Origin of the sequence: Adhaeribacter swui (assembly GCF_014217805.1) — a bacterium.
Classification (GTDB): Bacteria; Bacteroidota; Bacteroidia; order Cytophagales; family Hymenobacteraceae; genus Adhaeribacter; species Adhaeribacter swui.
The window spans coordinates 5,651,798-5,709,468 of the sequence record NZ_CP055156.1 but is presented as its reverse complement, the minus strand read 5'-3'; the positions used below and the strand labels follow the sequence as shown (position 1 = coordinate 5,709,468).

The 57,671-nt window shown below is 44.2% G+C and carries 50 protein-coding genes and 1 tRNA gene (1 of these 51 cut by a window edge); 23 read left to right on the top strand and 28 right to left on the bottom strand.

Annotated elements, in window-relative coordinates; genetic code table 11:
- Together hemE and HUW51_RS23550 are read right to left on the bottom strand one after the other, a co-directional pair.
- Positions 1–110, bottom strand: partial view of a uroporphyrinogen decarboxylase gene (hemE, locus tag HUW51_RS23555; RefSeq protein WP_185272029.1) — the 5' portion only. 946 nt of this gene lie to the left of the window's left edge; the window shows 110 of its 1,056 coding nt (coding positions 1–110); its start codon is at positions 108–110; the stop codon falls past the left edge of the window.
- Between the two features lie 244 nt (positions 111–354).
- Positions 355–972 (bottom strand): MarC family protein, encoded by a 618-nt coding sequence (locus HUW51_RS23550; RefSeq protein WP_185272028.1) that lies wholly within the window; start codon positions 970–972, stop codon positions 355–357.
- A gap of 351 nt (positions 973–1,323) precedes the next feature.
- Here HUW51_RS23550 and HUW51_RS23545 point away from each other — a divergent pair, with 351 nt between their 5' ends.
- The 3 genes from HUW51_RS23545 to HUW51_RS23535 all read left to right on the top strand — a co-directional run bounded on the left by HUW51_RS23545 (position 1,324) and on the right by HUW51_RS23535 (position 3,799).
- A complete protein-coding gene (locus HUW51_RS23545; RefSeq protein ID WP_185272027.1) occupies positions 1,324–2,454 on the top strand; it encodes a 5-(carboxyamino)imidazole ribonucleotide synthase in 1,131 nt (376 codons plus the stop codon).
- The gene (gene purE / locus HUW51_RS23540; RefSeq protein WP_185272026.1) at positions 2,451–2,984 is read left to right on the top strand and encodes a 5-(carboxyamino)imidazole ribonucleotide mutase; all 534 of its coding nucleotides are present in this window, start codon (positions 2,451–2,453) and stop codon (positions 2,982–2,984) included. The genes HUW51_RS23545 and purE overlap by 4 nt, the downstream gene beginning before the upstream one ends.
- 80 nt (positions 2,985–3,064) lie before the next feature.
- Positions 3,065–3,799 carry a hypothetical protein gene (locus HUW51_RS23535; protein ID WP_185272025.1) on the top strand — a complete coding sequence of 245 codons (735 nt, stop codon included), beginning with the start codon at positions 3,065–3,067 and terminating at the stop codon, positions 3,797–3,799.
- A 38-nt stretch (positions 3,800–3,837) separates the two neighbouring features.
- Here the strand turns inward: HUW51_RS23535 and HUW51_RS23530 are convergent, their stop codons facing one another.
- The 4 genes from HUW51_RS23530 to HUW51_RS23515 form a co-directional block, all read right to left on the bottom strand.
- Entirely contained in the window at positions 3,838–4,731 is an 894-nt protein-coding gene (locus HUW51_RS23530; protein WP_228466875.1) for a helix-turn-helix domain-containing protein, read from the bottom strand.
- A 68-nt stretch (positions 4,732–4,799) separates the two neighbouring features.
- Entirely contained in the window at positions 4,800–5,189 is a 390-nt protein-coding gene (locus HUW51_RS23525) for a DUF983 domain-containing protein (protein WP_228466873.1), read from the bottom strand.
- 238 nt (positions 5,190–5,427) lie between these two features.
- On the bottom strand, positions 5,428–6,504 hold the full coding sequence (locus tag HUW51_RS23520) for an NADH:flavin oxidoreductase/NADH oxidase (protein ID WP_185272024.1): 1,077 nt from the start codon (positions 6,502–6,504) through the stop codon (positions 5,428–5,430).
- Positions 6,505–6,689: 185 nt separating this feature from the next.
- The gene (locus HUW51_RS23515) at positions 6,690–7,439 is read right to left on the bottom strand and encodes a GAF domain-containing protein (protein WP_228466871.1); all 750 of its coding nucleotides are present in this window, start codon (positions 7,437–7,439) and stop codon (positions 6,690–6,692) included.
- A 600-nt stretch (positions 7,440–8,039) separates the two neighbouring features.
- Between HUW51_RS23515 and HUW51_RS23510 the strand changes: the two genes are divergently transcribed.
- From HUW51_RS23510 to HUW51_RS23500, 3 genes are all read left to right on the top strand, one after another.
- Positions 8,040–10,481 carry an outer membrane beta-barrel protein gene (locus HUW51_RS23510; protein WP_185272023.1) on the top strand — a complete coding sequence of 814 codons (2,442 nt, stop codon included), beginning with the start codon at positions 8,040–8,042 and terminating at the stop codon, positions 10,479–10,481.
- Between the two features lie 328 nt (positions 10,482–10,809).
- Positions 10,810–12,144 carry a peptidoglycan DD-metalloendopeptidase family protein gene (locus tag HUW51_RS23505; RefSeq protein WP_185272022.1) on the top strand — a complete coding sequence of 445 codons (1,335 nt, stop codon included), beginning with the start codon at positions 10,810–10,812 and terminating at the stop codon, positions 12,142–12,144.
- A gap of 113 nt (positions 12,145–12,257) precedes the next feature.
- Positions 12,258–12,443: a hypothetical protein gene (locus tag HUW51_RS23500; protein WP_185272021.1), complete on the top strand. Its 186-nt coding sequence runs from the start codon at positions 12,258–12,260 to the stop codon at positions 12,441–12,443.
- Positions 12,444–12,558: 115 nt separating this feature from the next.
- Here HUW51_RS23500 and HUW51_RS23495 read toward each other — a convergent pair whose 3' ends face one another.
- Entirely contained in the window at positions 12,559–13,665 is a 1,107-nt protein-coding gene (locus HUW51_RS23495; RefSeq protein WP_185272020.1) for an SGNH/GDSL hydrolase family protein, read from the bottom strand.
- A 291-nt stretch (positions 13,666–13,956) separates the two neighbouring features.
- On the opposite strand from HUW51_RS23495, the gene HUW51_RS23490 reads away from it, so the two are divergent.
- The 7 genes from HUW51_RS23490 (at position 13,957) to HUW51_RS23460 (ending at position 24,165) form a co-directional block, all read left to right on the top strand.
- On the top strand, positions 13,957–14,973 hold the full coding sequence (locus tag HUW51_RS23490) for an ABC transporter ATP-binding protein (protein ID WP_185272019.1): 1,017 nt from the start codon (positions 13,957–13,959) through the stop codon (positions 14,971–14,973).
- Positions 14,974–15,245: 272 nt separating this feature from the next.
- Positions 15,246–16,634, top strand: coding sequence for a Gfo/Idh/MocA family oxidoreductase (locus tag HUW51_RS23485; protein ID WP_185272018.1), 1,389 nt, complete (start codon positions 15,246–15,248; stop codon positions 16,632–16,634).
- A gap of 232 nt (positions 16,635–16,866) precedes the next feature.
- Complete coding sequence (locus HUW51_RS23480; RefSeq protein WP_394353944.1) at positions 16,867–19,434, top strand: DUF7133 domain-containing protein; 2,568 nt, start codon at positions 16,867–16,869, stop codon at positions 19,432–19,434.
- 192 nt (positions 19,435–19,626) lie between these two features.
- Entirely contained in the window at positions 19,627–20,685 is a 1,059-nt protein-coding gene (locus HUW51_RS23475; protein WP_185272017.1) for a sugar phosphate isomerase/epimerase family protein, read from the top strand.
- Positions 20,686–20,772: 87 nt separating this feature from the next.
- Positions 20,773–21,558, top strand: coding sequence for an SDR family NAD(P)-dependent oxidoreductase (locus HUW51_RS23470; protein WP_185272016.1), 786 nt, complete (start codon positions 20,773–20,775; stop codon positions 21,556–21,558).
- A 79-nt stretch (positions 21,559–21,637) separates the two neighbouring features.
- Positions 21,638–22,972 carry an MFS transporter gene (locus HUW51_RS23465; RefSeq protein ID WP_185272015.1) on the top strand — a complete coding sequence of 445 codons (1,335 nt, stop codon included), beginning with the start codon at positions 21,638–21,640 and terminating at the stop codon, positions 22,970–22,972.
- A gap of 581 nt (positions 22,973–23,553) precedes the next feature.
- Complete coding sequence (locus tag HUW51_RS23460) at positions 23,554–24,165, top strand: PAS domain S-box protein (protein ID WP_185272014.1); 612 nt, start codon at positions 23,554–23,556, stop codon at positions 24,163–24,165.
- A gap of 203 nt (positions 24,166–24,368) precedes the next feature.
- Here HUW51_RS23460 and HUW51_RS23455 read toward each other — a convergent pair whose 3' ends face one another.
- The 11 genes from HUW51_RS23455 to HUW51_RS23405 form a co-directional block, all read right to left on the bottom strand.
- Positions 24,369–25,139 carry an SDR family NAD(P)-dependent oxidoreductase gene (locus HUW51_RS23455; protein ID WP_185272013.1) on the bottom strand — a complete coding sequence of 257 codons (771 nt, stop codon included), beginning with the start codon at positions 25,137–25,139 and terminating at the stop codon, positions 24,369–24,371.
- 290 nt (positions 25,140–25,429) lie between these two features.
- Positions 25,430–25,870, bottom strand: a complete 441-nt coding sequence (locus tag HUW51_RS23450; protein ID WP_185272012.1) for a VOC family protein — start codon at positions 25,868–25,870, stop codon at positions 25,430–25,432.
- A 148-nt stretch (positions 25,871–26,018) separates the two neighbouring features.
- The gene (locus tag HUW51_RS23445) at positions 26,019–26,453 is read right to left on the bottom strand and encodes a DoxX family protein (protein WP_185272011.1); all 435 of its coding nucleotides are present in this window, start codon (positions 26,451–26,453) and stop codon (positions 26,019–26,021) included.
- A 154-nt stretch (positions 26,454–26,607) separates the two neighbouring features.
- A complete protein-coding gene (locus HUW51_RS23440) occupies positions 26,608–27,234 on the bottom strand; it encodes a TlpA family protein disulfide reductase (protein ID WP_185272010.1) in 627 nt (208 codons plus the stop codon).
- Between the two features lie 107 nt (positions 27,235–27,341).
- Entirely contained in the window at positions 27,342–27,755 is a 414-nt protein-coding gene (locus tag HUW51_RS23435; RefSeq protein WP_185272009.1) for a DUF6691 family protein, read from the bottom strand.
- 3 nt (positions 27,756–27,758) lie between these two features.
- Positions 27,759–28,316 (bottom strand): YeeE/YedE family protein, encoded by a 558-nt coding sequence (locus HUW51_RS23430; protein WP_185272008.1) that lies wholly within the window; start codon positions 28,314–28,316, stop codon positions 27,759–27,761.
- Between the two features lie 90 nt (positions 28,317–28,406).
- Positions 28,407–29,750 carry an MBL fold metallo-hydrolase gene (locus HUW51_RS23425; RefSeq protein WP_185272007.1) on the bottom strand — a complete coding sequence of 448 codons (1,344 nt, stop codon included), beginning with the start codon at positions 29,748–29,750 and terminating at the stop codon, positions 28,407–28,409.
- Between the two features lie 118 nt (positions 29,751–29,868).
- Positions 29,869–30,669: a sulfite exporter TauE/SafE family protein gene (locus HUW51_RS23420; RefSeq protein WP_185272006.1), complete on the bottom strand. Its 801-nt coding sequence runs from the start codon at positions 30,667–30,669 to the stop codon at positions 29,869–29,871.
- Positions 30,670–30,722: 53 nt separating this feature from the next.
- The gene (locus HUW51_RS23415; RefSeq protein ID WP_185272005.1) at positions 30,723–31,370 is read right to left on the bottom strand and encodes a Crp/Fnr family transcriptional regulator; all 648 of its coding nucleotides are present in this window, start codon (positions 31,368–31,370) and stop codon (positions 30,723–30,725) included.
- 382 nt (positions 31,371–31,752) lie between these two features.
- Positions 31,753–31,824 (bottom strand) — tRNA-Glu (locus tag HUW51_RS23410).
- 137 nt (positions 31,825–31,961) lie between these two features.
- The gene (locus tag HUW51_RS23405; protein WP_185272004.1) at positions 31,962–33,599 is read right to left on the bottom strand and encodes an amidase; all 1,638 of its coding nucleotides are present in this window, start codon (positions 33,597–33,599) and stop codon (positions 31,962–31,964) included.
- 262 nt (positions 33,600–33,861) lie between these two features.
- Here HUW51_RS23405 and HUW51_RS23400 point away from each other — a divergent pair, with 262 nt between their 5' ends.
- Positions 33,862–35,778: a RecQ family ATP-dependent DNA helicase gene (locus tag HUW51_RS23400; protein WP_185272003.1), complete on the top strand. Its 1,917-nt coding sequence runs from the start codon at positions 33,862–33,864 to the stop codon at positions 35,776–35,778.
- Between the two features lie 292 nt (positions 35,779–36,070).
- Positions 36,071–36,961 carry a hypothetical protein gene (locus tag HUW51_RS23395; RefSeq protein WP_185272002.1) on the top strand — a complete coding sequence of 297 codons (891 nt, stop codon included), beginning with the start codon at positions 36,071–36,073 and terminating at the stop codon, positions 36,959–36,961.
- Positions 36,962–37,106: 145 nt separating this feature from the next.
- Here the strand turns inward: HUW51_RS23395 and pncA are convergent, their stop codons facing one another.
- The 4 genes from pncA to HUW51_RS23375 form a co-directional block, all read right to left on the bottom strand.
- Positions 37,107–37,715: a bifunctional nicotinamidase/pyrazinamidase gene (gene pncA / locus HUW51_RS23390; protein WP_185272001.1), complete on the bottom strand. Its 609-nt coding sequence runs from the start codon at positions 37,713–37,715 to the stop codon at positions 37,107–37,109.
- A 167-nt stretch (positions 37,716–37,882) separates the two neighbouring features.
- On the bottom strand, positions 37,883–39,154 hold the full coding sequence (fahA, locus tag HUW51_RS23385) for a fumarylacetoacetase (RefSeq protein ID WP_185272000.1): 1,272 nt from the start codon (positions 39,152–39,154) through the stop codon (positions 37,883–37,885).
- A gap of 352 nt (positions 39,155–39,506) precedes the next feature.
- Positions 39,507–39,776 (bottom strand): NifU family protein, encoded by a 270-nt coding sequence (locus HUW51_RS23380; RefSeq protein WP_185271999.1) that lies wholly within the window; start codon positions 39,774–39,776, stop codon positions 39,507–39,509.
- 3 nt (positions 39,777–39,779) lie between these two features.
- A complete protein-coding gene (locus HUW51_RS23375) occupies positions 39,780–40,883 on the bottom strand; it encodes an Mrp/NBP35 family ATP-binding protein (RefSeq protein ID WP_185271998.1) in 1,104 nt (367 codons plus the stop codon).
- 508 nt (positions 40,884–41,391) lie between these two features.
- Between HUW51_RS23375 and HUW51_RS23370 the strand changes: the two genes are divergently transcribed.
- The 3 genes from HUW51_RS23370 to HUW51_RS23360 all read left to right on the top strand — a co-directional run bounded on the left by HUW51_RS23370 (position 41,392) and on the right by HUW51_RS23360 (position 44,231).
- Positions 41,392–42,264 carry a LytR/AlgR family response regulator transcription factor gene (locus tag HUW51_RS23370; RefSeq protein WP_185271997.1) on the top strand — a complete coding sequence of 291 codons (873 nt, stop codon included), beginning with the start codon at positions 41,392–41,394 and terminating at the stop codon, positions 42,262–42,264.
- A 110-nt stretch (positions 42,265–42,374) separates the two neighbouring features.
- Positions 42,375–42,974 carry a hypothetical protein gene (locus HUW51_RS23365; protein WP_185271996.1) on the top strand — a complete coding sequence of 200 codons (600 nt, stop codon included), beginning with the start codon at positions 42,375–42,377 and terminating at the stop codon, positions 42,972–42,974.
- Positions 42,975–43,055: 81 nt separating this feature from the next.
- A complete protein-coding gene (locus tag HUW51_RS23360; RefSeq protein WP_185271995.1) occupies positions 43,056–44,231 on the top strand; it encodes a serine hydrolase domain-containing protein in 1,176 nt (391 codons plus the stop codon).
- Positions 44,232–44,353: 122 nt separating this feature from the next.
- Here HUW51_RS23360 and HUW51_RS23355 read toward each other — a convergent pair whose 3' ends face one another.
- Positions 44,354–47,539 carry an InlB B-repeat-containing protein gene (locus tag HUW51_RS23355; RefSeq protein WP_185271994.1) on the bottom strand — a complete coding sequence of 1,062 codons (3,186 nt, stop codon included), beginning with the start codon at positions 47,537–47,539 and terminating at the stop codon, positions 44,354–44,356.
- A 38-nt stretch (positions 47,540–47,577) separates the two neighbouring features.
- On the opposite strand from HUW51_RS23355, the gene HUW51_RS23350 reads away from it, so the two are divergent.
- From HUW51_RS23350 to HUW51_RS23330, 5 genes are all read left to right on the top strand, one after another.
- A complete protein-coding gene (locus tag HUW51_RS23350; RefSeq protein ID WP_185271993.1) occupies positions 47,578–47,736 on the top strand; it encodes a hypothetical protein in 159 nt (52 codons plus the stop codon).
- 384 nt (positions 47,737–48,120) lie between these two features.
- On the top strand, positions 48,121–50,070 hold the full coding sequence (dnaG, locus tag HUW51_RS23345) for a DNA primase (RefSeq protein WP_185271992.1): 1,950 nt from the start codon (positions 48,121–48,123) through the stop codon (positions 50,068–50,070).
- Positions 50,071–50,156: 86 nt separating this feature from the next.
- Positions 50,157–51,356, top strand: coding sequence for a glycosyltransferase family 4 protein (locus tag HUW51_RS23340; protein WP_185271991.1), 1,200 nt, complete (start codon positions 50,157–50,159; stop codon positions 51,354–51,356).
- 195 nt (positions 51,357–51,551) lie between these two features.
- Positions 51,552–52,742 carry a glycosyltransferase gene (locus tag HUW51_RS23335; protein WP_185271990.1) on the top strand — a complete coding sequence of 397 codons (1,191 nt, stop codon included), beginning with the start codon at positions 51,552–51,554 and terminating at the stop codon, positions 52,740–52,742.
- Positions 52,743–52,796: 54 nt separating this feature from the next.
- Positions 52,797–53,999, top strand: coding sequence for a bifunctional 3,4-dihydroxy-2-butanone-4-phosphate synthase/GTP cyclohydrolase II (locus HUW51_RS23330; protein ID WP_185271989.1), 1,203 nt, complete (start codon positions 52,797–52,799; stop codon positions 53,997–53,999).
- Positions 54,000–54,110: 111 nt separating this feature from the next.
- On the opposite strand, the gene HUW51_RS23325 is transcribed toward HUW51_RS23330, so the two are convergent.
- The 5 genes from HUW51_RS23325 to HUW51_RS23305 all read right to left on the bottom strand — a co-directional run bounded on the left by HUW51_RS23325 (position 54,111) and on the right by HUW51_RS23305 (position 57,613).
- A complete protein-coding gene (locus tag HUW51_RS23325) occupies positions 54,111–54,866 on the bottom strand; it encodes an alpha/beta fold hydrolase (RefSeq protein WP_228466869.1) in 756 nt (251 codons plus the stop codon).
- A gap of 144 nt (positions 54,867–55,010) precedes the next feature.
- On the bottom strand, positions 55,011–55,622 hold the full coding sequence (locus tag HUW51_RS23320; RefSeq protein WP_185271987.1) for an FMN-binding negative transcriptional regulator: 612 nt from the start codon (positions 55,620–55,622) through the stop codon (positions 55,011–55,013).
- Between the two features lie 169 nt (positions 55,623–55,791).
- On the bottom strand, positions 55,792–56,628 hold the full coding sequence (locus HUW51_RS23315) for a sialate O-acetylesterase (protein ID WP_185271986.1): 837 nt from the start codon (positions 56,626–56,628) through the stop codon (positions 55,792–55,794).
- Between the two features lie 149 nt (positions 56,629–56,777).
- A complete protein-coding gene (locus tag HUW51_RS23310; RefSeq protein WP_185271985.1) occupies positions 56,778–56,996 on the bottom strand; it encodes a DUF4287 domain-containing protein in 219 nt (72 codons plus the stop codon).
- A gap of 227 nt (positions 56,997–57,223) precedes the next feature.
- Positions 57,224–57,613, bottom strand: coding sequence for a nuclear transport factor 2 family protein (locus HUW51_RS23305; RefSeq protein WP_185271984.1), 390 nt, complete (start codon positions 57,611–57,613; stop codon positions 57,224–57,226).
- Between the last annotated feature and the right edge of the window lie 58 nt (positions 57,614–57,671).

The window sequence follows — 57,671 nt, the reverse complement described above, 5'->3', positions numbered from 1 at the left end:
GCGCGGTATTCCGGTAAAATACGTCCAGCCTGCCGCATTAACCAAACGGGGGTGCGTTCGGTAGGTTCGCCCAGAGCGGCGCGTAAAATTAAATCATTCTTTAACTCCATGCGGCAAAGGTAATAGAATTAGTTCAGAGTCCATAGTCGATAAACCCTAGTTCATAGTTCATTGTATATGGTTTGTACTTTATGGATTCAGGTGTTACAGGTAAATAATTTATAGGTAAATCTAAAGAGGCTTAGAGTTAAGAACTAGCACGGAGTTAGCGCTGCTGGAAAATGAATAATTTTAAAAAAATAAGTTATTAACTTTTAAACCGTACATCTTTTAATATAATCCATCGACCATCAACTATTTAAACAAAGCAATTAAAGCGGAGGTAATAAAGTTTACACCCAGGGAGAGCACAATAAAACCCATGATTTTAGATAAAGCCTCCAGGCCGGCTTTACCCATAATTTGAATAAGCCGGGGCGAAAAAATTAAAATGTAATAGGTAGGTATGGCCAGCAACATAATGGCCAGAATAATCAAGCCCATATCGGCGTAGGATAAAGATTGGGTAAATAAACCAATACTTACCGCAATGGCGCCGGGCCCCGAAAGCATCGGCATAGCCAGCGGCGTAAAAGAAATATCCGGTTTAGCAATACTTTCTTCCACCGATTCTTTAGAAACTTTTCGGCCAGGATCTGATTTGGGGGTAATTAAATCGGCCCCGGCTTTTAAAATCATAATGCCGCCGGCAATGCGCAAATCGTGAATACGTAAACCGAAAAAATTTAAAATATACTGACCGGCCAGGAAAAAGACCGTTAAAATACCAATCATGTAAAAGCAAGCTTTTAAGGCTTGCTGACGCCGGCGTTCGGGAGTATCGTCCTGGGTAAGGGTTAAAAATACTGGCATGGCCCCGAATGGATTAACCACCGAAAACAGAGCCGAAAAAGTAGCCAGTAAAATTTCCATAGTTCGCCGCTTGATTAAAATTTAAAAAATTTGAGCAAAGGTAATCATTGTATGTACATGCCACATACGGTGGTTTTATTATGGTGTTTTTTATTCTGGGGTAAAGGTTTAACTTAAAAGGTGGAATAAAGAAAATTTAAAAAATTACTTTCTGTTAGCTAACATTTATTTACTATACGCCAGATTGGATTAGTAATAATATAGTCTGGCTTGTTCCGACCGCATTAGCCCAAAGTCTAAAATCTAATATCCAATATCCAATATCTAACATCTAAATGTAACGGGTGGTTACTGGAGCAAATAAATAAATTGCTTACTTTTGACCTTTATCTGGTAAATTAAAAATAAAACATGCAAGGAGAAATTAGACTCGGTATTTTGGGCGGCGGCCAATTAGGTCGTATGCTGCTGCAGGCCGGGATTGATTTAAATTTATATACTTTAATTCTGGACCCGGACGCCGAAGCCCCCTGTAAATCGTTGTGCGACGAATTTTTTGTGGGCAGCTTCGCCGATTACGATACCGTTTACAACTTCGGTAAAAAGTGCGACGTGGTAACCATTGAAATTGAACACGTAAACACCGATGCCTTATTAAAGTTAAAACAAGAAGGAGTAAAGGTATTTCCAGAGCCGGAAGTCATTAAAATCATTCAGGATAAAGGCTTGCAAAAAGAGTTTTACTGCCACAATGGTATTCCTACCGCCGACTTCCGTTTACTGCAAAATAAAGCTGAATTAATTGAAAATGCGGATTTTTTACCGGCATTTCAAAAATTACGCACTTTGGGCTACGATGGCCGCGGCGTAACCCGGTTAACCAGTTCAGCCGATTTCGAGAAAAGTTTTGAAGCGCCCACGGTGTTAGAAAAACTAGTAGATTACGAAAAAGAGCTGTCGGTTATTGTGGCGCGTAATCCCAATGGGGAGGTAAGTTGCTTTCCGGCGGTAGAATTGGTTTTTCATCCGGTTCATAATCTGGTAGATTACCTGTTTTCGCCGGCGGCCATATCGCCGGAAGTGGAACAAAAAGCCCAGAAAGTAGCCAAGCGCGTAATACAAGCCTTAAACATGGTAGGTTTGCTAGCCGTAGAAATGTTCTTGACTAAAGACGGGGAAATTTTAGTAAACGAGGTAGCGCCGCGGCCGCACAATAGTGGGCATCATACGTATAAAGCCAATCTTACCTCGCAGTTTGAACAGCATTTGCGAGCTATTTTAAATTTGCCTCTGGGTAATACCCAAAGCCATAGTGCGGCTGTTATGTTAAATTTACTCGGGGAACCCGGTTACTCCGGATTAGCGCAGTACGAAGGTTTGCAAGAAGCATTAGCCTTACCGGGAGTAAGCATTCATTTATACGGCAAAAAAATTACGCGGCCTGCTCGCAAAATGGGTCACGTTACCATTACGGCCAACACGGTAGCAGAGGCTACGCAAAAAGCAAATCAGGTTAAAGAAGTAATTAAAGTAAAAGCATGACCGAAACACCCACCAACAGCCAATCTACTCCTTTGGTTGGAATTATTATGGGCAGCCAATCCGATTTAAAAGTTATGGAACCGGCGGCCGAAATGCTAGAAACCATGAATATTCCGTTTGAGTTAACCATTGTGTCAGCGCACCGCACGCCCCACCGCATGGTAGAATACGCCGAAAATGCGCGCAAGCGCGGCTTGCGCGTGATTATTGCTGGTGCCGGCGGAGCAGCTCATTTGCCCGGTATGGTAGCTGCCCTCACCACTTTACCCGTAATCGGGGTACCAGTTCGGTCGAGTAATTCTATTGATGGTTGGGATTCTATCCTGTCTATCCTGCAAATGCCGGGTGGCATACCCGTTGCTACGGTGGCTCTAAACGGAGCCCAAAATGCCGGTTTACTGGCGGCGCAAATTCTTGGTACATTTAACGCGGCCATCGCCGACCGCCTGGATAAATACCGGAATTCGTTACGCGAAAAAGTAATGCGGTCCGTGGACGAACTTCGCCGCGGCGATCGCGACGATGATTAATTGCTTTGATCTGGATAAATCCAACAGGATTTTGATTTTTTCGGCTATAATGAGCTTCAGGATGACTTAATAGCCTAACGATGCGCCGGCAAATACCGGCGCATTTTTTTAATTTTTTAAAAATTTGCCATTATCAAACTGTTTTCATGGTATATAGCGCCGAAATTCGCTGGTTTTTTAACAATTTAACCGAAGTAAATGCCCTGGAAAAATGGTTTAATTCCCGAAACTTGTTTTTTGCGGGTAACTGGGACCGGGCGGATATTTACTTGTGGCAACCGGGTTTAGAAAAGCTCGGCATAAAAATTAGGGAGGGAAAAGTAGAGGTAAAAGTTTTGCTGGCCGATAAGGGCGAGTGGCCTTTGGCAGCAGAGAATTCCGGGTTGGCCAATGACTGGGTAAAGTATAGTTTTGGATTGCAGGAATCAGATGAAGAAAATAAAAAGCTGTTGCAGCAGTTCAGTTCGGCAACTTTAAAAACGGAAAACGACTTATGGGTGCGGGTAGATAAAGAACGGCTCCTGCAAAAATACGCTATCAACTTAGCCGAAAAACATATACAGCCCATTGCTCCCGATGCTTGGCCCGAGGAAGGATGCGGCGTGGAACTGACGAAAGTTAAAATTAACGAGCAAACCTATTATACCTTTGGCCTGGAAGCTTTTAGTAAATCGCACCAGGAATCCGGGAATTTGCGTTTTGTATTAAATATGCTGCTCCCCGAAATACCAGGTCAAAATTTAAAAGCCCAACAATCGTATTCCTACCCCAGTTTTTTAAATAAATTGTATACCGATAAAGGTAGGTCAGACTAAGTTCTCCTGAACCTGCGTAAAAACTAAATTTAACAGCGTTAAGCATTTAACCGGAACTGCTCCGGGGTTTGGCCGGTGTGTTTTTTAAAAAATCGGCCAAAATACGAATTATCAAAATACCCCAATTCGGCGGCAATCTGAGTAATGGTTAAATTGGAATGCGTTAACAACCGCTGGGCTTCTAACAATACCCGTTCCTGAATTAAGGCGGAGGTAGTTTTATTAAAAGTGTTTTTACAGGCTTCGTTTAATTGTTTTTCGGTGAGGTTTAAATTTTCGGCGTAAAAGCTAACGGGTTGGTGCTTTTTAAAGTTTTGTTCGATTAAAATTTCGAGTTGCTCCCACAGCGAATTACTCACTGGTAAGTTTGTATATTGTACTTTATAAATCCGGCTTAGCTTCACCAGTAATATCATCAGGTATTCTCTAATAACCTCGGGCCATTGCCATTCTTTGTGGGTAAGCTCTTGTTTTAGTTGGGTAACAATGTCCATTAAAGGCGTAAGTTGCTCTAGTGGAATTTGTAAAACGGGCTTTTGAAACAAACCATGGAAAAAAGGAAAAAGTCTGGGATTTTGCAGATGCTGTTGGGTCCGGTAAAAATCGAGGCTGAAAAATAAAATATGGCCACGCGTATCGTCGGACAGTTGCCAGGCGTGTACCTGGCCGGGGCTAAGAAAAAAAGCCATTTGGGGAGCTACCGGGTACGTTACAAAATCGATGGTGTGCGTACCCGTGCCTTGTGTGATTAATAATATAATAAAAAAATCGTGCTTGTGCGGTTTCTGAATAAAGGTGTGCTCCCGCAAATGGTTTTCAAAAGTATTTAAATAAAAATCTGAGTTTTTAGTTGTAACTAACTGGTCAAAATCCTGAATCTGGTAAACGGGCAGCAATTTCTCCGGCATACGAGCTTGTTTATTCAAACTCAAATATACCACTATTCGTTATCCTATACCCTGAAAATCAACTTATCCGGTTAATTTACCTGGATTTAATTTTAACCAATAACTTTGTTTGAACCCGCATACCGTACAAATATATTAATCCAGAGTACCCGCGATAACCGGAAAGTTATGGGCAATAAACCCACTACAATAACCAGAATACTCACTAATACCATAGTAGTAGTTACCTCTTTCACTAAAAAACTTAAGCCCAGAATTACCGCCAGGAAAATAGCCGTGCTAATGGCGTAACTCACGAACATAGCGCCGTAGTAATAGCCTGGCTCCGGTTCAAAATCTTGGCCGCAGCAAGCGCAATTTTTATGCATATCGGCAAAACGCCGGCTGTACAAAGTTCCTTTCGGAAACATTTTTCCTTCCCGGCACCGGGGGCATTTCACGGTAATTATACTGTTTAACCAGGAATATTTATAGCTGTTCATAATTGTTAACTTTGAGTTTAATGGTGCCACAAAGTTACACTACCTAAACAGCCAAAGGTGGGACAAAAACTACCTTCTGTGGTACATTTTTACCGATAAATAAATCCGCTTTATACAAAAAAAGTACCCGAAAGTTGCGGCAGTAGGCCCCTCACTTTTCAGGTACTTCTGTCATTTTATTTTTAAATAATGCTCCGGGAGAAGATAATTTTAAAAATAGTTGATTCGATAGTTTGGCTTACCGGGGTTTTGCCCGTTCGTATTGTACCGGCCAGGTAATAGGTTGGCGCAGTTCCGAGGCGGCGGTTAAGCCAAAATATGGATCGCGCAAAAATTCCCGGGCAATAAATACCATATCGGCTTGTTCAGTCCGAATAATATGGTCAGCTTGTAGAGGAGAAGAAATTAAACCTACGGCGCCGGTTAAAATACCAGCCTGGTTCCGGATGGCTTGGGCAAAAGGGGTTTGGTAACCTGGTCCCGGTTTAATTTGCTGCACCGGCACGTTCCCGCCCGAAGAACAATCAATCAAATCAACGCCCAAAGTTTTTAGCTGCCGGGCAAGTTCAACGGAGTCTTCCAGGCGCCAGGAGTTTTCGTCGGGTACCCAGTCGGTGGCTGATAAACGCACAAACAAGGGTAAATCGGTGGGCCACACTTCCTGCACGGCCTGCACTACTTCCCGCACAATACGGGTGCGGTTTTCAAAAGAACCGCCATAGTCGTCGGTGCGGGTATTGGTAAGCGGCGAAACAAACTCGTGCAGTAAATAACCGTGCGCCCCATGAATTTCAATTACTTTAAACCCGGCTTTTAAGGCCCGGGCTGCCGCCGATTTAAAATCCAGAACTACTTGTTTTATTTGCTCAGTGGTTAATTCCTGCGGTGCCGGCGTGTCGGGATTAAGGGCTATAGCGCTCGGCGCCATTACGTTATCCCAGCCACCTTCGTTGGTCGAAAGGTGCTGGTTACCCGTCCACGGCGAACTTTTGCTGGCCTTACGACCCGCGTGGGCTAATTGCACGCCCGCTAACGAACCTTGCTGGTGAATAAATGCGGTAATTCGCTGCAAAAAAGTAATGTGCTCGTCTTGCCACAAACCCAGATCGTGCGGCGTAATGCGGCCCTCCGGGTTTACGGCCGTAGCTTCGGCAATTACTAAGGCAGCTCCCCCAACGGCCCGACTGCCTAAATGTACCAGGTGCCAATCGTTGGCAAAACCATCCGTGGCCGAATACTGGCACATCGGCGACACCACAATCCGGTTTTTAAAAGTAAGGGATTTTATAGTAAGCGGATTAAATAAATGATTCATGCTAAAAAGCTTTAAAAGAACTACGAAAGCTTTTAGCTGAAATTTAACAGAAAGGTTGTTCTTTTTTTTTATTTTGTTCTTTGGGATAAGTAAATTCCTGTAAACCAACTTTGCTGGGTAGCAATTTCTGAAATTTTTAATTTTTAAATTTTTAGAATTATTATGGTAATTGGGTAGCAGGATACTTAAGCATCTTGGTTAATGGTGGCGTGAATATTTTTTAAATGCGCGAGGTTCTCTTGCAAAAATTGGAGGCTTTTATTCTCAAAACAATGCTGGTCCTGGGCATTCTGCGAAAGATGTTGTTCCGCGTGCTCTAACTTAGTAATGGCTTCGGGTAATTGCGAATTCACGAATAACATTAATTCGTCTAGCTTTTGATTTGCCGCGTGTAGCTGTTGTTTTTCCTGTTCCAGTTCTTTCTTTTTCTTTCGAAGTTCAAAATGAGCCACTACTTGTTCCGATAAGGTAGCCAAGGCTAACTTCTGCGCTTCCGAGAGTTCGCGTGGCTCCGTATCAATCACGCATAAAGTTCCAAGGCGATGTCCTTCCGAGTTAACTAAAGGAGCGCCAGCGTAAAAGCGGATATTTGGATTACCAGTAACTAAAGGATTACTATAAAACCGAATATCTTCTAAAGCATCTGGAATTTCTAAAACATCATCGCTTTCAATGGCAAACTGGCAAAAAGAGTGGGAGCGGGGAGTTTCTGAAATAGGGAGCCCCACTTTGGCTTTAAACCACTGCCGGTTATGCGTAATTAAGCTAATCAAAGAAATGGGGGTACCGCAGATGTAGGAAGCTAAAGCAACTAAATTATTATACTGTTCCTCATCTTCAGTATCCAGAACTTGGTATTCGTCGAGGGCCTGCAATCTTTTGGTTTCGGGATCAATGGTAGACGAAGCACCCATATTGGGGTAAAAAGTACTCATAACAACAACCTTTCGGGTAAATAGAACAATTTAAAGAATAAAAAAAGATAAGTAATTTATAAATAATGCTTTAAATATCAAAATGAACGTGGCAAAAGTAAGCATTTATGAATAAAAGACTGCTGCGGCAAATACTTAAATTAGAATTTTAACTTTAAATTTAAATAATAAATCATAAAAGCTATTCAAAATCCCACATACCAAATTCTTTAAATATTAAATCAAATGATTACTGATGCACCTTTGTAAAGATGCATTCTCCATATAAAATCCTGCTTCCTTCTATTTTATCTTTCTTTTCTTCATAACTAAAATATCTCTGTTTTTAGGTATTTCTCCTCACCAGAATGGCTGCTGTTTCAAGGTCTATATAAATATTTTCAAAAAATTTTATGCTAAAAATGGCTTAAATCAAGCTTTTAGCCTCTTTTTGTAAGTATATAGAACTATTTTTTGCTTGGTACCTTGCTTTGCATAGTACCTTAGATTATATTTGTCTCATTCTTCTACCTGAGGCCGCAAAATCAATTTAAGAGCTTCAGAAAATTTAAGTGATAAACTCTATAATACTGGAATTGCAAAGCTTTACATCTTAAAACCATGAAAAATGTATTTAAACTTTTACTCCTGACCTATATCATCATCATAGTAGGTCAACCGCCGGTAGTGGCGCAAACCGCTGCGGAGATAACCGGAATCTTAAAAGATGAAAAAGGCAGTGCCATTGGTTTTGCCAACGTAGCGGTATTGTCGGCTACTACCAGCGCCATTGTTACCGGCACTGTTTCAGAAGAAAATGGAAGTTTTAAAATTAAGTTATCGGCGGCCGGTAACTACCGTTTGCGGGTAAGCGCTGTGGGCTACACAAGCTTAGAAACGCCAGTTTTTGAATCTAATCCCGGGAAAAATTTGGGGGTTCTAACTTTAAAAGAAGACACCAAGCTGTTAAAAGAAGTAAATGTGCAGGCTTTGCGCCCCAACATTGTAAACCACCCCGATAAAATGGTAGTGAGCGTAGAAGGAACAGCGCTTTCTTCGGGTAATACCGCTTACGAAGTACTGCTCAAATCGCCGGGTGTGTTCGTAGACCAGGACGGCAACATTCAGCTAAACGGTAAATCGGGGGTACGTATCATGATCGATGGTAAATTAACCTACTTATCGGGCAAGGAACTACAAACCATGTTGCAAGGTATGGCTGCCGAAAATTTAAAAGATCTGGAATTAATCACCAACCCCTCTTCAAAGTACGATGCCGAGGGTACGGCCGGAATCATTAACATAAATTTAAAAAAGAATATCATGCGGGGGATGAACGGCAGTTTATACGCCGGCTACCAGTACAACAACTGGCATGCGTATTCTACCGGAGGCAATGTAAACGTTAAAAAGGGCAAATGGAATTCGTTTGTGAATGCCGACGTAGCACGCCGCATATTTATCCGGGATGCCAACCTTTACCGCGAGTTTAATACGCCCGAAAGCAGCACTAAATTTACGCAGTCAGCCAAAGAAAAAGCAATCCGGGTAGCACCCTCAGTGCGGTTAGGTACGGACTACGATTTAAATAAAAACCACAGTGTGGGGGTAATGGCCAACGTGGTGTATCAGGATATGAACAGTAACTTTAATTCCGATTTAGTAGAAAATCATCCCAATCCGGCTAATAATAAATTAGTACGTAACCGGAACTTAATCGATGGTACTTTTGCTAACGCCACCCTGAATGCGCACTATTTAGGTAAGTTGGATACCCTGGGCACCACCTTAGCCGCCGACCTAGATTACGTGCGGTTATACGACCGTGATAAAGCCACTTACGGTAACATCTTTACTTATTTATCCGGAGCCCGGCCCGATAGCCTCGTGGATTTAGCCAGCAATAACCCCAGCACTTTTAGTATTTATTCGGCCAAAGTAGATTATACCAAACCCTTTACAAAAAATACCAAGTTAGAAGCCGGAGCTAAAGCCAGTTACGTTCAATCGGATAATGAATTGCAGTTTTTTAGATTAGCCGATGAGCAACGGTATTTAGACGAAAAACGCAGCAACCATTTTTTGTACCGCGAAAACATTTACGCCGCTTACGCAAACTTTAGCACCAACTTGGGTGAAAAATGGAAAGTACAAGGCGGTTTACGCGCCGAGAAAACCGTGGCCGAAGGCAAATCTATTACCAAAGATTCCGTGAATACCCGTAATTACCTTAACTTGTTTCCGAGTTTGTTTGTGATGCAGCAGGTAAATAAGAACTACAAAGTTACTTATAATTACAGCCGCCGCATTAACCGCCCGTACTACGGCAATTTAAATCCTTTTATCTTCTACATCGATCCGTATACCTCGGCGCAGGGTAACCCGTATTTACGTCCGCAGTACACGCATTCGTTTCAGGTAACGCAATCCGTGAAAGATACTTATATTTTAACCATAGGTTATTCTACCACCCGCGACGTAATGGCCGAAGTACCGGTGCAAAACAACCAAACCAACACCCTGGTGTTTCAGCAGCGTAACGGCGATTCGTTTAAAGATGTAAACGCCGCCTTAGTAGCGCCCATAAAAATTACCCCGAAATGGGACATGAACAATAACTTTACCGTGGGTTACCAAAGCTACCAAATTGCCATTCCGGAACAAAACCAAACCATTCAGAACAAACAGCTATTTACCTACGCCCGTTCTTCTAACAACATTCTGTTACCGCAGAATATCCGGTTAGAAGTAAACTTGGATTACCAAGGGCCACGAGTATATGCCGCGTATAAGATTAAACAAAACTGGGCTATGGATGCCGGTTTAAAACGGTCGTTCCTGAACAAGCAATTGGAAGTTTCGGCTAACGTTACCGATATTTTCCGGACGCGCCGCTTTGCCGGTACGGCTAACGTAAACAACAACGTAAACCAGATAAACCAGTATTTTGCCCAGCAAAGCGTGCGTTTAAACCTGCGGTATAACTTTAACAAAGGCGAAAAATTTGAAGCCAAAAAACGCAATACCAACCTGGAAGAATTAAACCGGGCCGACGGCAATTAAAATTAATTTTAAAATTAAAGGCCATTTTCTTAACTAGAAATGGCCTTTTTTTATGCTAGGTTTATAGTGAATGAATGGTTGCTGGTATTTCCTAAGGACTGTACTCTTAATGATTAGCTTTCCTCATTCCATCTAATTATAAAGGTTTTCCCGGAAATTTATTATTTAATTAAAATTTTACAATTTAGCTGTATGGGCCTCATTAGATTTACACCCGCGTTATATTGCGCAATTATTCTGTTTTATTGTATAAAATTTGATTTTTATTTCTAAAACTTAGAGCCTAGTTTTGCAGCTTGTTTAAAAATTAAACCCCGGTACCTAGCCTATGCTTCAGCAAAAAAAAGGTTTAGTTCTAATTCTTGCTTTATCTTTATTAATTTTCTTTTCGGCTGCGCAATCTTTGCAATTCAACGTCAGCCGGTTTTTGCCCCTCGATTCCCAGCCGCCCGAGGTAATTACTCCACCTGATCCCGTTAAAAATTTAAAAAAACTAGCCCCTACATTGTATGGCATTGCCACCGATTCGTTGGAGGTAGTAAATGGCGTAGTAGAAAGAGGCGAGAGCATTTCGGACATTCTGGATGCCTATAATATTTCTGCCACTACAGTTCATAATCTGGCCCAAAAAGCTAAGTCGGTTTTTAACGTCAAGCGCATTCAATCGCAACGAAATTACGTGTTGCTGCACGCCCGCGACTCGGCCCAAACGGCCCAGTATTTTATTTATGAACCCAACGGCTCGGAGTACATCATTTACGATTTACGTGATACCTTGGCCGTTACTCGCCACCAACGCGACATTCAGGTCATAGAGCGGGAGCTTTCCGGCGAAATTAAAGGTTCTTTGTACGAATCAATTTTAGCCGCGGGTGGTTCGGCGCAATTGGTAAACAAACTAGCCGATATCTATGCCTGGCGTTTAAATTTAAACCACTTACAACCCGGCGATCAGTTTAAATTAATTTTTGAAGAAAAACAGATTGATGGCAATACTTATGACTATGGTGATCTAAAAGCTGCTTTTTTTGAACATAATGGCCAACCGCTTTACGCCATAGGTTTTGATCAAGGCAAAGGCCTTACTTATTACGATCAGGACGGAAAGAGTTTTAAAAAAGCTTTCTTAAAAGAACCCCTGGAGTATACCCGCATTAGCTCGCGCTATAACCTAAAACGGTTTCACCCGGTACAACGCCGGTTTAAAGCCCACCTGGGAACCGACTTTGCCGCTCCCCGGGGTACTCCCATCCGGAGCGTAGGCGAAGGTGTTATAGTGGAGGCGGCTTATAACCGGGGCAATGGGTACTTTGTTAAAATCCAACATAATAAAACTTTTACCACGCAGTACCTGCACTTATCGCGTTTTGCCAAAGGTATCCGACGCGGCAGATCGGTAATGCAAGGGCAAACCATTGGGTACGTCGGCAGCACTGGTCTTTCTACGGGGCCGCACCTGTGTTACCGTTTATGGAAAGATGGCCGCCAGGTAGATGCCCTGCGGGTTAAATTGCCGCTGGCCGAACCCATTAACCGCAAAAACAAAGATTCTTTTATGGCCATGAAGGATGAAATTGTGAAAAGAATGGAGGCCTTGCAGCCTAACAATAAAAACGCTGATTTACTGGCTGCCGATAAACCAGCCGAAGAAAAGAATGGATAAAGTTATTGCTGAAAAATTTAAAAATTTAAAATTTACGCATTACAAATTCTTGAAGCTACCCGGAAATTAAATTTAGCCGGAGCGGGTTATAAGGTAGATTAACCTTTAAATGAATGAATTTAAGCAAGGAAGAATTAGAACATTCTTTTCAGGAAACGATAGATTTGGTGTTGGTGCACATGGCCGAACACCCCGAGGTAGCTCCCGAAAAATTTTATAGCATGGCCTGTATGCTGGAAAACTTAGGTTTTTTTAGCCCCATTCTGTACGAAGCTATTCAGACTTCCCCGAAAGAATAAATTAACTACTACCTCAAAAGAAAACCCCGGAGTTTAACTTCGGGGTTTTCTTTTGAGGTATGAGTCGAACTACGAAAAGCGAATAATGAACAACTCTCCGCTTCTGCTGATTTGGTTATTGCAGCAATTTGTTAAAAAATGGTTCTAATTCCTGCGCCAGCATAGCATGATCTTCTACGTTGGGGTGCCCGGCGCAACCGCGGGCCTGCATCGGCTGGAAGAAGAATAGTTCCACAGGTTTAGCGGTCGGGTTTAAAGCATCTATTTGGGTTTTTACGCTGGTTAAGCAGTTTTGCAAGAGCGTGCGGTTAGCCCCGTTAATCATGGGGCTGCTTAATAAGGCAATCTGTGAGCCGGGGTATTTGCTTTTTACCACTTGCACAAATTGCACGTAGGTGTTCACAAAATTGGCACTATCAAAAGGTAACCTTGCTTTTTTGCCATCGCCTTTGCTGAAATCGTTGGTGCCCAGGGCAATACTTACTACTTTGGGCGAGTACGTTTTAAAATTCCAAAGCTGCGAACTGTTCGCCTGAAAATCAGTTTTCTCGTAAACCTGCGGCATGGTGGGGCCGTCGCTGTTCCAGTTGCGGTACACGCCAATACCGCTCACGCTGCTTAAAACAAAATTTACGTTCAAGGCCCGGGCTACCCGCGGGCCGTAAGCTTGATAGGCATTGTGTTGGTCGTGGTACGCGCCCGTGCCGCAGGGCACCTCCGACGGGTCAGCGGCGGCCCCACAGGTAATGCTGTTGCCAATAAATTCAATAATCGGAGCTGTCGGCCGGGCAAGCGGCTTTAAGTTGGTACCGTTAATGGACCGGATTACGATTGGGCCCGTGTGCGCTTCGGTAGCTTTATATATCCAAAGGGTGTGTTTTCCTGGACCCGGCGAGCTGATAATTAGCGGTTCTTTGGCGTTGCCCTTTACTTTAATTCTTTTCTGATAAACGCCGTCCAGTTCGTATTGTAAGTAATCGTGGCCTTCGGCGTTAGGGATAGAAGCAAAAATGGCGCAACCCGGACCTTCAAAACTAAATCCAAAATGCGCCGCCGAACTAATTAACTCCAGGTGCTGGGATGGGTTGATTAAATACCGCCCAAAAGGTTTTAAGTCCGTGGCCAGTAAAGAATTAGAAGTTTCGCTCTTAACCTTAGGCGAAGCACAACTGGCGCATAAAAATAGAAATAAAACGGCTAGCCGGAAGTATTTTAAAAGCATACAATTTTGGGGTTATTTTTATTTGCAAGTTGAGCAGCAATCCGGATTTATACCAGCCTTACCCCAGGAAAATATTGCGGAGAATGCATTCTCCTTTTGGGCTAAATTTAAAACACAAATTAAAGCTTTTCTTGTAAGGAGTTACTCAGGCAATAACTTCTACCCAAAACAATGGTTTCTTAATTTTTTAGCATAAAATACGGCGGTATAGCTTCTAATCTAAAAAGCAGGGTTTACTTTCGGGGCAGATTAACCGCTTTTTTAAAAATTTAAAAATTTAAAAATTTACGTATGCCGGAAAAAGCAAGTGCTGTTTCTTCTGAATTCTTACAAGTATCCCGTATAAGTTTGCTGGAGACGGGGCATCAGGTGCTGCAGGATATTAGTTTTACCCAGGCCGAGTTTAGTAAGCTAGCCATTGCGGGCGAAACCGGTTCGGGCAAAAGTACTTTGCTGCAAACTATTGCGGGTTTGGTGCAGCCCAGTTCCGGTGAGGTGCGGTTTGCGCAAAAAAGAGTGAAAGGCCCGCAGGAACATTTAATTCCGGGTCATCCGGGCATTGCGTATTTATCGCAGCAATTTGAGTTGCCTCAGTTTTTGCGGGTAGAGCAGATTTTGCAATACGCCAATAAGTTAGAACCCAAAATAGTCGAAAAGCTGTACGAGGTATGTCGTATTTCGCATTTACTTTCCCGGCGCACCGATCATTTGTCGGGTGGGGAACGGCAGCGCATTGCCCTGGCGCGATTGGTGCTTTCGTCGCCCCGTTTGTTATTGCTCGACGAGCCGTTCTCGAACCTGGATGTAATGCATAAAAATATTTTAAAAAAAGTAATTGCCGATATTACCGAATTACTAAAAATCTCCTGCATTTTAATCTCCCACGACCCTCTGGATACGCTACCCTGGGCCGACGAAATTATGATTATGCAAGCCGGTAAGCTTATCCAGCAAGGTACTCCCGCGCAAATTTACCAGCAACCCGTAAACGCTTACGCCGCCGGTCTTTTCGGCAAATACAACTTAATACCTGCCGCCAAAGCCCAAGTTTTTGCCGAAACCCTGGGGCTTCAATCGCGGTCGCGCAAAAAGCTCTTGCTCCGGCCGGAAGAATTTAAAATTAGTTCTGATCTGAAAGGCGTAGGAGTTGCCGCAGAAGTAAAGAAAGTAGCTTACTATGGTTCGTACTACGAGCTGGAAGTAACGGCCTTGAAAACCGATCTGACGATAAAAGCCGAGTCCGCAGATTTTAATGTCGGCGACTCTATCCAAATTACCCTCGCACCCGAAGCTGGCTGGTACATTTAAGGGCAGTTCAGTACCTGGGGTTGTGGCTTATTTTTAAAAATTTGTCTATGGCGCCAACTGTTAAAATGAGCAATTAGTTATGGGTGAACGATTAAGCAAGATAATCTTTTCGTAAGCGCATAAACTTTCCATTTCTGTTTGTTCCATAAAGATTATTTGTATATTGCTGATTGGAAGGATGGAAATTTTTTTAAAATAGGTTTCTTGCCTGTGCTTTACTTCCTGGCTTTATTACCCCGTAGGATCAACTAACCTTAAATATATTTATTTACATGAGTGATTTTACTTTAAATCGGCGTCGTTTTTTGAAGGGAGCTTCGGCGTCGCTTGCTCTCACGGCTTTGGGAGCGCAGGGTATGAGTTTTGCCGCTGCCCCCAAAAAACCTTTACGGGTAGCTTTAATAGGCACGGGTTGGTACGGTAAAAGCGATCTGCTGCGCCTGATTCAGGTAGAGCCGGTTAATGTAGTAGCGCTATGTGACGTTGATAAAAACATGCTGGAAGCCGCCGCCCAACTGGTAAGCCAACGCCAGCAATCCAAAAAGAAACCCAAGCTCTACGGCGACTATAAAAAAATGCTGGCCGAGAACAAGCTGGATATTGTGGTAATTGGCACCCCCGATCACTGGCACGCCTTGCAAACCATTGATGCTATTAAAGCCGGCGCCCACGTGTACGTGCAAAAACCCATTAGCGTGGATGTAATGGAAGGCGAAGCCATGGTGGCTGCCGCCCGCAAGTACAACAAAGTAGTGCAGGTAGGAACCCAGCGCAAAAGCACGCCCCATTTAATTGATGCCAAAACCAATATTGTAGATGCCGGCTTACTCGGTAAAATATCGCACGTAGAAATGTGCTGTTATTTCCATATGCGCAACAACGGCAACCCGCCGGAGCAACCCGTACCCGCTTTCCTGGATTATGATATGTGGACCGGTCCGGCTCCTTTACGGCCTTACGATGGTTTGCCGCACGTGCGCTGGTGGCGTACTTTTATGGAATACGGCAACGGCATTGTGGGCGATATGTGCGTGCACATGCTCGATACTGCCCGCTGGATGCTAAAATTAGGCTGGCCCAAAAAGGTAACTTCTACCGGCGGCATTTACGTGCAAAAAGAAGGTAAATCCAATATCAGCGATACTCAAACCGCCTTGTTTGAGTTTGATGACCTGAACTGCGTATGGCAGCACCGCTCTTGGGGTGGACCGGCCAATCCGGAGTATCCGTGGTCGTTAACCATTTACGGCGATAAAGGTACCTTGTTTGCCTCTACCATGCAGTACGATTTTGTGCCCGTCGGGGAAAATGCCGATAGTAAAAAAATCCACAAAGACGTGGTGTACGAAAAAGAAAAGTACCCCGAAGATTTAACCGAACCCACCGAACCCAAAATAGAATTAAACGCGGCGCCGGCTACCCGCCTGCACATGCGCAACTTCCTGGAAGCTATCGAAAAAAACAGCCGCCCCGTAGCTGACATCGAAGAAGGTCATATTTCCACGGCTAGTTGTATTCTGGCCAATATCTCCATGAAAATAGGTCGACCGGTAGTGTACGACCCGAAAAAGCGGGAGATAGTAGGAGATGCCGAGGCCACTGCTTTGCTCAAACGTGATTACCGGGCACCTTACGTGCACCCGGATCCGGTGCGGGTTTAACTAGCTTTATACCCAAAAGTTTAAAAAATCCTAAAACCAGCCGGTTTGCTCTGCTATGTATGCCGGCTGGTTTCCCGGATTTAATTTCTAGCTGCATTTAAGGTTTTGCTTTTCGCGTCATCTTAGCTTTAAAATAAAACCTAATTCCGGTTATCCGGCTATTCTTTTTGCTTTCGCCTTTTTGCCATTTATCAATATTGGTTACTAGTTCAGTTAAGCCGGACGAGGTGTTATGTGGAAGCTTTTTTTTAAAATTTTTTTATTTCAGGCCGGCCTGATGGGGCTGATAGGCTGCGCCAATCCGGGCGTGAAGAACAAACCGGACGAAGGCCCTTCGCCGCCATTGACGCCCGCGGAAGAACTTCGTACGTTTCAACTGGAACCCGGTTTAAAAATTCAACTGGTTGCTTCGGAACCGATGGTACAGGACCCGGTGGTGATTACTTTTGACCCGGATGGCCGCCTCTGGACAGTAGAAATGCGCGGTTTTATGCCCACCATCGACGGGGCCGGCGAACAGGAGCCGATTGGCCGGATATCGGTACTGGAAGATACCAACCTAGACGGTATAATGGACAAAAGCACCATTTACCTAGATAGTTTAGTCATGCCCCGGGCTTTGGCCCTGGTGCCCGGCGGCGCTTTAATTGCCGAGAACGGCGCTTTGTGGCTGACCCAGGATCAAAACCAGGACTTAAAAGCCGACTCCAAAACCTTACTCGATTCGGTTTACGCGGGCAGTCCTTTGCCCGAACATTCCGGCAATGGCTTGTGGCGCGACCCGGATAACTGGTACTACAATGCTAAATCTAGGTTCCGGTACCGCTTGCTGAATGGTAAATGGGAACGCGACAGCACCGAGTTTCGGGGGCAATGGGGCATCAGCCACGACGATAAAGGCCGCTTGTATTACAACTATAACTGGTCACAGTTACATGCCGATTTAGTGCCGCCCAACTATCTAAACCGTAACAAAAATCACAAACCCACCACCGGCATTGATCATGGCCTTACCGTAGACCGGCGCATTTACCCCATCCGGCCTAACCCGGCCGTAAACCGGGGCTACATTCCCGGTACTTTAGACAAAGAAGGAAAATTGTTAGAATTTACGGCGGCCTGTTCGCCGCTGGTTTACCGGGGCAATGCATTACCGCCTGAGTTTTACAGCAACGTGTTCGTGTGTGAACCTTCGGGTAATTTAATCAAGCGCAACGTGGTGGAGGAGAATGGCTTGCTGCTAACCGCCAACGACCCGCACCCGGGCAAAGAATTTTTAGCATCCACGGACGAACGCTTCCGGCCGGTGTACCTGGCTAATAGCCCCGATGGCGCTTTGTACGTAGCCGATATGTACCGCGGTTTGGTGCAGCACGGCGCTTACATAACACCTTATTTGCGGGAACAAACCTTAATGCGGAAACTCGTGCAGCCCGTGCACCGGGGGCGCATCTGGCGCATCGTGCCGGAAAACTGGAAGCCAGGCAAACTCCCGAAACTAGCCAATCAATCTGCCGCCGAGTTAATTCCTTATTTATCGCACGGCAATGGCTGGTACCGCGATGTAGCCCACCGCTTACTCGTAGAGCGCAACGATCTAAGTGTTGTTCCGGCACTAGAAAACTTAGCAACTAACGGAACAAATCCGCAGGGCCGCTTTCACGCTCTCTGGACTTTAGAAGGATTAAAAATGGGCAAGCCCGAGGTGTTGCTTCCTTTAGTTTCTGATCAAAACCCGTTGGTAAGCACGACAGCAGTCCGGTTACTTGAACCACTGGCCAAAGCTGATATAAACGTACAGGCGCAATTCGAACAGAAATTGCTGCAGGTAATAACAGAGGCTCCCCCGGAACAGGTCTTGCAGATAGCGCTATCGGCTCCGGCTTTAAAACCAGAAGTAGCGCATTCTTTATTAACTACCATCAGCCACAAGTACGCCGAATCTGCTTTAATGCGCGATGCGGTGCTGAGTAGTTTGAGTAACCAGGAATTTGATTTTTTAAAAAATCTGTGGCAAGCGCCCAATTGGCAAACCGCCAGCCCTGCCAAAGAAATATTTTTAGAAATGCTGGCTACCGCTATCATCCGCAAACGTGAGCTAGCCGAATTAACCAGTTTGGTGGCTTTACTGGATAAACAAGACCAAGCGTTTAGCTGGCGGCATAAAGCCGTCATCACCGGTTTATCCATGGGGGGCGGCAAGGCTATTGTAGCGCCTATTAAACTTACCATCGCACCCGCTATTCTGCAAAAAGCGCAAGGTAAAATAGAGCCGTCCCGCTTAGATGCTTTCTCGGCATTGTTCCAGTGGCCGGGCCACAGTGCCGCGGCCAATATCAATACTGCGATTAAAAAGAACGTCCTGAACGAAGAGCAACAGCAATTATTTGCCCTGGGGCGGCAACATTACTTAACCACCTGCGCCGGCTGCCACGGCACCGATGGCGCCGGCATGAATCGTTTTGCCCCACCGCTGGCGGGCTCCGATTGGGTTTTGGGCGATGAGAAACGCTTGGCCTTAATTGTATTGCACGGTATGGAAGGACCAGTAGAAGTAGCCGGAAAAGTGTACGACAAACCCGAAATTTTACCCGTAATGCCGGCGCATTCTACCATGGACGATGCCGCCATTACTACTATTTTAACTTACATCCGCAATGAGTGGGGCAACAATGCCGGACCTATTGGTAAACGTACCGTTAGCTCCACGCGCTTAACCTCACAGGGCCGCGTGGTACCCTGGAAAGCCGAAGAATTAAAAAAATACGTGTTGGAAACTAAAGCGCCGGAAGCGAAATAAGGAATTTTAAATAGTGTCTTTTTAGAATTAAAAAAGCAGCAAGTTTTGCTCTTTGATATAAGTAATTTAATAAAAATACCCTGTTATTCAGTAGATAATTATTTTGTTTCGTAGCCCAATGGGCTCTTCCTGAATGGCGGTAATTTTTTATTACTGCTTTTACAAAAGTCTTTTATTAAATAAAAAATTATAATGGACAGACGAGATTTTTTACAGAAAGCTACAGTGGGCGCGTTGGCTCTTTCTTTTCCCGGAAACTTTCCCGCTTTCGCAAAAGAAGTGCCTATGGGAATTGTGGTGCATTCGTACGGCCTTCGCTGGAACTCCAAGGTAGCAAGCAATAAATATCCGGGGTTTGTTAATGCGGTAGATTTACTGGAGCACTGTCACCAGATAGGGGCGGGGGGCATGCAAGTGGTGGTAAAAGACTGGTCTGCGGATTTAACGAAGAAAGTGCGCGACCGGCGGGAAAAATTAGGCCTGTACGTAGAAGGATCCATTGGCGTACCGAATAAACCCGAAGAGGTGACCCGGTTTGAGCAGGAAGTAAAAAGCGCCAAAGAAGCGGGCATGCAGGTGTTACGTACCGTTTGTTCCAGTGGCCGGCGCTACGAAGCCTACCATTCGGCTCAGGAATTTAAGGATTTGCAAAGCAAAGCTTTGGCTTCTTTAAAATTAGCCGAGCCGGTGCTGCGCAAGCATAAAATGAAACTGGCCGTGGAAAATCACAAGGACTGGCGTGCTCCGGAGTTGGTAGCCCTTCTGAAACAAATAAACAGCGAATGGATTGGCGTAACTTTAGATTTTGGCAACAGCATTGCCTTGCTCGAAGAACCCATGGAAGTTATTCAAACCTTGGTGCCTTATGTGTTTACCACGCACGTAAAAGACATGGGCCTGGATGAATATGCCGATGGGTTTTTATTGTCGGAAGTGCCGCTGGGTAAAGGTATTCTGGATTTGCCCAAGATGTTTGCCTTGTGCCGCCAACACAATCCGCAGGTAACCTTTAACCTCGAAATGATTACCCGCGATCCCTTGGAAATTCCTTGTTTAAAAGATGATTACTGGGCTACTTTCCAGGGCGTACCCGCTACGGATTTGGCCCGTACCCTGCGCCTGGTGCGCCAGCACAAGTATGAGGCCGGTTTACCCAGAGTATCGCAGCTAAATCCGGAAGCCAGGTTAGCTGCGGAAGAAAACAACATTTTGGCTTGCCTGAGCTACAGCAAGAACACGCTAAAATCCTGAGGTTAATTACATCTGTTACCAATCAAATTTTTAAATTTTTTCATTTTTCAAAAAGTAAACACAGAAACACCAGTACTTTTCAACAGCATGAATAAAGAATTACTTCCGGGTATTAAACAATTTGATTTAAGTGGTAAAGTAGCCATTGTTACGGGCGGCTCTAAAGGATTAGGTTTAGCCATGGCCGCCGGTTTAGCCTCGGCCGGAGCCAATATTATGTTGGTAAACCGCAATGCCGACGAAGGAGCACAGGCGGCCCGGGAGTTAAATCAGGAATTTGGAGTGCAAGCCGTTTCGTTTAGCGCCGATATTACCGACCAAGCCCAAACCGAAGCCATGGCTACCAACGCGATGGCTACCTTTGGCCAGATTGATATTTTAATTAACAGTGCTGGCATCAACATTCGGGGAGCCATTGATGAAGTATCACCCGCCGATTTTAACAAGGTAATGGAAGTAAACGTGAACGGTACCTGGTTGTGCTGTCGCGCCGTAACGCCTTATCTGAAACAAAATGGCCGCGGTAGCATCATTAATTTGGCCAGTACTTTAGGGTTAGTAGGTTTATCTAACCGTACGCCCTACGCTTCCAGTAAAGGGGCGGTAGTGCAAATGACCCGGGCTTTGGCCTTGGAATTAGCGCCTTTTAACATTAATGTTAATGCCATATGCCCGGGGCCATTTTTAACCGAAATGAATTTGCCCATTGCCGATACCGAAGAAGGTAAAAAGTTTGTGGTGGGCGCTACAGCGCTGGGCCGCTGGGCCGAAATGCGGGAAATACAAGGAGCGGCTATTTTCCTGGCCAGCGATGCCGGTAGTTACATGGTGGGTTCCATGCTTACCGTTGACGGAGGCTGGACAGCCCATTAATTGGGGCCAATTCTATGGCCAGGTAAAAATTTAAAATTTTAAAAATCAGTGTAATTAATCACTAAACCAAGCGGCACCTATGGAAAAACAGAGTGGCCTTATCCGTAAAACCAATGTTCGTTACGCCATGCTGGCGCTCGTTTTCGTGAATGTAATGATTAATTACCTGGACCGGAGCAACCTGTCGGTGGCAGCAGCGGCATTAAGCAAAGATTTAAGTTTATCTACGGTACAGATGGGCTTAATTTTTTCGGCCTTTGGCTGGACGTATGCGATTTTGCAAATTCCGGGCGGCTTAATTGCCGACCGGATTGGTCCGCGGGTGCTGTACGCAGTTTGTTTAATTACCTGGTCCATTGCCACGGTGTGCCAGGGTTTTGCCCGCGGCTTTGTGAGTTTGTTTGGTTTGCGGCTAGCCACGGGCGCCTTCGAAGCGCCTTCGTACCCCATAAATAATCGTATTGTTACCAGTTGGTTCCCGAACCACGAGCGGGCTTCGGCCATTGCCTTGTACGTGTCAGGGCAGTTTATTGGGCTGGCTTTTTTTACGCCGGTGCTGGTTACCATTCAGTATTATGCCGGCTGGAAAGGCTTATTCGTGACCACCGGTTTGGTAGGTTTAATTTGGGGCTTAATCTGGTATTTCTTTTACCGCGACCCGCTGGATCACCCGCGGGTAAATGCCGAAGAATTAAACTACATTCAAAAAGGAGGTGGTTTGATCGAAGGCAAAAAAATAGACAAAACCCAACCCTCTATCTGGAAATGGATTAATCTGAAGCAGGTAATTGGCAGCCGCAATTTATGGGGCGTGTACATCGGGCAGTTCGCCATGAATGCCATGCTTTGGTTCTTCCTCACCTGGTTCCCGACTTACCTGGTGCAGTACCGGGGCTTAAATTTTATCAAATCCGGCTACCTGGCTTCCATTCCTTTTTTGGCCGCTTGCGCCGGCTTGCTATTATCAGGCTTTGTGTCGGATTACTTAATCCGGCAGGGTAAATCTATTGCCATGGCCCGTAAAACCCCCATTATTATTGGGCTGGTTGTTTCGGCCAGTATTGTGGGAGCTAATTACAGCACCAGTACCACTGCAATCATTTTCTTCATGGCCCTGGCATTTTTTGGAGCCGGTATGGCCTTAATTTCCTGGGTGTTTGTGTCTATTTTGTCGCCGAAGCATTTAATTGGCTTAACCGGGGGCGTGTTTAATTTTATGGGCAATCTAGCCTCCATCATCGTACCGATCGTAATTGGTTACCTGGCCAAAGACGGCGACTTTAAACCCGCGCTGGTTTTTATCGGAGCTTTAGGTTTAATTGGAGCCTGCTCGTACCTGTTCCTGGTGCGCAACATTGAACCACCTATTATCCTAACCGAAGAAAAAGAACCAAAAGTGTTATCGGCTTCATAAATAAAAAACTGCTGCCTTTTATCTAAATTAAACTTTTGGAGAGAGCTAAAAGTAAATTTTTAAAAAATTGCGTGATTTCAACTTTTAACCATTGGTTTATAGTGGTTTAAAGTTGAATCTCGTGGTATAAATATTTTGATGTTAACCTTTAAACTATACTCGCCTGATCCTTTATTCCCAAACAGGCGTAAATACTTTCGGTAATTCGATCGAGAGTCCCCTTCGGCTTTTATGGTTTTCAAAACGGGTTGTACTTTTATTTTTTCTTAAGAAAAATCCGCAATCCGTACTTACCTACTTAAAATCAAAACCTCCTGCATTTCTCTATTTGTATAAGATAAATTCTCATTCCTATTCTGCTTTACAATAAATCAAAATTAACAGTTGGGGAGTGGAACCTTTTAGTTCAGCCATGCTGTCTAGAAATTTGTAAATTAATGCCGATTAGAATTTTTTTAAGTTAACAGGTAAGTATAGTCATCAAATAGATTTAATTCTATGCTTTAAAGATGGCTAAATTTGCCTTATTAACGGATTAAATTAAGTGTTTTAATAATTGTATTATTTTTGCTTTAAATAGAATGGATACTTTTGAGGAAACCAAAAGATTATTAGAGAATTCGCACTTCTACTATATTATTACTACAGACATGGATGGTCATTACTCCTACGTAAACAACCATTACGCCAAATCTTTCGGATCAATGTACGGGTCTATTGTGGGGCAGCCTTACCAAATAACCATGCATCCGGAAGATACGAAAGTTTGCGCGGAAGTATCGAAGCTGTGCTTTACGCATCCCGATAAAACTTTTCCGGCTACTATTCGCAAGCACGATGGGCACGGCGGATTTGTAATTACCCAATGGGAGTACAAAGCTTTGTGGGACGATAATCAACAACCGGCGGGTATTTTTTGTCTGGGTTACGACATTACCAAGTACATATCGCAGCACGAACAATTATTAGATGCTCAAATGCAGGTTGCTCAGAAAGATGGTATCCTCAAAGAAATTGCCTGGAGCCAATCTCACCTGGTGCGAGGACCTTTGTCGAGCATATTAGGTTTATGCATGGTCTTGGAAAGAATGGACATGGATCAAAATTTACGAAATATTATTCAAATGCTGTTGGAAAGCAGCCGGCAACTGGATGAAGTTATAAAATCAAATGTGGAAAAAACTTCTTATTAACTAGTTTGCGAGCTTATAAGAACAGCTATTTTTTAAAATTTTAAAAATATAGCATTAGCCCAGCGCAACAGCTACAGGCCTGACGTATGTAGTGGGGTAATCAATATAGATTTGGTAGGCTTTCCCAAAAACAAACTGTGACGCATGCCCATGATTTAATAGGAAGCAGTTATTTTTGGGAAAGCTTATTTATTTTAAGAAACTTACTGTGCCAGGTATGCTCCATCTACGGGGTAATAAGCGCCCGTAACAAAAGAGGCTTTTGGAGAACTTAACCAGATAACCAGCTCGGCCACTTCCTCCGATTCGCCTAATCTGCCTATCGGATGTAAGCCGGCCAGCATCTGAAAAGTTTCGTCGTTCATGCCGGCTTGGGTAAGCAGGGGCGTTTTTATAAAAGCTGGTCCTACGGCGTTAATGCGGATACCCTTAGCCGAGTACTCTAAAGCCGCATTTTTAGTGAGCCCCACCACACCATGCTTGGCCGCTACATACGCCGCGGAATTAGCAAATCCTACCTGACCCAGGATAGAAGAATTATTTACAATAGCGCCACCGCCATTCTGCAGCATTTGTTGAATTTGGTATTTCAGACAGTAAAACACGCTGCTTAGGTTCACGGCAATTACCTGGTTCCAACTCTCTAGGCTTAATTCGCCAATTGGGTTAGCTTCGCCACTAATCCCGGCATTATTAAAAGCAATATGCAACTGGCCATACTGTTTTACGGTTGCTTTTACCAGGTTTTCACAATCTTCCGGCTTGGCTACATCGGCTTTTACAAAAATAGCATCACCACCGTTTTTCTTTATTTCAGCTACTACCTGGTTGCCGGACGCCTCGTTTATATCCGAAACCACTACCTGGGCGCCTGCGCGGGCATATAGGAGGGCAGTTGCTTTGCCAATGCCCGAAGAAGCTCCGGTTACCAGGGCAACTTTACCAGAAAAATCTTTTTGCGCGTTTGCTTCCATTGTGCTATGTATTTAGTTTTAAATTGCTGATACAATTGAGTTACAAAAGTCGGCTTCCAGATTAATTTTTTTCATGACTTGTATCATACGAGTAAATGATTTTAATTCTAGTTTGGGGCTGGTATGCAGGTAATTAAAAAAGAGGAACGATTAACGGTGGCGCGATAAGTATTCTTACGGCATCAATAACGCACGACCATCAGGCTATGGTTGGGATCCTTAGATTTAGTAGGGCTTAAAGAAAAAGTACAACCTTATTGTTGTACTTTTTCCTATGATTGCCATTGTGTTTAGACCGGTTTATTCGTTTTGTTTGGGGCAAAATCTACCATCCATTCAATCCCATATTTATCTCGAAACATGCCAAAATAAGAACCCCAAGGACTCTGGTCAAAGGGCACTTCCACATTGCCGCCGGCTGAAAGCCCATAAAATAAATTCTCGGCCTCTTCTTGGCTTTTGGCACTTATCGCTATCTTAGACCTGTTTTCCTGCTCATTTACTCTTCCCAAACTTTCTGGCACATCATTGCCCAGTAACATGTTTGGACCAACAGGCAAAGCAATGTGCATGATCTTATTCGCCTCCTTTTCAGGTATAGGGTTTTCTGGGCTGGATATATCTTGAAAACGTATGATTGTTGCGAATTCCCCGCCAAATACGGATTGGTAAAACTGGAATGCTTCCTCGGCATTGCCGTTAAAATTAATATGCGGATTAATAAGGGCCATATTGAGTAATTCTTAGTTTAATTTGACTTAATTTACTGTTTTCTTAATTAAAACTAGCTGCGTTCAGGGTACGATCGCTCACGCAGCGTAAATCTTTCTTGCCGGGCTGGTGCTCTCTGTTAAACGGGGCTTTGCCAGTCTTGTACTACTATGAAGATAAGCTGGAAAGGGCATACTTGCTGGATGCAACAGACTTAAAATCGGACTGGGATAATTTGCTAAGTTTGTGATAAGAAAGGTAAGAAGTAGTTAAGATAGCAAAAATGAGCAGAGGAAAAAAAGTTTGCCCATTAAGCCCATCAACTACGCCATGGCTGATAAAAGCCGCTATTATGGTAAAGCCAAAACCAGCATAGGCCCACTCTTTAAACCGTCCTTTTACAAAGGGAAGTATTAAAGCTAAAGCGCCGGCTACTTTAAAAATGGTAAGCATAACCCGGAAGTAATCCGGATAGCCTAAATGCCGGATTCCTTCGACAGCCAGATCTGTATGGGAGGTGAGCGCTGGCATTACACCTTCAAATAAAAAGATGATGCTGGTCGAAGTCCAGTAAATAATTTTAGTGGTTTTTGATGTACTCATAATTTTAGGAGTGTTTCGTTTCTACAAAGAAAAGCTATAAACGAAATTTCTAGCAGGTATGAATCCGACAGTTTCAGGGGTATTTGCGACAAATTGTAATACCAGGTAAGTTCCCAAAATAGCTTTACAGTTTACGCTCCCTAATGTTTTACTCCTAAATTTTACCTGGTTGAGTCAGGCGCTGCAAAAATTCCCGGAATTCCTGATTGTCGTAATCAGCCATGCCGTCTTTGCGGGTCACGATTTGCCCTTCGGGCGAAATAATAAAGGTTGTTGGGATAACTTGCGTTTCGTAGCTTATTGGCAAAGAGCCATTATGGGTATAAACCGGAAAGGTGAAGCCTTTTTTCTGAATAAATTTCTGCGCTTTAGTCGGGTCTTGATCCAAGGATACCATTACAAACGCTATTTTATCTGAATTGACCTTTTCGTACAAACTTTGAATATTGGGCATTTCGGCGATGCACGGCGGGCACCAGGTTGCCCAGAAATTTAAAAATATTACTTTCCCTTTAAGCGATTCTAGAGAAGTCTGCTCCCCGTTAAGGGAGAGCAGATTAAAATTATAATCAGCAACCAAGGTGGGGGCGGTATTGCCGGAGGGAGAGGTATTTTCATTTATTTCTTCTATAGTAGGTTTTATGAAACCTGTAGCCAAAATTATTCTTTGCAGCTGACCAATAACTTCGGTATGCAGCCCGGTGAGGTACAGTGCCCCAATAACTATCCCGGTTATGATCCACCCTGGTATTTTTTTTATGTTCTCCGTAATAGCATTCATCTTTGGTTGTATTTATTAGGGAAGCTAAACTAAGGAGTAAGCAAATTGGCTTACACCAAAGCTCCTTTCTGGTCTTTGTGCTTGATTATGGCGCCAATAAGAGGTACCTAGTGCGGAATTTTATCTTTTACTACCCCATAAAAGTAGGTACCCAATAACGAGCCGAAGATTATAAGCAACATTGCCCCGTACCCATAGCCTACATTCACAAACATCGGACCCGGACAGGCACCGGTTAAGGCCCAACCTAATCCAAATATGGTTCCACCAATAATATACCTAAACCAGGTTCGGTCTTTATCGTGAAAAACTATCAGATTGTCTTGGGTATCTCTGATGCGAAACTTTTTAATTAAATAAACCGCTATGGTGCCCAAGGTTACCGCCGTGCCAATAATACCGTACATATGAAACGACTGAAAGCGAAACATTTCCTGAATGCGGTACCACGAAATAGCCTCAGATTTCGCCATGATGATCCCAAACAGGATACCCGTAGTTATATATTTTAATCCTTTCATGTCTTAGAAAATTAAGGGTAATAAAAAGTGCGTCATGATTAAGCCGCCAACGAAAAAACCTACCACTGCCACCAAAGAAGGAATTTGCAGATTAGATAAGCCACTGATGGCATGGCCCGAAGTGCAACCACCGGCGTACCGGGCACCAAATCCTACCAATATGCCCCCAACAAGCAAGATCAGAAATCCCTTCGGCGAAGAGAAAAAGACCGGTCCAAATAGTTGAGCAGGATTTAATTGTCCGTCAAAGTTAATTCCTAAAGTCTGTAAGTCATTTACCGTAGCTTCTGATAATTGCAAGGGATGCTCACTTTTCAGGACGGTAGCAGCAATAATGCCCCCTAGCACCGAGCCGAATAAAAAGAGTAAGTTCCATTTCTGAGTGCGCCAATTAAAATCAAAAAATTTAACTTTTTTACCCGCGCCGGCTAGCGTACACAGGGTCCTTAGATTAGATGATACGCCAAATGATTTGCCATACAACAGGAGTAATACCATAATAAAAGCAATTGCTGCCCCCGAAGTATACCAAGGCCAAGGCTGTTTAAGCAATTCCAACATTTTAATTTTTTAAAAATTTGATATAATTAAACCTTTTTACAAGGGCAAAAAATTACTTACTAGATAAAGTAAAGGCCTTTTACCCCGAGTTTATATTTGCTTTAACTCCGTTACCGCTTCACCCATATCGAGTACCGCTACGGGTAGCAAACTTTCCAGAATACTACTGCCCGCCGCTGATCGGTAGCCCCCGGCACAATGCACCACCACCGGTTTATCCGTTGGTATTACATGGGCGCGCTCTCTTAATTCGGGTAGTGGGATGGTGATTGCTTGGTCAAAAAACCTTCCGCTCTTAGTTTCGCTGCTGTTCCGGATATCCACTACCGTGTAATCTTTCTGATTAGTTTGGAAAGCTTGTTTAGAAAATTCGCTGCTTTTTACCCCCTTGGCTCCATCATAAACAAAGGCACCTGCTACGTTCAACTCGTACCCAATTTTAGCGGCTTTCTCCAGCAACTCGTTAAGCTTTTCTTCGGTTTCAGCTACTAAATAGTACTTCTCTTCCGGACCCACAATACTGCCCAACCAAGTTTCAAACTTGTTTCCGTTCTGAATATTAATCGCTCCTTTTGGGTGGCCTTTTTTGAACTCATCCTGGGGGCGCCCATCCACTATTAAAATATTCTGGTTTTCCGGTAGCTCGTTCACAGCCAGTCTTTTTATTTCTTGCAGAGATTGCTTATAGGCTGGTGCGCCTTGTTTGTTAAGGCCTACATCGTAACCAAAGTATTTAGGTACGAAGGGTTGATCTTCCGTTATGATCCGCACAAATTCTGCTTCACTCATCGGTTGGAGCGCATAGTTAGTCTGCTTCTCGGCCCCAATGGTGCTACTGTTCGCTTCCTTCAGCCCTTTGCCACAAAGTGTACCAGCCCCGTGCGCCGGGTACACCAGTACGCTATCATTTAATTGCATTAATTTTTGCCGGGTGCTGTGGTACATCTGGCGGGCCAGTTCTTCCCTTTTTGCCGTAATGCTGCCCGCACTTTCGCGGAGATCTGGCCGGCCTACATCCCCAATAAAAAGGGTATCGCCGGTAAATACCGCTACGTTTTGGCCGTCGTGCTCTAATATAATACTGATGCCATCCGGAGAGTGGCCGGGCGTATGCAGCGATTTTAGTTTAACTTCCCCGATCGGAAGTACGGCTCCTTCGTCAAAAGTCTGATGCGGGTAATCGGCACCTACCAGGCTATGGGCATAAATAATAGCTCCGGTTTGCTGGTGTATTTCCAGGTGCGAACTTACAAAATCGGCATGCGGGTGGGTTTCTATTACCCCTACAATTTTGGCGTTGTTCTTTTCAGCAAAATCATAATAAGGCTGCGGATTCCGGGCCGGATCTATTAATACGATTTCGTTAGTACTTTCACTTAAGATGGCGTAGCCGAATTGGGCTAATCCTTTATCTTCAAACTGTTGTATTTTCATGCGTTAACTACTTTATAAAAATGAAATTTTTAAAATTTTAATGCCTTTTCCATTTTAATACAAATTTATATTCTCCTGCACCCCTGTTCAGTGATGTTTATCACACAAGCTGGAAATATTAAAAATTAGGTAAAAGCTCTTTGATAAGGATATAAATTCCCATTAACAAAACAAACCAGCCAAAACCTTTCTTTAGCTTTTTACCGGGGATCTTTTTGCTCAGTAAGCCGCCCAGGAAAATACCAACAATGGCAATAAAGGTAATGCTAAGCAGAAAAGACCATTGAATAGGAAAATGCCCGATATCGCCGGCAAAGCCTATCAGAGAATTAAGCGCAATGATCATTAGCGAGGTGCCAACGGCTTTCTTCATCGGTAGCTTTACTAAAAGCACCAAAGCCGGGATTAACAGAAAACCACCGCCGGCACCTAATAAGCCAGTAACCAATCCGATTGCTATTCCATAGCCTACTAGCTTTAAAAACCTGACACAATCCGTGCATTCTCGCTCAGGTGCGGTTACTTTGGGCTTTTTAATCATGCTCATGGAGGCCATGAGCATCAGCATCCCAAATAATACCATGGTTAAAAAAGACTCGGTAAGAGTAAATCCACCGATTTTTACAATTTCTTTGGGAATAGCAGGCACCAAAAACTTACGCGTTATAAAAACGGTAACAATGGAGGAGGTGCCAAAATAAAGGGCCGCTTTCAGGTTAACCAATCCCTTACGGTAGTTAGTAATGGACCCAATTAAACTGGTGGAACCAACAATAAAAAGGGAGTAGGAGGTGGCCAGTAAAGGTGGGGTGTTAAACAGGTAAACTATTACAGGTACGGTAAGAATAGAGCCTCCACCACCAATTAAACCCAACGAAATTCCTATGAAGGCCGAGGCCAGATATCCCAGTATTTCCATGACTATTTTTTATAAGTACAAAGGTACTGGGTTATAAAAAGGCGTTCAGTGACTCAAGTCACCGGGAGCTTAATAATTTCGATGTAGTTACGGTGTAATTGCAGGGCACCCCGCTGTTCTAGTTTTTTGAGTAACCGTGAAATTACTTCCCGCGAACTGTTAAGCTCTTCGGCTATTTGCTGGTGCGACAATTTTACTTCGTTGCCTTGCACTTTCTGGTAGCGTTTCAGGTAAAACAATAAGCGTTCGTCCAAGGCTTTAAAAGCCACGCTATCCAGGGTTTGGAGCAATTCTTCGAACCGCTGCCGATAGGAAGAAATTACAAAATGGTTCCAGGTTTTATATTTACCTAACCAACTCTCGGTCAGGTGCGCTGGTATTAAAATTACTTCGGTCGGTACTACTGCCCGTGCCATGATGCCACTCTGGTCGTTACGTACGGTACACATCATCGATAGGGCACAGGCATCACCAGGTTGCAGGTAGTACATCAAAAAATCATTGCCTTCTTCATCCTCGCGGTACACTTTCAATAGCCCGTCCGCCACCAGAATGGTAGAGCGGATAAACTGTCCGGTTTGCAACACGTTTTCCCCTTCATCTAACTGCCGTATTACGCTCTCCTGACTTATTTCGGTCACTAAAGATTCCTCTAAGTGCCTGAATTTTTGTTGAATTACCTCTTTGGTGTCCTGGGCCATGTGGCAAATTTTAAAAAATACTAAAACGCTTTACCAATTCTTTCGGAAGAATCAGGATAAGGTTTCTCTTCTATTAATTACTAATCAGTTTTAATGCTGCCGTATAATTACTCGCTGTTTAAGATCTGGTTATTTATGCTGAATTCTTTAATAAGAGCACTTTTTAGCATCGTTATTTATAAAAAGATGTTGATCTTTCTTTTTTACCAAGCTTTGACTTGCGTACCTCTATTCATTTTTTAATGTACGAAACTTATAAAATCCTGCTTAATACTACATGATTTTTAATAAGATTCTTTGACAATACGCGCCGCTAAAATAAGATGGGTTTTTGATGAGGGATGAGCATAAAAAAAGGAAGTGTTTTACACTTCCTTTTAAGTAGCCCGTAGGGGAATCGAACCCCTGTTACCAGAATGAAAATCTGATGTCCTAACCCCTAGACGAACGGGCCGTCCGTTTAAGTGGTGCAAATGTAGAAGAACTGTTTAATTTTTCAAAACTTCTTTTTTAAATTTTTTAAAATTTTACTCAAATTAAAAAGGCCATGCAGGTAAGTGGCTGCGTTTGTAGTAATTAAAAAAATAAAAATTAAACAGGATTAGTCGTTTTCTTAAAAGTAGGTGGTACACGTTTCTTCGAAGCTTGTTCGTAAGCGTAGGCCAGCTTAATTAATTCGGGCTCGGTGTAGGCGGTGCCAAAAAAAGATAGCCCAATGGGTAAACCATCTACCTGGCCCATGGGCACCGTTATGTGCGGGAAACCCGAGATAGCAGCCGGGGAAGACAAACTGTAACCTGAAGCAGAAGAAGAGTCGCCGTTAATGAGATCAATGCACCACGATGGCCCGTAAGTAGGGCCCGAAATAGCTTGCAGGTTGTTTTCGCGCATTACCGTTTGAATAATGTTGCGGCTGGTGGTTAGGTTTTTCTTTACAGCTTTTTGGTATTCCTGGCTGGTAAGGTCGCCTAAGGCTTCGGAACTTTCCAGTATTTCCTGTTTAAAATACGGCATGGCTTTATCTTCATTTTGCAGGTTATAGGCAATAAGCTCTTTTAATGATTTTACCGGACCTTGGGTTTGCGCCAGGTATTTATTTAAGCCATCTTTAAACTCGTATTGCAAAACTTTAAATTCGTCGTCGCCGAGTTCCCGCATTTTTTTAATTATTTCTACTTCCACAATGGTAGCTCCTTTGCTTTTAAGTACTTTCAGGGCCACTTGGAGTAAGGCTGTTACATCTTCGTGGCCCGTCAGAAAAGCTTTTTCTACGCCAATGCGTTTACCTTGTAACCCATTCGCATCCAGAAAAGGGGTATAATCTTTTAAGGCTTTACCGGTACTTTCTTCGGTAATAACATCGGCTGGATCAGTGCCGGTAAGGGCACCCAACAAAATAGCGGCATCGCGCACAGTGCGTGCAATCGGTCCGGCAGTGTCCTGAGTTTTAGAAATAGGAATAATACCCGAACGGCTTACTAAACCCACGGTAGGTTTAATGCCCACGGCACTGTTAATAGCGGCCGGACAAACAATTGAACCATCGGTTTCGGTGCCTACGGCTATTGCGCACAGGTTGGCCGCCACTGCCACTCCCGAACCCGAACTGGAGCCGCAGGGGCTACGATCCAGCACATACGGGTTTTTGGTTTGGCCACCGCGGCTACTCCAACCACTCGCCGACCGGGTAGACCGGAAATTAGCCCATTCGCTCAGGTTGGTTTTACCCAAAATAACGGCGCCAGCTTCGCGCAAACGGGCGGTAACAAAAGCGTCTTTTGTGGCATGGTTTTCGGCCAAAGCCACCGAGCCCGCCGATGTTGCCATTTTATCGGCAGTATCTATGTTGTCTTTTATTAAAACCGGAATACCGTGCAAGGGTCCTCTGGTTTTTCCGGCTTTTCGTTCCTGGTCCAGGGCATCGGCTATGGTTAAGGCATCGGGGTTTACTTCAATTACGGAGTGCAGGCGCGGACCCGCCTGGTCGATGGCTTTAATCCGGTTCAGGTACAGCTCGGTAATCGAACGGGAAGTATAGGTGCCGTCAGCCATTTTCTTTTGCAAATCCGCAATGGTAATTTCGTTTAACTCAAAATCATCTGGCGCTTGGGCATCGGTGTGGGTAGTTGATTTTTGATTACCCGCACCCGATTGGCAGGAACTTACCAAAATAGTGGGCAAAGCTAAACCGGCCAGGGTTGTATTTTTTAAAAAGTAGCGTCTGTTCATGGGTATTTATTTTGGCTTAAGATACTTTTGGAATCAGAAATAAGAAAGAGCCCCATTCAGAAATATTAGCTGATATTTAAAATTTACAGGAACTATAATTCCGGCGGTTTAGCTGCTTTAAAATTAGCTGATCTAAAAAGATACGGGCGAAGCTTGCCTCAACAAAGGCTTTTAAAATAAAATTTTTAAAATTTTATGCTGTATTACTTCTAAAGAACTAAGGTTTTAAATTCTTAATTTTGGTTTCCAAACATACCGGCAAGTGAAGTTGACCATTCATCAGATTTTACAACAGTACTGGCAATACAACGCTTTTCGACCTTTACAGGAAGATATTATACAAGCGGTGTTGGCGGGCCACGATACGTTAGCTTTGTTGCCCACGGGTGGGGGAAAGTCGATTTGCTTTCAGGTGCCGGCTTTAGCCCGCGAAGGTATTTGCCTGGTTATATCGCCGTTAATTGCGCTCATGAAAGACCAGGTAGAGCAACTGCAAAAAAGAAACATTGCTGCCGTAGCTATACATTCGGGCTTGAGTAAACACGAAATTGATATTGCGTTGGACAATTGTGTGTTTGGGCAAATTAAGTTTTTGTATTTATCGCCGGAACGGCTCCAAACCGATATTTTTCGGGAACGTGTAAAGCGCATGCGGGTTGCTTTGCTGGCCATCGACGAAGCGCATTGTATTTCGCAGTGGGGCTACGACTTTCGGCCCCCGTATTTGCAAATTGCCACTTTGCGCGAGTTGCTGCCCGGCGTGCCGGTTTTAGCCCTGACCGCCACTGCTACGGAAGAGGTTAAGCGCGACATTCAGGAAAAATTGTTATTTACCAATGCCCGAGTTTTTCAGCAAAGCTTTGCGCGGGCCAATTTGTCGTACTCCTGCTTACCCACCGAAGATAAGAACGGCCGGTTATTAGGAATTTTAAAAAACGTGCCCGGCAGCGGTATTGTGTACGTGCGCAGCCGGCGGCAAACCGTGGAAACGGCCAAGTGGCTGCACCGGCAGGGAATAACGGTGGGGGTGTACCACGCCGGCTTATCATACGCCGAGCGCAACAAGGCCCAACAAAACTGGATTGAAAATAAAACCCGGATAATAGTAGCTACCAACGCCTTTGGAATGGGGATTGATAAACCGGATGTGCGTTTGGTAGTACATCTGGATTTACCCGAAACCCTGGAAGCTTATTACCAGGAAGCTGGCCGCGCCGGGCGCGATGGCCGGTATTCGTACGCTACCGTTTTGTTAGGCCCGGCCGATGCCACGGATTTGTTAGCTAAAGTAGATGAAGCGTATCCGCCCATAGAAACTTTAAAACGGGTGTACCAGGCTTTAGCCAATTACTACCAAATGGCGGTGGGCAGCGGCGAGTTGGTATCGCACAATTTTGAAATTGATGATTTTACCCGCACATATAAGTTAAAAGCCCTGGAAGTACACCACGCCATCCGGAAACTGGAAACCGAAGGTTTGCTGCAGTTAAACGAAGCTTATTTTGCGCCTTCAAAAGTTTTTTTCGCGGTTAATCACGAAGAAATTTACAAATTTCAGGTGGCGCAACCCGAGTTTGATCCTCTAATTAAAGCTTTACTAAGATTATACGGCGGTAATTTGTACACCAGTTTTGTGAAAATCAATGAAAAACAACTGGCCGGTTTTTTAAGCACTTCTGATGCAGCTGTTCGCAAATCGTTAGAATACCTGCACCAACGAAACATTGTGGAGTACGAGCCGCAGCGGGAAGCGCCGCAAATTGTTTTTACCACTCCCCGCTACGATGCTGCTAACCTACCGCTGGATTATAAAAAATTAGCCCAGTTCCGGAAAACGGCCCTGCAGAAAGCCAAAGCGGTAGTTAATTATTTGCAAACAACCGACCGCTGCCGCACGCAATTATTACTGGCGTATTTCGGGGAGTTTACCGACGAATATTGCCGGGTTTGCGATTATTGCCTGGCGCGCAAAAAGTTGAAACGCCAGGAAAAAAACGATAAAATGCTGCGCGAGCAATTGCTGCAACAGCTTACCCAACAATCCTGGCATCCGCAGGCGCTTACTACCCGGTTTGAACCAAAATACAAGGCCGAACTTACCGGCCTTATCCGCGAACTACTGGATCAGGGAATTCTGCAATACGACGAAGAAGGTAAACTACACTTGATGAAAGGCTAATTGTACCTGATACTTTTCTGCCGAAAATTAGAACGTGTAAACTTTACGTGGCGGGGCAACTCCGCCCCAAAAATCACAAGCTAAAACTACCACCAATCAAGCTCCTTCCGGGAGCTTTTGTTTTTTACTGCTGCGGATAAAAATAAAGGTACTATCCGAAGAAATTTTTAAAATTTTTTAAAAGCGAGGCAACCATTCGCCGGTTTATTCCGACCTGTTAGTGATTCCGCCCGGTTCATCCGTCTGATTTAAAATTTCTATTCTAAACATTTTAACTAATTAATTTACTCTTATGCTAAAACATGTATTCCGCAACCGGCTACGCTTGCTGGTGCCTTTTTTCTTGTTGTTCTTGATTAGTTGCAGCGACGACGACAGCAACAATACGCCCGATCCACCCGCTGATACAACCCAGATTAAATTACAAAACAGTGCTTCCCTGGGCAGCTACCTCGTAGATAAAGATGGCAGAACCTTGTATTACTTTTCTAATGATGCCAATGGTCAAAATAACTGCGCGGGCGGCTGCGAAGCGCTTTGGCCTTACTTTAACGTAGATAATTTAACCGCCGATAAGTTAGGCGATGGTTTAGATTTATCCGATTTTGCTACCATTACGGCCGCTAATGGTAAAAAACAATTAACTTATAAATCATGGCCCTTGTATTACTACGCCCCAGCTACCAACGGCACCAATACCCTGGAAGCGCCGAACCAAACTACCGGCGAAGGAGTAGGAGGAGTGTGGTTTGTGGCTAAACCCGATTACACCATTATGCTGGTAAATGCCCAGTTAGTGGGCAACGACGGGAAAAATTACAAATCGGATTATACCGAAGGAGAAGGTAAAACCATTTACTTTACCGATGGCAAAGGCTTAACCCTCTACGGTTTTAAACCCGATAAAGCCAACAAGAATACGTACACCAAACCCGATTTCTCGAATAACTCGGTATGGCCCATTTACGAAACCGATAAAGTAGTAGTGCCATCTACCCTGGATAAAGCCTTATTTAGTACCACCGATGTATTCGGCAAAAAGCAACTTACCTATAAAGGCTGGCCTTTGTATTACTTCGGGCCGGATGCCAATACCCGCGGCAACAACAAAGGAGTAAGCGTTCCGGCACCGGGCATATGGCCCGTTATTACCAAAGATATTGCTGCTGCCCCGCCGCAATAGCCCTGCTGGGAAAAGTAAATTTTTAAATTTTTTCGTTTTTAACTAAGCTATAAACGGTTAAATTCATTAGGTACAAAAAACGGGTGGCAAGTAGTTGCCACCCGTTTTTTGTATTTTATAAGCAGATAATTCAATAATCAAAATCTTATAATAAAGCGCCGCTTTGGATAATTTTACCGCCACGTTCGTGTATTTCTGTTTTAGCTTTTTCAAAGCCTTCTGCGCTAATCGCGCGGGTGGCATCTTCAATCAGAAAAGTTTTAAAGTTTTCCTGCAAAGCATCTTTAATGGAGTAAAATACACAGTAATCAGCGGCTAAACCCGCTACAAAAACCTGGCGTACTTGCTTGCCCCGCAGGTAATCGGCGAGGCCGGTGCTTTTGCGGTGGCCATTGTCGTAAAAACCACTGTAGGAGTCAATCTCCGGGTCGGTGCCTTTCCGGAAAATAGCTTCTATTTTTGGTTGATCTAAAGCTGTGGCAAATTCGGCGCCCGGAGTGCCTTGTACGCAGTGGTCGGGCCAGAGTACCTGGAGCAAACCGTTTAAATCGATGCTGGAAAATACGGCCTGGCCGGGGTGCTGCGAAGCAAAACTTTTGTGTACCGCCGGGTGCCAGTCCTGGGTAGCTACCACCAGATCAAAATGCGGTTGCAATTGGTTTACTACCGGAATTATTTCGTCGCCGGCTGGCACGGCTAAAGCGCCACCCGGCAAAAAATCATTCTGAATATCAATTAAAAGTAAAGCTTTCATGGTAAAAATTTAAAATTTTTTCTGGTCTGCTGAAGTTCGTTCCGGAAGTTGTGGTACAACCATTCCTGCGAAATGCGAATAAGGTTAAGGACTATTGAAAATGATAATTTTTAAAAATTTTAATTTCCTGGCAGCGTTTCTTTGCGCTATAATACAACCAGCTTGCGTTAAACAGCCGGTAAAATCTTGTTGCGCAGTTCGCCAAAACCAATGCGCACACCGTTACGTTCGGCGCAACCTTTAAATATAATGGTATCGCCATCCTGCAAATAAGTACGCGTCGATTCGTCGGGTAGTACAATGGGCTTGCTGCCATTCCAGGTTAATTCCAGCAAAGAGCCGTAGGAGTCGGGTTCTGAACCGCTAATGGTGCCGGAAGCATATAAATCGCCGACTTGCAGGTTGCAGCCGTTGCTGGTTTGGTGCGCCAGTTGTTGATTAATGTTCCAGTAAAGATAACGCGGATTGGTTTGGCTTATGAGCACGGAAGGTTGCTGGGGTGCCTGCAGGTATACTTTTAAACTAATGTCGAAGTGCTTATTACCGGCTGTTTCCAGGTAAGGCAGTACCGCGGGCGATTGTGTAGGTCCTGCTACCCGGAATGGTTCGAGGGCATCCAGGGTAACTACCCACGGCGAAATAGCCGAAGCAAAACTTTTACCCAAAAACGGGCCTAAAGGCTGCTGTTCCCAACGCTGAATGTCGCGCGCTGACCAATCGTTAAATAATACCAAACCAAATAGGTAATCGTCGGCTTGATTAGCGGTAATGCTGGTGCCTAAGGCAGTACTAGCACCGGTGATAAAGCCAATTTCCAATTCAAAATCGAGTTGTTGGGTGGGCATAAAAGCGGGTAAGGGCGAACCGTCAATTTTTACCTGCCCTTTCGGCCGGTGAATGGAAGTACCCGAAACTACGATAGAAGAAGCCCGGCCATGATAGCCCACCGGCAAATGTTTCCAGTTCGGGGAAAGGGCGTTTTCCGGGTCGCGGAATAATAGCCCAACGTTGGTAGCCGATTCCAGGCTAGTATGAAAGTCGGTGTAATTGCTGATTTTTACGGGTAAATGCAGTTGGGCATCTACTTGTTTCACCAGGCAGCGCCGCATCAAATCCGGGTTATCGCGGATTTCGGCGTTATCGTTGCGCAGCAAAATAGAAACCCGGTCGCGGACCGCCCGCCAACATGGTTTGCCCAGAGCAATAAAATCGTTCAGAAAAGAGCGGTTAAATACATTGGGGTCCAGGTTTAGCAAATCAAACAAACCCTCCTGACCCAGAACACATAAATCCAGAATATAATCGCCAAGGGCCACGCCCACCCGCGGATCTTGCTCGCCCACGCTAAAAACTCCAAAAGGTAAATTCTGAATCGGAAATTCGCTGGTCGGAGAAATTTGAATCCAGGAATGCAGGTTCGGGTCGTTTGCTTTAAGCATAACTTAAAATCTAAAAATTAGACGTAAGGGTACCGGAATAAGCTAAAATACGAAATAAAAAAAGCCGAAGCTATAAATACTCCGGCTGCAACATCGCTTTTTAGCCCTCCAATCACCATTCTTAAACAGCATTAGCTTATAAATGAAGAGGTTAAGCTAATATAACGAACATTCGAGTTAAGTGCCTTTCTCCATAAAAAACAATACGGTATACTTTTCTTATCTCGAACTCCCGCTAATTTAAGAAATTTAAAAAATGAGCTTTCTTAAAACACAAACTGCTGCTATTACTCCAATGGAGCAAAATAGCAGCAGTTTACGGCTATATTCTAGTAAAAATTTAAAAATTTGCTTAGGCTACCGGCAAAGTAAGATTTACCGCCTCTACCGCCCGTATTTCCGGAACTTCGCGTTTCACGGCTTGTTCAACCCCGGCTTTTAAGGTCATGGTAGACATGGTGCACGAACCGCAAGCACCTAAAAATTCCAGTTTCAGTACCATTTCGTCGGTAAGTTCCAACACTTTTACGTTGCCCCCATCCGCTTCCAGGTACGGACGGATTTGGTTTAGGGCATACTCAATCCGGTCGAGAAAAGTACTGCTAATTTGATTTGTTACCATAATTTATCGCGTAATAGGTACTATTTTGGTTTTTTCCAGGCCCGCATTTCGCACCGATATGGCTTGTGCCACCACTTGAGCTACCTCTTTAAAAACGACTGCCGCCGCTGATCCGGTATTCATAATCTCCGGGGTGCCGGCATCGCCACTTTCCCGGATACTTTGCACCAACGGAATGTGCCCCAGCACCGGTACTTCCCAGCGGGCCGCTAAACTTTCGGCGCCCCCTTGGCCAAAAATAAAATATTTATTTTGCGGAAGTTCGGCGGGAGTAAAGTAAGCCATATTTTCGATAATGCCCAACACCGGTACGTTTATTTGCGGCTGCCGGAACATCTGCAAGCCTTTTTGCGCATCGGCCAAAGCTACTTTTTGCGGCGTAGTTACAATTATAACACCAGTAACCGGTACTGTTTGTACCAACGTTAAATGAATGTCGCTGGTTCCCGGAGGCAAATCAATCAGTAAATAATCCAGTTCGCCCCAATCGGTTTCGGTAATAAACTGCTTTAAAGCCGAACTCGCCATAGGTCCCCGCCAAACTACCGCACTTTCAGCGGGAGCCAGAAAACCAATCGACATCATTTTAATGCCGAATTTTTCTACCGGTTGAATCAGGTTTTTACCATCGGGGGTGCGGAACACGTGCGGACGCTCGTCTTCTACGCCAAACATTACCGGAATAGAAGGGCCAGAAATATCGGCATCAATCAAGCCCACTTTGGCGCCGGACTCGGCTAAGGCAATGGCCAGGTTAGAAGTAACCGTAGATTTACCTACGCCGCCTTTACCCGAAGCCACCGCAATAATATTTTTGATACCACCCAAAATAGCGGAATTATTACCTCGGCCCGAAGTTACCCGCGAGGTCATATTTACCGTAACTTGCGCTTCCTTATCTACCATTAAAGTAATGGCGTTAACGCATGCGTTGCGGATTAAATCTTTTAAAGGGCAAGCTGGCGTGGTTAAAATAACCGTAAAAGAAACTTGTTTGCCGTTAATCTGAATATCTTCAATCATGTTTAAGGTAACCAAATCTTTTCCCAGATCGGGTTCTTCAACATAACTTAATGCTTTTAATACATCTTGTTGGGTAATTGCCATAATCTATTTACCTGTTTTTAAGGCGGCGCAAAGGTACAAACAAATGAATAGAATACTACGGTATGGCCGCTTATAATCTAACAAGCAAGTACCGGAAAAGATTTAAACTAAATTGATTTTTAATGATTTAGTTTACTTATTTTTATGTAGAACATAATTTTTAATTTTAAAAGTCTGATCAACTGTAGCGTAAACAGATGCTAGTTTCCCCAATATAATTAAAAATCGGGCAGCTTTGTGGCAGGTATATATCCATTTTAAGTACCAATTAAAAGGAAAATAAGAAATTAGATTTAATAACGTAACTAAACAATTCACCTAATTGGGTTGGACATAGCTGTTAGAATAATTCTCTTATTCTAGCATTTGGGCAATACTTCACCTATTGTGTAATCTTGATTTTAACCGTAATTTTTAAAATAATTTTGAGGAAAATTAAATTTGAAGCGGCTTGCTTTATATATAAACTACTCCGATTAATTTAGCGTGGCTTTACTTGATTTTAAAAATGACTGATTTAAGGCTAAGCAAAGAGGCGGATCTTCCATCCGTTATGCTGTACCGCGATCGCTGGCTAATTTTAATAGGTATTCCGTTAATTAACGTTATCAATTATTATCTCACCTATCCTGACATTCAAGCCGATGCGCATACCTTAATAACGTTTACCGTAGATACTTTGGAAGGTTATCTGGCCTGGTACGCCGGTCGGGTGGTGGTGCTGGAATTTGATAAAAGATACCCGTGGGAGCGGACAGGCTGGCGGCGGTTGGTACTCCAAATACCGGCAGTGGCCATTGCGGTTTTAGCGGTAATAATTGGTTGTACCGAAATAATAAATGCTATTGCCCGGGACGAACCCGTGCCTATGGATTTTTATACCCACGATATTTTCTTATTTGTTATCTGGTCTTTGGTGTTGAACGGCGTGTACCTGGGCATTTATCTGTACCAAAAAGTAACGCACCCTCAAGATGAAACAACTAATGCCGTAACAAATTTGCCGGCAGAGATACTTGTTAATTCTGATCCATATATCATTACTAAAACCGGGAACAAGCAAAAATTAATCTATCTGCGCGATGTAAAATCTTTTTGTATTGAGCATGATTACGTGCGAGCGGTAACTAACCAGGGCACCCAGATTATTCCTGATTATACCTTAGAAAAACTGGAAACTTTGCTGGAACCAATGCAGTTTTTCCGGGCTAACCGGCAATGTATTATTACCCGGGAATTAGTAGCCCAGGTAACCCGCGAAAAAGACGGTAAACTTCTGGTGAACCTGATTCCGGTACCCGGCCAACCCGAAACGATCACCATTAGCCGCTTGCGGGCTACTGCATTTAAGCAATGGTTAAGTAACAGTTCTCTGGTTTAAGCTACATTTCACCCCGCATTTTATAGCATTTCACCCTTTTGGAGCCATTCTGGGGTGTTTTTGTAAGATAATGCGTGTCTATTTTTGTCCCGGTCAAAATAAACACGCTAATGAAAAAACTAATTTTTTTACTTTTTCTCGGCTGCACCCAAATTGCCTGGGCGCAGGAATCACATCCCAAAACAGCCCGCTCCAACAAGTTTCCGCTTGTTGTTTCTGTAAACTTTAACGCTGTTTCTACTCCCTTCCATAAGCCAGGCAATAATTTAAAAAATTTGGGTCTGCGCGTAGGTACCGAACTGCCTTACAATAAAAAAGGTAACTTATTTCAAACAGTAAATGTGGGATACTACCGCAACCGTTTAAACGGCGATGGCATTTACCTAAACAGTGAATTTGGTTACCGGCCTAATTTGTACAAGGGTTTTGGCCCGGAGTTTAAATTGGGGCCGGGTTTTGCCAATATTTACCTGCCCACCAAACCCCTGGAAACCGATGGCAAAGGTAACTGGAAACAAGCCACTAACACCGGTAAAACCGCTTTTCAGGTACACGGCAGCTTGGGTTTGCAATACCATAATTTAACCAGGAGCCAAGTGGACGTTTCGCCGTTTGTGCAATACGAAATTGTGGGTGTAGCGGGCTACAACAAAACCATTCCGCTATTGCCTACTTCTTTCATTCACGCGGGCTGCCGTTTAAAATTTTAAAATTTTTCCAATTCGCATCTCCTTAACCGGCAAGTTCCGGTTTGCTCTTAACTTCTAAAATCAATCTTAATTTCTAATTTCATGATCCGTTTATTTCAACTATTACTATTAATTCCTTTAGGTTTTTTGTTCGCCTGCGATGAGGTAGATTGGGTAGAACCCGTTGCTACCTGCAACAACCCCAATCCAACTTTTACTTACGATAAAGCTGCCGAAGTTCAAGCAATTCTGGACAAGTACACGGCTTTGGGCGTACCCGGCGTAAGTATGGGCTTGAAAACCGCTACCCAAGAGTGGGCAGGGGCTTCGGGTTACGCCCGCATTGAAGGCAAAGTGCCTATGCAGATTTGTCATTTACAATATGCCCAGAGTTTAGCTAAAACTTATACCGGGGTTTTGGTGATGATGCTTTACGAAGAAGGGAAAATACAACTGGATAATTCTATAAAGGATTATTTGCCGGTTGATATTGCTAAAAATTTAAAAGGAATTGATGAGGTTACGGTGCGCATGTTGCTAAACCATACTTCCGGCATTTTTGACTATGCCTACGATTACGCCTATGCCACCGACTTGCTCAGTAACCAAAACAAAACCTTTAATTACCACCATTTTTTAGATTACGTGTACGGGAAAGATTTGCAGTTTACCCCCGGTAGTAAATACGATTACAGCAATACCAACTATGTTTTACTGGCTTTAATAGTAAACCAGATTACCGGTCAGGACCATAGCGTAATGATGACCGAGCGCATTTTTAAACCCTTGAACCTAAACCACACCTATTACCATAACGAGCCCAATTACCTCCATTATTCGGAACTGGTAAATTGTTATTTAAACCGGCGCAGCGATCATAAAATTGAAAACGTGACCCGGGCCCAGGTAAATAATGTAAAATCCATGATTGGCGACGATGGGCTGGTGGCTACTCCCCAGGATTATGTTCATTTTCTGGAAGCCTTGCGCCAAGGCAAAATTTTAAAAAAAGAAACTTTAGCTTTAATGACTGCCTGGGTAAACGATAGTAAAGGCGAACCAGCTTACGGGTTAGGATTAGATTATACGGTTAAAAACAATACCTATGGTTATGGGCACAGTGGATCCGGGTTAGGAGCTGGTTGTTTGCTGTATTATTTCCCCGAAAAGGATATTACCGTGTTTGTGGGAGTTAATTTAGGCTTATTAATTGAAGGCCCGTTTACCGAATTGGTAGATGAAATGCAAAAGGAAATATTCGCAGTAGTTTTAAAGTAAGTCAGATACTATTAACACTAACTTTTAAGGAAAAGCATTTAAATCTGACTTTAACCGCTATTATTAAAAAAGCAGCTGCCCGATGGGGCAGCTGCTTTTTTTTAATTTATAGGTGTAGCAGGTTACTTTACCAGCAATTTAGCTTGTTGTTTATCGGAACCGGCCGTGGCATTAACCAGGTATAAACCAGCTTTCAGGCGTTTGCCTTTCGCAATTTCGGTTTGGGCATTTCCTTGCTGATCCGTGGTAATTTTTAATTTTTCTACTTCCAGGCCAGTGGCATCGTGCAGGGTAAGCGTTACTTGTTCCTGGGCGGCAAAACCTTTTATACTTACTGTTATCTGGTTTCCATCGTTGGGGTTAGGAAAAACCGCTAAGGAAGTTTCCGGAGCAACGGTGGTTGCGGGCGCAGCGTTAAAGCGGGCTGCGGTAGCCGTAGCAGGAATATTGGCCTTAAGTAAAGTAATGCGGGGTTTGCCGTCGCCGTTGCCGTCGTAGTATTCCGAAATGTATAAGTTACCGGATTGCACGTCTTCAATTATATCTAAAGGATTAGCAAACGGCCGGCGCAAGCCCGGAATTTTAATGCCCTCAGTAGCCTGAATAATATCGCCGGTATAAATGCCGGGTTCCAGCACCATGATATCGTCGCCGCCGCTAAAGCGGCACACGAGTAATTTGCCTTTTAATTTGCCGTAAAACGCATTGCTCTTAAACTCAATTATTCCGTTCGGCGAAATGTTGCCGCCAAAATCATAGGCCCAGCCGCGGTAATTAGGCTCTACTGGCGTGCCTACCGGATAACCGTAGGTTTGGCCATTCAGCGTCCAGGTTATTTCGCCCGGATCAACGCCGGCGGTTGGGTTGCCTCCGTTTAAAATGTACTCGTTGCGGAGTGGGTTGGGGTGCCCGTAATAACCACCGGCTACTACCCGGAACAAATAATCGTTCTGTGTGTCGCGCACATCCGACATTGCCGCAATATCCGGGCCGGTATAAGGTTGGCCATTAGACCAGATGGTACCGGATTTTAAAGGTAAAGTGTTGCCACCGGCTGCTGAGCCATTAGTAGGTACGTATAATTGCCCGTTGCTATGCCACACCAAATCATAAGCATTGCGTACACCAGTAGCGTAAATTTTTAAAGGTGCATTATACGCGTACGGATTGTAACTGCCGCCGTCCTGGGTTTTAACATCAATGGGCAAAGCTTGTTGCTGGGCTAAGCCAATATCCAGGCGCAAAATGGCGGCTGTAAGTAGTCTTTCGGGCCGGTAACCCCAAGCAGCATCGGGCAAGCCCATGGCCGAGTGGCTGCCTTGCGGAAAATACAAAGCGCCGTCCGGACCAAAGTCCAGTGAATTGGTAGAATGGTCTTTGTACGAACGCGGTAAGTTAATGACGTAATCCGTTACCAGCGGCTGGGCCGGATCGTTCAGGTTGATTTTAGAGATTTTGCCGGTCCAGTCGTTTACGTTATTAAAAGCGCCGGAAGAATGACTGATCCAGGCTACCAGGTTACCAGCAGTAGCTCCCGGGTCAAAGCGGAAACCAATGAGCAAGCGGCGGGTAGGTTCAAAGGGGGCCATGGTTACGTGGTTGGTAATAGAACCATCCGGGTTTATATCCCAACGTTCTATTTTACCCCCCGAAGTGGCCGCGTAAAGCCGGTGATCCGGGCCAATGACCAAGGTAGTAAAACCATCCTGGCCAAAGCTGTTATCTATTAAAGTTTGTTCGGTAAAAGAAATGCCCGCCAAATCGGTGGGTACTTCGCCAACAACTGTTGTAGTGGTAAACCGCGAAGTAAACGGAACAATAGGGTTAGCATAGCCATCCTGCACGCCGTCAGTTATTAAAAACTCGTAGGTAGTGCTGGGTTTTAAAGTGGCCGAAAGCGTAATGGCATCGCCACCCGCGGTGGAGTTAACGGCCGTTCCTTCTACCGGAATCCGTTGGTTATCGGGGGCTATGGTATACAATTTTACCGTGTTGCTGTTTACCGTAGTACCATCAATGGAACGGCCACTCGGGTATTTTAAATCTACCGAGATAGATTGATCTAAAGGCACGTTGACGGCGCCGTTGGCGGGTCTTACTTCGGTTACAAAAGGCCGCAGGGTAATTGGTGGCTGCACCACTACCACATACGTGTTTTTGGAACCTAAAGCCGGTCGGGCTAAATTACCCCCGATTTTTACTAGACCAGCCGGAAAATACTTGCGGTATAAAACCAAATGATCAATGCGCGGGTCGTTTATACCAATGCCTTCTGTCATTTTCTCCCAACTTTGTAACCATTTTGGTAAAATAAGGGCTACCGGGTCGTAAGCTACGTAAACAGTAGCGGCTTTGGTTAGTTCAAAAGAAACAACTTCGCCGAGGCGGTTAGCTTTATCATCGTTGGGGGTTTTAATAAAAGTGGCTCCCCGTAAAAAGTCAGGTACCGAAGTAGCTAAGTAAGGTCGGTCGGTGTATAAATTGGTGCCTTCTTCCAGTATTGATAAAGCATAAGGGCGATCCGACTGGGTAGATAAATACGTAATAACCGAACCCTCGGGTTGTTGCGGACCAAAGTTAGCCTGAATGGACTTGTTTCCATTAATAGTTAGGTTCAGGGGATTTACTCGTCCGGAAGCATGGCCACTCCAACCATTAAACTGATAGCCCGGTGCCGGAATCGCCGTAAGTGACACCGCATCGCCTTTGTTGTAGGTAGCCTGGTCCGGTGATTTACCAACAATACCGGCCTCAGTGGCATGTATCGTTAAGGTGTACTGGGCTTTGTTAATAACGCTAAAATTTATGGACAACGGGGTGCCGGAGATCCCGGTGCCATTTGAGCCAGAGTAGGGCGTAGCGATCAGCGTGTAATTGCCTACGGGAGGAGTCCAGGCCAGGTAATTGCCTTTATTTTCGCTGTATAAAGCATACGGAGCGGCATTTTCTTTTTTCTTCCGGTTTACCCGGCCCGACAATTGAAGAACCACACTGCCTACGTTTTCGGGATTAGTTACCGCCTGAATGTTTAATTTACGTGTGGGTAAAGTGGCTAAGTTCAACACCGCTCCATCAGTGAGGTTCAGAATGGGCTGATCGGAGTTGGCGTTAATCAAATTAAAGCTGATAACCTGGGCCTGCTCGTCAAAAGTTAATGGGTTATAGACCTTTTTTTTAATATTACTCCGGAAAGAATAACCCGGAAAGTAAACTTGCAGGCAGGTTAGGAAAGCAAGCCCCACAACAACCCCCCATTTAGCTCTTACTACTTTGGTAAGGGCAACAGCAACAGTAAATGTTTTTTTCATAAGTATTTGGTTAGCGAAAAAGTAAGAACTGGTATAGCATGAAATCTCATTATTTAGGCGAAGAAGTTAAAGTATCTTTCGTAAATCAAAGGGCACTAAGGCAATCGTGCGTGCTAGACTGCGCTGGGGAGCAGGGCCGGGGTAATTGGTCGGCCGGAGGTACTAAAGTTGGAGCTGTTAATGAATTGGGTTTGTAATGGCAACAAACAACAGCGTACCCGCAATTACTATAGGTTTGGGCCGGTTATCAGGAGTTAAAAACCGGAATGAACAACGCTTTCACCCGTACCTTTCTTTCTTATAGAATATAGAAGCGTTAGGGGAGTGCCAGGGTAATAGTTGTTCAATGTTGTAAATATCAGGCAATTATAATTTATTCACCCATATAATCAAAGTGTTTACTGAATATTTTGCGGCTACTATAATGGTTTTAATTTACCTCTAAAGATACCCTTACGGGTACTTTGGTTGCATGCAGTTGAAATTTTTTTAGAAAATTCGGGCTTGTTGCTGTTACGCGAAAATTCAAAAATTAGTTTAAAAAGTTATCTTTGTTGAGTAGAGTAAAGCAGATTGCACGTATGGCCCTGATAAAAAAAGAAACCGTTGATCAGATTCTAGCTCAGGCAGATATTGTAGAGGTGGTGAGTGATTTTGTGTCTTTAAAGAAAAAAGGGCAGAACATGTGGGCGCCTTGCCCTTTTCATAACGAGAAGTCACCGTCGTTTTCGGTATCTCCGGCCAAAGGTATTTATAAGTGCTTTGGCTGCGGTAAAGCGGGCAACTCGGTGCAGTTTATTATGGATGTAGAGGGCACCAGTTACGTGGAAGCCCTGAAGTACCTGGCCAAAAAATTTGGCATTGAAATAGCCGAAGAAACTACTCCCGAAGCTACTAAAGCGCAGAACGACCGCGACAGCCAGTTTATCTTATCAGATTTTGCCAAAAACTATTACCAGGATATTTTATTTAACCACGAACAAGGCAAAAGCATTGGTTTACCGTATTTACAACACCGCGGCTTAGGATTACCCTTAATTAAAAAATTTGAACTGGGTTACAGTCTCGAAGCCTGGGATGGGTTTACCAGCAAAGCTTTGGCGCAAGGCTATCAGCAAAAATTCCTGGAAAGTACCGGCTTAACCATTGTAAAAGAAGATAAAAAATACGACCGCTTTCGGGCCCGGGTCATGTTTCCTATTCACAACGTTTCGGGCAGGGTCATTGGCTTTGGGGCGCGTACTTTAAAATCGAATGATAAAACGCCTAAATATTTAAACTCGCCGGAATCGGAAATTTACCACAAAAGCGATGTGCTTTACGGTTTGTTTCAGGCGAAAAATGCTATCCGGGGGCAGGATGTATGTTATTTAGTTGAAGGCTATTTAGATGTTTTGTCCCTAAGCCAAGGTGGACTGGAAAACGTGGTGGCTTCATCGGGTACCTCGCTCACCGAAGGTCAGATTAAGCTCATTGGGCGCTACACTAAAAATATTACCGTGCTGTACGATGGTGATGCCGCCGGGATTAAAGCATCGTTGCGCGGGATAGATTTAATTCTGGAAGGCGGCCTGAACGTAAACGTGGTTACCTTTCCGCAGGGCGACGACCCGGATTCGTACATTCGCAAAGTGGGCGATGTGGCGTTTAAAGAATACGTGGAGGCTCATGCCCAGGATTTTATTTCGTTTAAAACCAACCTGTACGCCCGCGACGCGAAAGATAATCCGGTAAAAAAAGCCGAGGCGATCCGGGAAATTGTGAGCAGCATTGCTAAAATTCCGGATTCCATTAAACGCCAGGTTTTCCTGAAACAATGTAGTGCCATTTTCGGCATCGATGAAGAAGTTTTGGTAGCCGAGTTTAATAAAATCTACCAGCAGAACCGGCAGCAACAGCAAAAGCAAGCGAGTAATGCGGCCCCATCGCGGCCCCTGACTGACGAAGAACTGGCGGAAGCTGAAGCCTACGCTGCCGAATCGGAAGCTGCTTCAGAACCCGACCCGGAAGTGGATGTACTGTACCACCACGAAAAAGAAGTAATCCGGTTGGCGCTTACCTATCCCACGCACCCGCTTTCGGAGGCCGAAGTTTTTATGCTGCCATACTTATTGGAGCAGCTTGACGATACTACTTTTCACACGCCGGTTTTTCAGGAAATAATTGATTTTAGCCGGCAAAAAATGGCGGATGGGCAATATCCTACTTCAGATGATTTTATCAACCATCCGCGTTCCGAAGTCCGGACCGCCGCTATAAACTTAATGAGCCAGAAATACGAGTTAAGCGAAAACTGGCAATCGCACCAGATTTTCGTACCCCGCGAAACCGACCAGTTGCAATACGCCGCCGATACGGCCTTGCTGCGCCTGAAGCGCTGCAACGTGCAACAAATGATTAAAGAAAACATGGAGCTGCTTAAAAACCTGACCGACATGGCGGATATTCAAAGTCAACTAGAGATTTTAAAAACCCTGAAAGCCTACGAAGATCAGTTCTCTGAACAATTAGGTACAGTAGTAGCCCGGTAATTTAAAATTTTTAAAAAATTGATTTTCTTGCAGGCATTTTAATTCCAGGTTAAATTTTTTGCCGCATTACAGTTAAACTCGCTTGATTGAAAACCCTTCATCTTTGTAACCGCGTACCTTTTCCCCCGCACGATGGTGGCGCCATTGGCATCTACGACATCGTTAGTAATTTGGCCGCGCAGGGCGCCGATGTTACCGTGCTGGCCATTAACACGCCCAAGCATTTTCAGCCAGACGATGTGCTGCAAGAGCGGGCGCGTTTAATTACGGTTTTTGTAAACACCAATATTTCGGTGGTCAAGGCTTTTTTTAATCTGTTTACCACTATTCCGTATATTTTCGAACGGTTTGTGTCGCCGGCTTACACCAGTCGGTTGATTCAGTTGCTGCAAACCGAAACATTTGACATAATACAAGTAGAAGGCAGCCAGATGGCCTGGTACGTTCCTACCATTAGGCAATATTCCAAAGCTCCCATTGTGTTGCGGGCGCATAACGTAGAATATACCATTTGGCAGCGTTTGGCCCGCCACGAGCAAAATTTTTTAAAAAAAATCTATTTACACTATACCGCCCGGGAAGTTCGCCGTTTTGAGAAAACTTATTTTCAACAGTTTGATGCTATTGCGGCCATCACGCCCGACGATAAAAAACGCATTGAAGAGTTAGGCGTAACTACCCAGATTGAGGTGATTCCAGCGGGAGTAGAAATGAGCCGGTTTGCTCGTAAACCCGCAGATGCTCCGCAGGATAAAACTTTGTTTATGATTGGCTCTCTCAACTGGCTCCCGAACCAGGAAGGCATTACCTGGTTTCTGGATAATGTTTGGTCCGTCATCAGCCAGGAAGACCCGGAGCTGGAACTACACATTGCCGGTTCGTCGCCACCGCCACATATGTTGGCTTTGCAGATACCCCGGGTAACGATCCACGGCTTTGTGCCCGATGCCGCCGCTTTTATGCAACAATACGAGTTGATGTTGGTTCCTCTTTTGTCCGGAGGGGGCATGCGCATTAAAATTGTGGAAGGCATGGGTTTTGGCAAGTGCATTTTAACCACACCGGTAGGAGCCGAAGGCATTCAGGTAACACCAGATCATAACATTTTAATTGCCGAAACAGCGGCGGAGTGGTTGCAGGTGTTGCGTAATTACTTAGCCGGTAAGTTGCCTATTCAAAACATCGCGCAAAATGCGGCGCACCTTATTCAACAACAATACGACAACAAAATAGTAATTACGAAATACCTGAAGCTTTATAATTCTATGGCTTCTAGTAAAATTTAAAAAATTAACTATATTAGCGAAGTTAGTAGCAATTCTTATCTCCCATTTGGTTGTTGTTAGTTTTAATGAATGAATTGGGTACGGCTTTATGTAATTATATAGCCCTAGCAATTTCAACAAATTAAAACATTGTTCGTTAGGATAGTTAATTGTAATACTTTAATAAGTTCTATTTAACTAAGCACCACCCAATTAATGAAAATACTGATGTTGTTATCGCGCGTGCCTTATCTGCTGGATAAAGGAGATAAATTACGAGCCTTTTATCAACTGCAGAAATTAGCGGAGAAACACGAAATAATCTTATTTGCCTTAGCCGAGGAAACCGATGCTTTAGTAGAAGCTACCGCGGAGTTGCAAAAATATTGTCGCGAGGTGCACTTGTTCTTGCGGCCTAAAGTCAGCATTTTTCGAAATCTGGCCGGCGCTTTCCGCAACAAAAAGCCCATTCAGGTAAATTATTTTTATGATGCTAAAGCGCAAAAGCAAATAAACCAACTTATTGCCGAACACCAACCCGATCATATTTACTGCCAGTTAATCCGCATGGCCGAGTACGTGCGCCACGTAAAAAGCATTCCGAAAACGCTCGATTACATGGATGCCTTTTCCAAGGGCATGCAGCGTCGGGCCGAGATTGCGCCTTTTTACCTGAAACCCGTATTTGCGCTGGAAGCGCTACGCCTTAAAAAGTACGAAGCCGCTGTTTTCGCGGATTTCCGGTATAAAACCATCATTTCGCGGCAAGACCGTGATTTAATTGCGCACCCGCGCCATAAAGACATTGCCATTGTGCCCAACGGCATCCAGACCAGCTACTTTTACCCCTTAAATTTACCGCAGCAATACGACCTGGTTTTTACCGGCAACATGAACTACGCGCCCAATATTGAAGCTGCTACCTACCTGGTAAAAAAAGTTTTGCCCTTGGTAAAAAAGCAGTTTCCGGAAATAAAACTATTACTGGCCGGCGCTAACCCCAGTTACCAGGTACAAACCTTAGAATCGGCCAACGTAACGGTAAGTGGTTGGATGCCCGACATCCGGGAAGCTTACGCCAGTTCCCGCGTTTTTGTGGCGCCCTTATTTATTGGGTCCGGAGTACAGAATAAAGTGCTGGAAGCCATGGCCATGAAAGTGCCGTGCGTAACCACACAATTAGTAAACAATGGGGTAGGAGCCGCTAATAATTGCCATTTGCTGGTAGCCAATTCGCCCACCGAGTTTGCGCAGCACATTACTTCGTTGCTCACCAACCAGCAATTAACGGAGCAGTTAACCAAAAGAGCCCTGGATTTCGTGCACGAAAACTATACCTGGAACAAGGCTGTAGCTTATCTGGAACAAGTATTTGACCCCGAATACGAAAACGTAGAACATTCTTGAGTAACTTTGTTTTATAATACGGAGCATTTCCGGATTATTAACAAGGATTTCATTATGTTCAATACCATTGAAGAAGCCATTGCGGATATAAAAGCGGGCAAAGTCGTGATTGTGGTGGACGACGAAGACCGCGAAAACGAGGGAGATTTTATTTGCGCCGCCCGCGCCATTACCCCCGAAATTGTGAATTTTATGGCCACCCACGGCCGGGGCCTTATTTGTGTACCGCTTATTGAAGAGCGCTGCGACGAATTGGGACTGCAATTAATGGTGGGCCGGAACACGGCCTTACACGCCACCCCTTTTACCGTTTCGGTTGATTTAATCGGCCACGGCTGTACCACGGGTATTTCGGCCAGCGACCGCGCCAAAACCATTCTGGCTTTAGTAGACCCTAAAACTGATCCCGAGTCTTTAGGTAAACCGGGACATATTTTTCCGTTAAGAGCTAAGAAAGAAGGTGTTATCCGTCGAGCGGGCCACACCGAAGCGGCTGTTGATTTAGCCCGTTTAGCCGGTTTCGAAGCGGCTGGGGTCTTAGTCGAAATCATGAACGAAGATGGCTCCATGGCCCGCCTGCCCGATTTAGAAAAAGTAGCGGAGCGGTTTAATTTAAAACTGATTTCGATTAAAGATTTAATTAAATACCGCCTGCAGCAGGAAAGCTTAATAACCCGCGAAATAGCGGTAGAGATGCCCACCGAATACGGTAAGTTTGATTTATACGCTTTCACGCAGCGCAGCAACGGCGCTAAACACCTGGCCTTGGTAAAAGGTACCTGGGCCGAAGATGAACCGGTGCTGGTAAGGGTGCATTCGTCGTGCGTAACCGGCGATATCTTTGGCTCGTGCCGTTGCGATTGCGGTCCGCAGTTGCACAAAGCCATGCAAATAATTGAACAAGCCGGGCAGGGCGTAATTGTGTACATGAACCAGGAAGGCCGGGGCATTGGTTTATTAAATAAACTACGAGCCTACAAACTGCAGGAGCAAGGCCGCGACACCGTGGAAGCTAACCTGGAGTTAGGCTTTGAAATGGACGAACGCGATTACGGCGTTGGCGCGCAAATTCTCCGGGATTTAGGTGTAACCAAAATGCGCTTAATTTCTAATAACCCAAAAAAGCGCACCGGTTTGATTGGCTACGGTTTGGAAGTGGTAGAGAATGTGCCCATCGAAATTGAGCCTAATGAGTACAACCAACGTTACCTGACCACCAAACGTGATAAGTTAGGGCATACTATTTTAAAAAAATAGATTTCTGCTAAATCAAAAATGCCAGCAATGTAGCTGGCATTTTTGATTTAATCTACTTGCTGCTGCGAGCTTGCAGCTCGTAACATTCATTTCTGTTGCAAAAGGAAGGTTTTATTTATTCTGCTGCAAAAAGGTTAGTACCGCTTCTGCAAATTGAGCATTCTGCCATGCATTGTTGTGCACGCCGGGTACGCGCTTAACGGTAGCAGTTTTAAATAATTTGGCAAGTTCTTCCGCCGAACCATTGTCGTTATCTTCCTGACCCGAAATTACCAGCACGGGTATTTGTACTTTAGCTAACTCTGCCGGGGAGGTGCTGGGTTGGGCTTGCTGCTGAAAAAGTAAGGTTTGCAGATCCAGGCCTTGTTCCCTGGCCGATTTTTTAAATTCTTCAAATTCCGGGTTGGTTTCTTTCCCGCTTAAGGCATTTACAAAAGCCAAGCGCCGGGGCCAATTGGGGTTCGTGAAAGCTTCGCCCATACCGCCTAGCACGGCCGCGCTAATGCGTTTGTCTAGCGTAAGCAACTTCGCAGTAACAATAGCCCCCCGCGAATAGCCGGCAATCTGGTAGCTTTTAAAACCAAGGGCCGTAGCTAAACCCATTACATCGCGGGCTTCCGCATCTTTTTCGTAACCCGCTACGGTTTTCGGTTTTTCCGATTGGCCGTTTCCGCGTAAATCCAGCACCACTACTTTAAAATTATTTTTAATTAAATCTTGGTACAAAAGCTTGGTTTTCCAGTTTTGCATTGTGTTCCGGAAACCGTGCAGCAAAATTACCGGTTGGCCCTGACCTTGCACCTCGTAATAAATTTTAGCGCCGTCAAACGAAGTAAAATACTTGCCTTCGGATTTGGTTGTGGTCAACGGAGTTGTTTGGGAGAAAGCGGCAGTCGACAGGGCAAACCAGCAACAGAAAAAAACGAATTTTTTAAAAAAATATCGGCGCATAGTAGTTTCAGTAATTCGGTTATTTATAAATATCAGATTGGCTACAGTTTAATTCATATTTTAATAATATTCTTTTTGCATGTATTGCCCAATTTCTTTCTCTACACCGTGGGGGCTATTTTCCAAAGCCGTAATGATGCGTTGTTTTTCAGTTGAGGATTTGTTTCGACTTAATTTCTTTTTGGCTTGTAAATCGGTAATTTCTATTTCGAACGCTACAATGCGGTTTAGCAATTTTGTTTTAAAATCCGGAGGTAATTGCTGCCATTGCGTTTGGTAAGCGGCCTCGTAGGTGTTAATCATGGTTTCGAGAGCCGCAAATGCTTTAACTTGTTCGGTAATTAAGCGGCCTTGGCCGTACGCATGCACTGCCAAATAATTCCAGGTGGGCACGTTAAGTTCGTGGTCGTAGTGCTGCGGCGAAATATAGGCGTGCGGCTCGGTAAAAATTACTAAAACCTGGTTTTGGGTTATTTCTTCCCACTGAGGATTTGCTTTGGCAAAATGCGAGATTAAAAAAATTGAATCTTCCCGCTCTTCAATAATAAAAGGTAAATGCGAGGCCGAGGGTACATTATCCTGGGCGGTAATAAGGGTAGCAAAGCTATATTGTTTCATAAAGCCTATAATTTCGGCTTTATCGGTCATGGCATTGAGCTTAGGAATGTACATCTTTTAAAATGTAAAGGCTTGGGTGTTTGTTAGCTAAGTAGCTCCTAAAGTATTACCGGCAATTCTTACCACCAAGCCTTGTAAGTTAATTGGTTTTACAATAGAAAGCTACAGCGGCACTTAACCTGGCTTTAAGAAATAAAGTAAACAGTAAATAATTAAGCGAAAGCTAATTAGCAGAATTAATTTTTTTAAATTTTAGATATTCCTGCGCGAAGCGTTGGCCCAATATTCTTTGCCCAGTAGAGTTAAAATGAATACTATCGCCTTTGTGGCTTAAATCGGCGGTGCTTACTATCCGGTAGTTCTTATCAATTTTAGCATAGTTGCGCAATTGCTGATTTATTTTAAGCCAACTTTCTGGGTTCTGGGAAAATAGACCCAGTTCACCTGCCACAATGGGTAAGTTTTTGTTTTTTGTAATAGTACGTAGTTGCGCAAAAAGGCTGGTTAACCGGCTCTGGTAAAGAGGTATATCCTTGGGGTTAGCGTCGCTTTCACCCTGGTGCCACAAAATACCTTGTATTTTGCCGAGCTTTTGGGCCAGGGCTACTTTCTCTTTAAAATTAGTTAACAAGGGTACCTGCCGGTGCGTTGAGTCGCCGAGCCACTGGCTAATGGAGCTGCCACCTACCGCCGTAGGAACTAACAGAATACTTACATCCGGAGGGATTTGCGGAAGTAAAGTTCGGCCAAAGGAAAGTCCGCAATCCAGACCGGTTAAGTTAGGCTCGTAAAAGTGCAAAGGTTCTTTAGCCAGAATTAACTGGTTTTGTTTATTAATCGTGAATATCCGGGAATTGGGAATGGTATCTTGCGGCTCTACTTGTCCGCGACCTGCCATGTTCGATTGACCCGCTAAGATAAAAACCCAAACTTTTTCTTTTTTAGGTAAATCTTTCACCCGCACTTCTGCCTTCGGAAAGTTTTGGGTACGGGTGGGATCATCCTGGAATTCAGTAGAATGTAAACCTATCAATAACAGAAGCAGAAACAAGTATTTCATAGCGGCGAGATAACAAGATTGTACTTAAGCTATTTGCGTTTAAAATATTAGCTGGTTAAGGTTAGTAAACGGATGCCGCCGCGGGGTAGCAGACCTAAGTTAAAGTATTGGCAGTGTGCCAGAAATCTTCAAGTAAATGGAATCGAATTTTACTCGGGTTTACTTTTAAAAGTAGCATAAATAGCCATGGCGTGCCCGTGCCCTAAATCAAAATCTTGTTTTAACCAATTGGTAATTTCGGTGGCCTTTACGGTTTTTACTAATTCACCGCTTTGGATAAAACCTTTAGCTTCGGCTAATTTTTTAAAATCTTCGGGAGTTTTACCGGTTTTAGTTTTAATGTTGTCGAGGTACGCTTGAAAGGACATTGTTTTGGATTAAGCGATAAAAGATTTCTTGAAAAGTTTAAAACTATCAAAATTTAAAAATCTTCTGAAATTATGAAATGGTTGTTGATACTCCTGGTCAATAGGCGAGTTTAAAAATAACATTGCGGCGCTATCAAATTCATCTATTGTGCGTCGTATTACCGCCAATTTTTAAATTTTTTAAATTTTAATCAGCAGCAATCCAGCCATTTGTAAAAATAAGAAACTTAACTAATATCCGTTATTTGTACAATACGGTCGCCGGTAAATTGAAAAATGGATTTACCCATTAGCTTTAATTCCTCGCCGCTCTTCATGCCGTTTGGTAAATCTACGGCTAAAATGGCGCGGTAATCAATTTCAACCTCGGTAGTGTTACCTACGTGGTTCATCGATTTTATTGTTTGCGTTCTTTCGGAAAAATACGCTATTGCTTGTTCGGCTTGTTGTGTAAATGCCGGTAAACCGGTTAAAGTTAAAGTAACTTCTCCGTTTTGGATGTTTTCAAAAACAATTTGTTCATCCAGGTCCTGCACCATATGTTCGATGTTCAATGAATTGTAGCCTGCCAGGTAATTTTTTATAATTTCTTCTCGGGCAGTGAATTGGTCTTTCATGTTTGGCTTTAGTAACTGCTGAATTTATGGTACTTCTATGCTTGCCTTTTTGGTAGTA

Coding starts and splice junctions, on each gene's coding strand:
- HUW51_RS23550 (WP_185272028.1), bottom strand. CDS start 972: ATGGAAATTTTACTGGCTACTTTTTCGGCTCTGTTTTCGGTGGTTAAT.
- HUW51_RS23545 (WP_185272027.1), top strand. CDS start 1,324: ATGCAAGGAGAAATTAGACTCGGTATTTTGGGCGGCGGCCAATTAGGT.
- purE (WP_185272026.1), top strand. CDS start 2,451: ATGACCGAAACACCCACCAACAGCCAATCTACTCCTTTGGTTGGAATT.
- HUW51_RS23535 (WP_185272025.1), top strand. CDS start 3,065: ATGCGCCGGCAAATACCGGCGCATTTTTTTAATTTTTTAAAAATTTGC.
- HUW51_RS23525 (WP_228466873.1), bottom strand. CDS start 5,189: ATGAACAGCTATAAATATTCCTGGTTAAACAGTATAATTACCGTGAAA.
- HUW51_RS23520 (WP_185272024.1), bottom strand. CDS start 6,504: ATGAATCATTTATTTAATCCGCTTACTATAAAATCCCTTACTTTTAAA.
- HUW51_RS23515 (WP_228466871.1), bottom strand. CDS start 7,439: ATGAGTACTTTTTACCCCAATATGGGTGCTTCGTCTACCATTGATCCC.
- HUW51_RS23510 (WP_185272023.1), top strand. CDS start 8,040: ATGAAAAATGTATTTAAACTTTTACTCCTGACCTATATCATCATCATA.
- HUW51_RS23505 (WP_185272022.1), top strand. CDS start 10,810: ATGCTTCAGCAAAAAAAAGGTTTAGTTCTAATTCTTGCTTTATCTTTA.
- HUW51_RS23500 (WP_185272021.1), top strand. CDS start 12,258: ATGAATTTAAGCAAGGAAGAATTAGAACATTCTTTTCAGGAAACGATA.
- HUW51_RS23495 (WP_185272020.1), bottom strand. CDS start 13,665: ATGCTTTTAAAATACTTCCGGCTAGCCGTTTTATTTCTATTTTTATGC.
- HUW51_RS23490 (WP_185272019.1), top strand. CDS start 13,957: ATGCCGGAAAAAGCAAGTGCTGTTTCTTCTGAATTCTTACAAGTATCC.
- HUW51_RS23485 (WP_185272018.1), top strand. CDS start 15,246: ATGAGTGATTTTACTTTAAATCGGCGTCGTTTTTTGAAGGGAGCTTCG.
- HUW51_RS23480 (WP_394353944.1), top strand. CDS start 16,867: ATGTGGAAGCTTTTTTTTAAAATTTTTTTATTTCAGGCCGGCCTGATG.
- HUW51_RS23475 (WP_185272017.1), top strand. CDS start 19,627: ATGGACAGACGAGATTTTTTACAGAAAGCTACAGTGGGCGCGTTGGCT.
- HUW51_RS23470 (WP_185272016.1), top strand. CDS start 20,773: ATGAATAAAGAATTACTTCCGGGTATTAAACAATTTGATTTAAGTGGT.
- HUW51_RS23465 (WP_185272015.1), top strand. CDS start 21,638: ATGGAAAAACAGAGTGGCCTTATCCGTAAAACCAATGTTCGTTACGCC.
- HUW51_RS23460 (WP_185272014.1), top strand. CDS start 23,554: ATGGATACTTTTGAGGAAACCAAAAGATTATTAGAGAATTCGCACTTC.
- HUW51_RS23455 (WP_185272013.1), bottom strand. CDS start 25,139: ATGGAAGCAAACGCGCAAAAAGATTTTTCTGGTAAAGTTGCCCTGGTA.
- HUW51_RS23450 (WP_185272012.1), bottom strand. CDS start 25,870: ATGGCCCTTATTAATCCGCATATTAATTTTAACGGCAATGCCGAGGAA.
- HUW51_RS23445 (WP_185272011.1), bottom strand. CDS start 26,453: ATGAGTACATCAAAAACCACTAAAATTATTTACTGGACTTCGACCAGC.
- HUW51_RS23440 (WP_185272010.1), bottom strand. CDS start 27,234: ATGAATGCTATTACGGAGAACATAAAAAAAATACCAGGGTGGATCATA.
- HUW51_RS23435 (WP_185272009.1), bottom strand. CDS start 27,755: ATGAAAGGATTAAAATATATAACTACGGGTATCCTGTTTGGGATCATC.
- HUW51_RS23430 (WP_185272008.1), bottom strand. CDS start 28,316: ATGTTGGAATTGCTTAAACAGCCTTGGCCTTGGTATACTTCGGGGGCA.
- HUW51_RS23425 (WP_185272007.1), bottom strand. CDS start 29,750: ATGAAAATACAACAGTTTGAAGATAAAGGATTAGCCCAATTCGGCTAC.
- HUW51_RS23420 (WP_185272006.1), bottom strand. CDS start 30,669: ATGGAAATACTGGGATATCTGGCCTCGGCCTTCATAGGAATTTCGTTG.
- HUW51_RS23415 (WP_185272005.1), bottom strand. CDS start 31,370: ATGGCCCAGGACACCAAAGAGGTAATTCAACAAAAATTCAGGCACTTA.
- HUW51_RS23405 (WP_185272004.1), bottom strand. CDS start 33,599: ATGAACAGACGCTACTTTTTAAAAAATACAACCCTGGCCGGTTTAGCT.
- HUW51_RS23395 (WP_185272002.1), top strand. CDS start 36,071: ATGCTAAAACATGTATTCCGCAACCGGCTACGCTTGCTGGTGCCTTTT.
- pncA (WP_185272001.1), bottom strand. CDS start 37,715: ATGAAAGCTTTACTTTTAATTGATATTCAGAATGATTTTTTGCCGGGT.
- fahA (WP_185272000.1), bottom strand. CDS start 39,154: ATGCTTAAAGCAAACGACCCGAACCTGCATTCCTGGATTCAAATTTCT.
- HUW51_RS23380 (WP_185271999.1), bottom strand. CDS start 39,776: ATGGTAACAAATCAAATTAGCAGTACTTTTCTCGACCGGATTGAGTAT.
- HUW51_RS23375 (WP_185271998.1), bottom strand. CDS start 40,883: ATGGCAATTACCCAACAAGATGTATTAAAAGCATTAAGTTATGTTGAA.
- HUW51_RS23370 (WP_185271997.1), top strand. CDS start 41,392: ATGACTGATTTAAGGCTAAGCAAAGAGGCGGATCTTCCATCCGTTATG.
- HUW51_RS23365 (WP_185271996.1), top strand. CDS start 42,375: ATGAAAAAACTAATTTTTTTACTTTTTCTCGGCTGCACCCAAATTGCC.
- HUW51_RS23360 (WP_185271995.1), top strand. CDS start 43,056: ATGATCCGTTTATTTCAACTATTACTATTAATTCCTTTAGGTTTTTTG.
- HUW51_RS23355 (WP_185271994.1), bottom strand. CDS start 47,539: ATGAAAAAAACATTTACTGTTGCTGTTGCCCTTACCAAAGTAGTAAGA.
- HUW51_RS23350 (WP_185271993.1), top strand. CDS start 47,578: ATGAAATCTCATTATTTAGGCGAAGAAGTTAAAGTATCTTTCGTAAAT.
- dnaG (WP_185271992.1), top strand. CDS start 48,121: ATGGCCCTGATAAAAAAAGAAACCGTTGATCAGATTCTAGCTCAGGCA.
- HUW51_RS23335 (WP_185271990.1), top strand. CDS start 51,552: ATGAAAATACTGATGTTGTTATCGCGCGTGCCTTATCTGCTGGATAAA.
- HUW51_RS23330 (WP_185271989.1), top strand. CDS start 52,797: ATGTTCAATACCATTGAAGAAGCCATTGCGGATATAAAAGCGGGCAAA.
- HUW51_RS23320 (WP_185271987.1), bottom strand. CDS start 55,622: ATGTACATTCCTAAGCTCAATGCCATGACCGATAAAGCCGAAATTATA.
- HUW51_RS23315 (WP_185271986.1), bottom strand. CDS start 56,628: ATGAAATACTTGTTTCTGCTTCTGTTATTGATAGGTTTACATTCTACT.
- HUW51_RS23310 (WP_185271985.1), bottom strand. CDS start 56,996: ATGTCCTTTCAAGCGTACCTCGACAACATTAAAACTAAAACCGGTAAA.
- HUW51_RS23305 (WP_185271984.1), bottom strand. CDS start 57,613: ATGAAAGACCAATTCACTGCCCGAGAAGAAATTATAAAAAATTACCTG.